Origin of the sequence: Rhodococcus sp. IEGM 1330, from assembly GCF_033142445.1 — a bacterium.
GTDB lineage: Bacteria > Actinomycetota > Actinomycetes > Mycobacteriales > Mycobacteriaceae > Rhodococcoides.
In genome coordinates this window covers 1-55,925 of the sequence record NZ_JAWLSB010000017.1, presented here as the reverse complement: position 1 = coordinate 55,925, position 55,925 = coordinate 1, and the positions used below count along the sequence as shown (strand labels likewise).

Annotated in this window: 58 protein-coding genes; 21 read left to right on the top strand and 37 right to left on the bottom strand. The window is 63.7% G+C overall.

The window, feature by feature from the left end; genetic code table 11:
* Positions 1-20 precede the first annotated feature (20 nt).
* From R4P57_RS26395 to R4P57_RS26385, 3 genes are all read right to left on the bottom strand, one after another.
* Positions 21-515: a hypothetical protein gene (locus R4P57_RS26395; protein WP_317805842.1), complete on the bottom strand. Its 495-nt coding sequence runs from the start codon at positions 513-515 to the stop codon at positions 21-23.
* Positions 516-536: 21 nt separating this feature from the next.
* The gene (locus R4P57_RS26390) at positions 537-692 is read right to left on the bottom strand and encodes a hypothetical protein (RefSeq protein WP_317805841.1); all 156 of its coding nucleotides are present in this window, start codon (positions 690-692) and stop codon (positions 537-539) included.
* 61 nt (positions 693-753) lie between these two features.
* The gene (locus R4P57_RS26385; protein ID WP_317805840.1) at positions 754-1,116 is read right to left on the bottom strand and encodes a helix-turn-helix domain-containing protein; all 363 of its coding nucleotides are present in this window, start codon (positions 1,114-1,116) and stop codon (positions 754-756) included.
* A gap of 32 nt (positions 1,117-1,148) precedes the next feature.
* Between R4P57_RS26385 and R4P57_RS26380 the strand changes: the two genes are divergently transcribed.
* A complete protein-coding gene (locus tag R4P57_RS26380) occupies positions 1,149-2,132 on the top strand; it encodes an MFS transporter (protein WP_317805839.1) in 984 nt (327 codons plus the stop codon).
* A gap of 11 nt (positions 2,133-2,143) precedes the next feature.
* On the opposite strand, the gene R4P57_RS26375 is transcribed toward R4P57_RS26380, so the two are convergent.
* The 8 genes from R4P57_RS26375 to R4P57_RS26340 are packed head-to-tail and all read right to left on the bottom strand — an operon-like array spanning position 2,144 to position 9,148.
* The gene (locus tag R4P57_RS26375; protein ID WP_317805838.1) at positions 2,144-2,770 is read right to left on the bottom strand and encodes a TenA family protein; all 627 of its coding nucleotides are present in this window, start codon (positions 2,768-2,770) and stop codon (positions 2,144-2,146) included.
* Positions 2,767-3,519 carry a glutamine amidotransferase gene (locus R4P57_RS26370; protein WP_317805837.1) on the bottom strand — a complete coding sequence of 251 codons (753 nt, stop codon included), beginning with the start codon at positions 3,517-3,519 and terminating at the stop codon, positions 2,767-2,769. Before R4P57_RS26370 ends, R4P57_RS26375 begins: the two co-directional genes overlap by 4 nt.
* 9 nt (positions 3,520-3,528) lie before the next feature.
* Positions 3,529-4,542 carry a phosphotriesterase gene (locus R4P57_RS26365; protein ID WP_317805836.1) on the bottom strand — a complete coding sequence of 338 codons (1,014 nt, stop codon included), beginning with the start codon at positions 4,540-4,542 and terminating at the stop codon, positions 3,529-3,531.
* 11 nt (positions 4,543-4,553) lie between these two features.
* Positions 4,554-5,588: an ABC transporter permease gene (locus R4P57_RS26360; protein WP_317805835.1), complete on the bottom strand. Its 1,035-nt coding sequence runs from the start codon at positions 5,586-5,588 to the stop codon at positions 4,554-4,556.
* A complete protein-coding gene (locus R4P57_RS26355; protein ID WP_317805834.1) occupies positions 5,585-6,367 on the bottom strand; it encodes an ATP-binding cassette domain-containing protein in 783 nt (260 codons plus the stop codon). The genes R4P57_RS26360 and R4P57_RS26355 overlap by 4 nt, the downstream gene beginning before the upstream one ends.
* A gap of 4 nt (positions 6,368-6,371) precedes the next feature.
* Positions 6,372-7,385 carry a substrate-binding domain-containing protein gene (locus R4P57_RS26350; protein WP_317805832.1) on the bottom strand — a complete coding sequence of 338 codons (1,014 nt, stop codon included), beginning with the start codon at positions 7,383-7,385 and terminating at the stop codon, positions 6,372-6,374.
* Positions 7,382-8,278: a carbohydrate kinase family protein gene (locus R4P57_RS26345; protein WP_317805831.1), complete on the bottom strand. Its 897-nt coding sequence runs from the start codon at positions 8,276-8,278 to the stop codon at positions 7,382-7,384. Before R4P57_RS26345 ends, R4P57_RS26350 begins: the two co-directional genes overlap by 4 nt.
* Positions 8,279-8,281: 3 nt before the next feature.
* The gene (locus R4P57_RS26340; protein ID WP_317805830.1) at positions 8,282-9,148 is read right to left on the bottom strand and encodes a BtpA/SgcQ family protein; all 867 of its coding nucleotides are present in this window, start codon (positions 9,146-9,148) and stop codon (positions 8,282-8,284) included.
* 204 nt (positions 9,149-9,352) lie between these two features.
* Here R4P57_RS26340 and R4P57_RS26335 point away from each other — a divergent pair, with 204 nt between their 5' ends.
* Positions 9,353-10,378, top strand: a complete 1,026-nt coding sequence (locus tag R4P57_RS26335) for a LacI family DNA-binding transcriptional regulator (protein ID WP_317805829.1) — start codon at positions 9,353-9,355, stop codon at positions 10,376-10,378.
* Here R4P57_RS26335 and R4P57_RS26330 read toward each other — a convergent pair.
* The 3 genes from R4P57_RS26330 to R4P57_RS26320 are packed head-to-tail and all read right to left on the bottom strand — an operon-like array spanning position 10,339 to position 13,499.
* Positions 10,339-11,436: a M20 family metallopeptidase gene (locus tag R4P57_RS26330; RefSeq protein WP_317805828.1), complete on the bottom strand. Its 1,098-nt coding sequence runs from the start codon at positions 11,434-11,436 to the stop codon at positions 10,339-10,341. The two genes, R4P57_RS26335 and R4P57_RS26330, sit on opposite strands and share 40 nt — an antisense overlap.
* Positions 11,426-12,271, bottom strand: a complete 846-nt coding sequence (locus tag R4P57_RS26325; protein WP_317805827.1) for an alpha/beta fold hydrolase — start codon at positions 12,269-12,271, stop codon at positions 11,426-11,428. Before R4P57_RS26325 ends, R4P57_RS26330 begins: the two co-directional genes overlap by 11 nt.
* 19 nt (positions 12,272-12,290) lie before the next feature.
* The gene (locus R4P57_RS26320) at positions 12,291-13,499 is read right to left on the bottom strand and encodes an alpha/beta hydrolase (RefSeq protein WP_317805825.1); all 1,209 of its coding nucleotides are present in this window, start codon (positions 13,497-13,499) and stop codon (positions 12,291-12,293) included.
* A gap of 610 nt (positions 13,500-14,109) precedes the next feature.
* Here R4P57_RS26320 and R4P57_RS26315 point away from each other — a divergent pair.
* Positions 14,110-14,865 (top strand): tryptophan-rich sensory protein, encoded by a 756-nt coding sequence (locus R4P57_RS26315; protein ID WP_317805824.1) that lies wholly within the window; start codon positions 14,110-14,112, stop codon positions 14,863-14,865.
* A gap of 25 nt (positions 14,866-14,890) precedes the next feature.
* On the opposite strand, the gene R4P57_RS26310 is transcribed toward R4P57_RS26315, so the two are convergent.
* On the bottom strand, positions 14,891-17,239 hold the full coding sequence (locus R4P57_RS26310; protein WP_317805823.1) for a transketolase-like TK C-terminal-containing protein: 2,349 nt from the start codon (positions 17,237-17,239) through the stop codon (positions 14,891-14,893).
* Between the two features lie 268 nt (positions 17,240-17,507).
* Entirely contained in the window at positions 17,508-18,137 is a 630-nt protein-coding gene (locus R4P57_RS26305) for a TetR/AcrR family transcriptional regulator (RefSeq protein WP_317805822.1), read from the bottom strand.
* Positions 18,138-18,255: 118 nt separating this feature from the next.
* On the opposite strand from R4P57_RS26305, the gene R4P57_RS26300 reads away from it, so the two are divergent.
* From R4P57_RS26300 to R4P57_RS26290, 3 genes are read left to right on the top strand one after another with little or no spacing between them, the layout of a single operon-like run.
* Positions 18,256-18,891, top strand: coding sequence for a VOC family protein (locus tag R4P57_RS26300; protein ID WP_317805821.1), 636 nt, complete (start codon positions 18,256-18,258; stop codon positions 18,889-18,891).
* A gap of 41 nt (positions 18,892-18,932) precedes the next feature.
* A complete protein-coding gene (locus R4P57_RS26295) occupies positions 18,933-19,859 on the top strand; it encodes a fumarylacetoacetate hydrolase family protein (RefSeq protein ID WP_317805820.1) in 927 nt (308 codons plus the stop codon).
* The gene (locus tag R4P57_RS26290) at positions 19,856-21,646 is read left to right on the top strand and encodes an FAD-dependent oxidoreductase (protein WP_317805819.1); all 1,791 of its coding nucleotides are present in this window, start codon (positions 19,856-19,858) and stop codon (positions 21,644-21,646) included. The genes R4P57_RS26295 and R4P57_RS26290 overlap by 4 nt, the downstream gene beginning before the upstream one ends.
* A gap of 20 nt (positions 21,647-21,666) precedes the next feature.
* Here the strand turns inward: R4P57_RS26290 and R4P57_RS26285 are convergent, their stop codons facing one another.
* From R4P57_RS26285 to R4P57_RS26250, 8 genes are read right to left on the bottom strand one after another with little or no spacing between them, the layout of a single operon-like run.
* A complete protein-coding gene (locus R4P57_RS26285) occupies positions 21,667-22,338 on the bottom strand; it encodes a 4-carboxy-4-hydroxy-2-oxoadipate aldolase/oxaloacetate decarboxylase (RefSeq protein WP_317805818.1) in 672 nt (223 codons plus the stop codon).
* 8 nt (positions 22,339-22,346) lie between these two features.
* Positions 22,347-23,558, bottom strand: coding sequence for an aspartate transaminase (locus R4P57_RS26280; protein ID WP_317805816.1), 1,212 nt, complete (start codon positions 23,556-23,558; stop codon positions 22,347-22,349).
* A gap of 31 nt (positions 23,559-23,589) precedes the next feature.
* Positions 23,590-24,639, bottom strand: a complete 1,050-nt coding sequence (locus R4P57_RS26275) for an L-idonate 5-dehydrogenase (RefSeq protein ID WP_317805815.1) — start codon at positions 24,637-24,639, stop codon at positions 23,590-23,592.
* A complete protein-coding gene (locus R4P57_RS26270) occupies positions 24,632-25,387 on the bottom strand; it encodes an SDR family oxidoreductase (protein WP_317805814.1) in 756 nt (251 codons plus the stop codon). Before R4P57_RS26270 ends, R4P57_RS26275 begins: the two co-directional genes overlap by 8 nt.
* A 9-nt stretch (positions 25,388-25,396) precedes the next feature.
* The gene (locus tag R4P57_RS26265; protein WP_037173152.1) at positions 25,397-26,743 is read right to left on the bottom strand and encodes an MFS transporter; all 1,347 of its coding nucleotides are present in this window, start codon (positions 26,741-26,743) and stop codon (positions 25,397-25,399) included.
* Positions 26,740-27,798 (bottom strand): biotin-dependent carboxyltransferase family protein, encoded by a 1,059-nt coding sequence (locus R4P57_RS26260; RefSeq protein WP_317805812.1) that lies wholly within the window; start codon positions 27,796-27,798, stop codon positions 26,740-26,742. The genes R4P57_RS26265 and R4P57_RS26260 overlap by 4 nt, the downstream gene beginning before the upstream one ends.
* Positions 27,788-28,468, bottom strand: a complete 681-nt coding sequence (locus R4P57_RS26255; RefSeq protein WP_317805811.1) for a 5-oxoprolinase subunit B family protein — start codon at positions 28,466-28,468, stop codon at positions 27,788-27,790. The genes R4P57_RS26260 and R4P57_RS26255 overlap by 11 nt, the downstream gene beginning before the upstream one ends.
* A complete protein-coding gene (locus tag R4P57_RS26250) occupies positions 28,465-29,250 on the bottom strand; it encodes a 5-oxoprolinase subunit PxpA (protein WP_317805810.1) in 786 nt (261 codons plus the stop codon). Before R4P57_RS26250 ends, R4P57_RS26255 begins: the two co-directional genes overlap by 4 nt.
* 277 nt (positions 29,251-29,527) lie before the next feature.
* On the opposite strand from R4P57_RS26250, the gene nac reads away from it, so the two are divergent.
* Positions 29,528-30,451 carry a nitrogen assimilation transcriptional regulator NAC gene (gene nac / locus R4P57_RS26245; protein ID WP_317805809.1) on the top strand — a complete coding sequence of 308 codons (924 nt, stop codon included), beginning with the start codon at positions 29,528-29,530 and terminating at the stop codon, positions 30,449-30,451.
* Positions 30,452-30,454: 3 nt separating this feature from the next.
* Here the strand turns inward: nac and R4P57_RS26240 are convergent, their stop codons facing one another.
* The 3 genes from R4P57_RS26240 to R4P57_RS26230 are packed head-to-tail and all read right to left on the bottom strand — an operon-like array spanning position 30,455 to position 32,691.
* The gene (locus R4P57_RS26240) at positions 30,455-31,372 is read right to left on the bottom strand and encodes a D-isomer specific 2-hydroxyacid dehydrogenase family protein (protein ID WP_317805808.1); all 918 of its coding nucleotides are present in this window, start codon (positions 31,370-31,372) and stop codon (positions 30,455-30,457) included.
* Positions 31,373-31,390: 18 nt separating this feature from the next.
* Positions 31,391-32,164 (bottom strand): SDR family oxidoreductase, encoded by a 774-nt coding sequence (locus R4P57_RS26235; protein ID WP_317805807.1) that lies wholly within the window; start codon positions 32,162-32,164, stop codon positions 31,391-31,393.
* Entirely contained in the window at positions 32,161-32,691 is a 531-nt protein-coding gene (locus R4P57_RS26230; RefSeq protein WP_317805806.1) for a gluconokinase, read from the bottom strand. The genes R4P57_RS26235 and R4P57_RS26230 overlap by 4 nt, the downstream gene beginning before the upstream one ends.
* Positions 32,692-32,911: 220 nt before the next feature.
* Here R4P57_RS26230 and R4P57_RS26225 point away from each other — a divergent pair, with 220 nt between their 5' ends.
* Both R4P57_RS26225 and R4P57_RS26220 read left to right on the top strand, forming a co-directional pair.
* On the top strand, positions 32,912-33,226 hold the full coding sequence (locus R4P57_RS26225) for a hypothetical protein (protein WP_317805805.1): 315 nt from the start codon (positions 32,912-32,914) through the stop codon (positions 33,224-33,226).
* Positions 33,227-33,733: 507 nt separating this feature from the next.
* Positions 33,734-34,570 (top strand): GAF and ANTAR domain-containing protein, encoded by an 837-nt coding sequence (locus R4P57_RS26220; RefSeq protein WP_317805804.1) that lies wholly within the window; start codon positions 33,734-33,736, stop codon positions 34,568-34,570.
* Positions 34,571-34,868: 298 nt separating this feature from the next.
* On the opposite strand, the gene R4P57_RS26215 is transcribed toward R4P57_RS26220, so the two are convergent.
* Positions 34,869-35,537: a TetR/AcrR family transcriptional regulator gene (locus tag R4P57_RS26215; RefSeq protein ID WP_317805803.1), complete on the bottom strand. Its 669-nt coding sequence runs from the start codon at positions 35,535-35,537 to the stop codon at positions 34,869-34,871.
* Positions 35,538-35,673: 136 nt separating this feature from the next.
* Here R4P57_RS26215 and R4P57_RS26210 point away from each other — a divergent pair, with 136 nt between their 5' ends.
* The 5 genes from R4P57_RS26210 to R4P57_RS26190 all read left to right on the top strand — a co-directional run bounded on the left by R4P57_RS26210 (position 35,674) and on the right by R4P57_RS26190 (position 39,242).
* Positions 35,674-36,876, top strand: a complete 1,203-nt coding sequence (locus R4P57_RS26210; protein WP_317805801.1) for a cytochrome P450 — start codon at positions 35,674-35,676, stop codon at positions 36,874-36,876.
* The gene (locus tag R4P57_RS26205) at positions 36,873-37,070 is read left to right on the top strand and encodes a ferredoxin (protein ID WP_317805800.1); all 198 of its coding nucleotides are present in this window, start codon (positions 36,873-36,875) and stop codon (positions 37,068-37,070) included. The genes R4P57_RS26210 and R4P57_RS26205 overlap by 4 nt, the downstream gene beginning before the upstream one ends.
* Positions 37,067-38,206: an NAD(P)/FAD-dependent oxidoreductase gene (locus tag R4P57_RS26200; RefSeq protein WP_317805799.1), complete on the top strand. Its 1,140-nt coding sequence runs from the start codon at positions 37,067-37,069 to the stop codon at positions 38,204-38,206. Before R4P57_RS26205 ends, R4P57_RS26200 begins: the two co-directional genes overlap by 4 nt.
* 11 nt (positions 38,207-38,217) lie before the next feature.
* Positions 38,218-38,604 (top strand): hypothetical protein, encoded by a 387-nt coding sequence (locus R4P57_RS26195; protein WP_317805798.1) that lies wholly within the window; start codon positions 38,218-38,220, stop codon positions 38,602-38,604.
* Positions 38,605-38,684: 80 nt separating this feature from the next.
* Entirely contained in the window at positions 38,685-39,242 is a 558-nt protein-coding gene (locus R4P57_RS26190) for a hypothetical protein (RefSeq protein WP_317805797.1), read from the top strand.
* A 64-nt stretch (positions 39,243-39,306) separates the two neighbouring features.
* Here the strand turns inward: R4P57_RS26190 and R4P57_RS26185 are convergent, their stop codons facing one another.
* Positions 39,307-40,611, bottom strand: a complete 1,305-nt coding sequence (locus R4P57_RS26185) for a carboxylesterase family protein (RefSeq protein WP_317805796.1) — start codon at positions 40,609-40,611, stop codon at positions 39,307-39,309.
* Positions 40,612-40,687: 76 nt separating this feature from the next.
* Here R4P57_RS26185 and R4P57_RS26180 point away from each other — a divergent pair, with 76 nt between their 5' ends.
* From R4P57_RS26180 to R4P57_RS26160, 5 genes are all read left to right on the top strand, one after another.
* On the top strand, positions 40,688-41,239 hold the full coding sequence (locus R4P57_RS26180; RefSeq protein WP_317805795.1) for a TetR/AcrR family transcriptional regulator: 552 nt from the start codon (positions 40,688-40,690) through the stop codon (positions 41,237-41,239).
* Between the two features lie 102 nt (positions 41,240-41,341).
* Positions 41,342-42,931, top strand: a complete 1,590-nt coding sequence (locus tag R4P57_RS26175) for a GMC oxidoreductase (RefSeq protein WP_317805794.1) — start codon at positions 41,342-41,344, stop codon at positions 42,929-42,931.
* Positions 42,932-42,969: 38 nt separating this feature from the next.
* On the top strand, positions 42,970-44,247 hold the full coding sequence (locus tag R4P57_RS26170) for a lipase family protein (RefSeq protein ID WP_317805793.1): 1,278 nt from the start codon (positions 42,970-42,972) through the stop codon (positions 44,245-44,247).
* A gap of 213 nt (positions 44,248-44,460) precedes the next feature.
* Positions 44,461-45,270: an EAL domain-containing protein gene (locus tag R4P57_RS26165; RefSeq protein WP_317805792.1), complete on the top strand. Its 810-nt coding sequence runs from the start codon at positions 44,461-44,463 to the stop codon at positions 45,268-45,270.
* Between the two features lie 243 nt (positions 45,271-45,513).
* Complete coding sequence (locus tag R4P57_RS26160; protein ID WP_317805791.1) at positions 45,514-46,788, top strand: Fic family protein; 1,275 nt, start codon at positions 45,514-45,516, stop codon at positions 46,786-46,788.
* Between the two features lie 7 nt (positions 46,789-46,795).
* Here R4P57_RS26160 and R4P57_RS26155 read toward each other — a convergent pair whose 3' ends face one another.
* From R4P57_RS26155 to R4P57_RS26135, 5 genes are all read right to left on the bottom strand, one after another.
* Positions 46,796-47,215: a DUF4234 domain-containing protein gene (locus R4P57_RS26155; protein ID WP_317805790.1), complete on the bottom strand. Its 420-nt coding sequence runs from the start codon at positions 47,213-47,215 to the stop codon at positions 46,796-46,798.
* Between the two features lie 76 nt (positions 47,216-47,291).
* The gene (locus tag R4P57_RS26150) at positions 47,292-47,903 is read right to left on the bottom strand and encodes a methyltransferase (RefSeq protein ID WP_317805788.1); all 612 of its coding nucleotides are present in this window, start codon (positions 47,901-47,903) and stop codon (positions 47,292-47,294) included.
* A gap of 23 nt (positions 47,904-47,926) precedes the next feature.
* Complete coding sequence (locus R4P57_RS26145; protein ID WP_317805787.1) at positions 47,927-48,919, bottom strand: tripartite tricarboxylate transporter substrate binding protein; 993 nt, start codon at positions 48,917-48,919, stop codon at positions 47,927-47,929.
* Positions 48,916-50,439 carry a tripartite tricarboxylate transporter permease gene (locus tag R4P57_RS26140; RefSeq protein WP_317805785.1) on the bottom strand — a complete coding sequence of 508 codons (1,524 nt, stop codon included), beginning with the start codon at positions 50,437-50,439 and terminating at the stop codon, positions 48,916-48,918. Before R4P57_RS26140 ends, R4P57_RS26145 begins: the two co-directional genes overlap by 4 nt.
* Before the next feature lie 3 nt (positions 50,440-50,442).
* A complete protein-coding gene (locus R4P57_RS26135; RefSeq protein ID WP_317805783.1) occupies positions 50,443-51,018 on the bottom strand; it encodes a tripartite tricarboxylate transporter TctB family protein in 576 nt (191 codons plus the stop codon).
* Between the two features lie 142 nt (positions 51,019-51,160).
* On the opposite strand from R4P57_RS26135, the gene R4P57_RS26130 reads away from it, so the two are divergent.
* Both R4P57_RS26130 and R4P57_RS26125 read left to right on the top strand, forming a co-directional pair.
* Positions 51,161-52,000: a hypothetical protein gene (locus R4P57_RS26130; RefSeq protein WP_317805782.1), complete on the top strand. Its 840-nt coding sequence runs from the start codon at positions 51,161-51,163 to the stop codon at positions 51,998-52,000.
* Positions 52,000-53,169 (top strand): MFS transporter, encoded by a 1,170-nt coding sequence (locus tag R4P57_RS26125; RefSeq protein WP_317805781.1) that lies wholly within the window; start codon positions 52,000-52,002, stop codon positions 53,167-53,169. Before R4P57_RS26130 ends, R4P57_RS26125 begins: the two co-directional genes overlap by 1 nt.
* A gap of 1 nt (position 53,170) precedes the next feature.
* Here R4P57_RS26125 and R4P57_RS26120 read toward each other — a convergent pair whose 3' ends face one another.
* The 3 genes from R4P57_RS26120 to R4P57_RS26110 all read right to left on the bottom strand — a co-directional run bounded on the left by R4P57_RS26120 (position 53,171) and on the right by R4P57_RS26110 (position 55,783).
* A complete protein-coding gene (locus tag R4P57_RS26120; protein ID WP_317805780.1) occupies positions 53,171-53,605 on the bottom strand; it encodes a GNAT family N-acetyltransferase in 435 nt (144 codons plus the stop codon).
* Positions 53,606-53,701: 96 nt separating this feature from the next.
* Positions 53,702-54,754: a YihY/virulence factor BrkB family protein gene (locus tag R4P57_RS26115; protein WP_317805779.1), complete on the bottom strand. Its 1,053-nt coding sequence runs from the start codon at positions 54,752-54,754 to the stop codon at positions 53,702-53,704.
* A gap of 168 nt (positions 54,755-54,922) precedes the next feature.
* Complete coding sequence (locus R4P57_RS26110) at positions 54,923-55,783, bottom strand: hypothetical protein (protein WP_317805778.1); 861 nt, start codon at positions 55,781-55,783, stop codon at positions 54,923-54,925.
* Positions 55,784-55,925: the final 142 nt, after the last annotated feature.

Here is a 55,925-nt window from a genome sequence, read left to right as displayed (position 1 = left end):
CGGGCAGGCCCTGAACTGCGTCAGCGTCGGTCGGCTACAAGTTGGATTCCGGCGAACACAGCACCTATCACGATCGACGCCGTCAGACATTCGGCCAAGAATATGAGACTCGACTCTCGGAACAGCGGCGACTCCGACATCCGCGCGGCCGTCGAGTCGGGGTGAACCAAGGCAATGCCGGAGACCGGCGGCGGACTGACGGTGGCGGCGGCCCACAAAGAACCTCCGAGAAACACCGACGTCGGCTGCGGACACCAGAACAACGACTGCCGAGATCCTCGAATCCATGCTGCCGCTGCAACCGCGCACAAGGTCAGTGCACTGATGACGAGCGAAGACGGAAACCACGGCGGACCCTGTTCGGTGAACAGTGCCGCATAGCCGAGGATTGATATGCTTCCGGACTCACCGGAGGTGACCGCCGGTTCGAAGGGCGCAAGGGGCGCGGCGAAGTGCCACAGAAGTGACAACGCTGCGGCTAGGGTCAGGCCGAAAACTATTGCGATCCAGCGCATCAGGATAGCTCTCTCAGTGGACTAACCCATGTTCGGATCGTACTTGGGCGGGCGGTCCCATAGCGACGCGTCCGACTCCAGCGCCTGGCCCTCCCGGATTGGTTCCACGCTGTCCGGTAGCTTCCGCCACTTGGCTCGCGGATCGGCCTCCGGTGCAGCACTCCGATCTTCGCCCATGAGCAGCAGGCTACGCGTCGTGCCCGCTGTGCGTGCGTTTCTCCGAATCGGATAGCGGTAGCTACGTGATGCGCACTCTCAGTTCGTTCATCTGCACTTCCGAACCGTTGTCATCGGTGATGCGGACGTGCACTTCCCTTCCCTGCGCATCAACGACATTCAACGGGCCGTCGTCGTCCTGCAGATATTCGTCGCCCCATTGCATCAATCCGAGTACGACGGGCAGCAGGTCTTCCCCCATTCTCGTCAGGATGTACTCGTACCGCGTTCGTCCTTTGTCGGGGCGGTAGGGCTGTTTGACGAGGATCCCCGCGTCGACGAGTTCTCTCAGACGGGCTGCGCTGCTGGCATCGGTGATGCCCACGCGTCTGCTGAAGTCGTCGAACCGCGTGGTGCCGTAGAACGCCTCGCGCAGGATGAGCATGGTCGATCGGGTGCCGACCACCGACAGCGCGCGTGCGATGGAGCAGCGGTCGCCGGCTTTCCAGTTGCCGAGATCGGACAGAAGACGATCGCGGCGGCGACAAGCGTCGAGGCCTCATCGCGTCGCTCGTCTCCCTGGGCACCAACTCCGGAACCCTTGCTGCGTCGGCTATCTGGGCCTTGCTGCTCGCTGTACTGTCCGAGGACCAGTTGCTCAGCTGGGGCTGGCGCATTCCGTTCCTCGCGAGCTTCTTCCTGATGATCTTCGCGGTGTGGCTGCGCTCGAACCTCAGGGAGAGCCCGGTCTTCGAGGAGCGCGCCGATGTGGTCGACGGTGTGGCTCTCTCGCGCGACGAGATCGAGAAGACCGACGAGGAATTGAAGGTCAGCGTTCTCGAGTCCGGCCTGAAGCAGAAGAAGGGGCGCGCGTTCTTCATCGCACTGGGTCTGCGGTTCGGTCAGGCCGGCAACTCCGGACTGATCCAGACATTCCTGGTGGGCTACATCGCGTCGACGCTGCTCATCGATCGTTCGATTGCCACCAGTGCGATCGTCTACGGTTCGCTGATCGGCTTCGCCACCATTCCGATCGTCGGTATCCTGGGCGACCGGTTCGGTCGTCGCCCGATCTACATGGTGCTCAGTGCGCTGACGATGATTCTGGCTTTCCCGCTGATGCTGATGGTCACCAGTGGCAACACCGTAGCCCTCGTCGTCGCGATGGTGCTGGCTCTCAACCTCGGTGTGCTCGGCCTCTTCTCTCTCGAGAGCGTGACGATGGCGGAGCTGTTCGGTGCGCGCACCCGTTTCACGCAACTCGCGCTTGCCAAGGAAATCGGCGGCATCCTCGCCACCGCGATCGGACCGCTCCTCGCGGCCAGCCTCACCGCATGGACCGGTAGCTGGTGGCCCATCGCGGCGATGCTCGTGATCTACTCCGCAATCACCCTGGTGTCGGCCTACCTGGCACCGGAAACCAAGGGCCGCGATCTCGTCAGGCTCAACGACGCAGCCTGAGTGCGCAGACGCTACCGCATCGCCGCGTTGTGGAAGTCCATCTCGGCGGCCAGCATGCCGACGAACCACTCGTCCAGTGTTGCGTCGTCCATATCGTCCATGGCGTCGACCTCTCGGGCCAAGGCGTCGACCTGTGCCACGAAGGCCGGTCGGGTGTGCATCTCGATCCAATCCTGCAGCGCCGGTTCGCGATCGACCGAAGTGTCCATCGCGGCGCGGCACCAGGACAGGTACAGGGTCTCGGCCGCGAACATCGCTACCAGAGCCGCAGCCCGGCCGTCCCGCCGAGCAAGTCCCAGTGCGTAGTTCGACAGGACGGACGAGCTCTCGATCAACTCGTGCACGTCGCCGTCGTACGGGAACTGCTCTCGCAGACCGGCGAAGTACTCCCGCTGTTCCCCGACGAGGTTCGACAGCGACACCACGTGGTCGGTTGCATCGTCCAAGGACTCGGACTCTGCGACGACGAGCCCCAGGATGCGCACCGCGGTGAGCACGAACTCTTCTTCGATCACCAGGTAGCGCCGAAAGTCGTCGTCCCGCAGCGAGCCGTCGATCGAGTCGGTGATGAATCGGACTCGCTGCGCGGCAACGAGATTGCGATGTTGCCGCGCAGTCAGTTCGGCGGATCGACTCATTCTTGGGACAACCAGGTGATCAGGCCGTCGAACAGGTCGGTGTACCCGAGCCACTGCTCGCAGAATTCCGGCGGTGCCCAGTGGGGCGAGCAGTCCGAGGTGAAGACCGCCGAGCGGCCCTTGCCGTAGTCGCCGGCCGCGACGAGTGGATCACCGTTGATGGTGGCGGGTACGGCAACGCCGTCCTTTGCGATCACTCGGTTGTAGCCGAGGAGGGCCGGCCACTCGCTTCCGCTGGCCCCCACGGCGGGGTGCGTGCTGTCGACGACGACGGGAATCATTCCGCCGGGCGTCTCCACCCGATCGTCCTCCGGGAGCATCGTCACCGGGAGGGCGTCGGCGAGCGCAGTTTGTCGAAACGCGGCCCGGGCCTGGAATCCGGAGAACGAGAGGTACCCACCGATCATCAACAGTGCACCGCCGTCGTGCACCCAGTCACGGAGCTCGACCAAGCGATCCTCACCGGCCTGGAAGCGGTCGAAGACGCTGGGCGCGAGCTGGATCGAGTTGGCACCGATGTCCGAGAGCACGATGACGTCGTATGCGGAGAGGGCCTCGGCGCTCCCCGGAAACTGGGTCGGCACCAGGTGCGCCGGCATGTGCACCACGTCGTGTCCGCGGGAGGTCAGGGCGTCCCTGAGAGGTCCGACGCCTTCGACGTAGGAGTGGACGGTGAATTCGTCGACGCCTTTGACGTGGGTGGATGTGGTCATCCAGCTTTCGCCTGCGATCAGAACTTTCTTACCCATGGTGGTTCTCTATCCTTTTCCGGCGCTCTCGAAGAGTGTCCTGGGGTTGTCTCGCATGAGTGAGGACACGTGCTGTGGATCTATTCCGCTGCGCACCAGTCGCGCTGCGAAAGAGACCGGTACGTAGGCCAATCCGTTGCCGCCGAATGCGCGCAGCATCGATTTCAGGAACAGATCATGACTGAGAAGTAGCTGGTGTCGGTAGCCTCCACCGACCAGTCCAGCGATAGCGAATGCGGTCTCGGCAGGCGACGGTGACTGTCCCTCGCCCGGGAATTCGAAGGGCATGCCGATCATGTCGAATTCCAGATACACCCCGCGATCACCCAGGGCGCATTGGTATTCGGGATCGTCGCCCGACGGGTCCATGTGGCAGAGCACTACAGCTGCCGGGTCGACACCCATCTCTTCGATGACGATATCGAGGACGTCGTGTCCGAGCCGCTGCCACCCCGGAAGGTGGATGAACAGAGGTACATCGACTTCCCGTTGGGCAACACATGCGGCGCGCAGCGCCTTGGCCTCGGCGGCGGTGAACGACGGCGAGACCCCGATCTCTCCGATCACCCCGGGCCGCGGCCCGTCGTTGGAGGTGAACTCGGCGATGAGTCCCGACGCCAGTTGGTCGACGCCGAGTGAGGCGACCTCGCCGGGGTGCGTGGATTCGAGGTACCAGCCCGAGCCCATGACGACCCGGACACCCGATTCGCGGGAGTACCGTTCCAAGATCTCGGGTCGACGCCCGATTCCCGGTGGTGTCAGATCGACGACGGTCGTCCCACCGTGGTCGGCGAACGTTGCCAGGTCCGCCAGCACGGCCACCGCATCGTCCACTCGGCAATTGTCTGCGCTGTGATACGGATTGTCGTGCAGCAGCCAGGCGTCCCGAGCCGAGATCGGACCGGAGAGCAGCCGTGCCACAGTGGGATCGGGCGATTCGGAGTATGCCACCGAGGCGTCGTTGTGCAGGTGCTCGTGTGGCAGCACCAGCCCCAGTTCGCTGGAGTCGACCGGCCCCGTCACCGTCTGGACGATCATTGCTTGCCCGGGGCGCTCTGCAGGTGCTTGAACAGCGAGGCCAGTGAGTGCCCGCGCATGTTGATCCAGATGGCAACCAGCAGAACGATACCGGTGATGATCGGTGTGAGGAACGGGCTGACGCCCAGTAGCGTCAGGCCGTTGGCGATGATGCCGGTCAGCACAGCGCCGATGACGGTACCGATGACAGTGCCTCGTCCGCCGAACAGGTTGGTACCACCGAGCACCACTGCCGTGATGACGGTGAGCTCGAAACCGTTGGCGGAGTTGGCCGAGCCCGAGCCGAGCCGTGCGGCGATGAGCAGCCCGGCGATACCGGCGGCCAGGCCCGTGAAGACCAGCGTCATCATCAGCACGCGGCGAGTGTTGACGCCGGAGCGTCGAACGGACTCCACGTTGGAGCCGATCCCGGTGACGTAACGGCCGAAGCGAGTGCGGTTGAGGGCAATCGCGCCGACGATCACCACGGCCAACGCGATCCAGGCACTTGCCGAGAATCCCAGCCAGGACGCAGTGCCGAGCTTCGCGAACGCGGTGCCCGGGGTGATGGGGACCGAGAAGCCTTCGGTGCGGTACAGCGCAATTCCGCGGATGATGGACAGCGTGGCGAGGGTGACGATGAACGGCGGAATACCCTGGTAGGCAGCGAGCCAGCCGTTGACCAGGCCCCATGCCGCTCCCATCAGAGGGGCCGCGATGAACACCACCGAGGAGTCGACGCCGGCCTGGATGAGCTCTGCACTCATCGCTGCGACGAAGGCGACGGTCGCTCCCACCGAGAGGTCGATCTGGCCGGTGGTGATCACGAATGTCATGGCGACGGCGATGATCAGGACCGGTGCGATCTGCGTTGCGAGGTTGGAGATGTTGGTGAACGTCAGGAAGGAGGACGTGGTGACCGAGAAGACGAAGGCCACCGCGACGGTGACCGCCAGCATGGCCAGTGTCGGCTTGTTGGTCTGCTGCCACAGTGATGGGCGCGCAGCGAGTGTGGCGACGCTGGGCTGCGCGTTCTTGTCGAGTGTGATCATGATCGGCCTTCCGGCGAGGACGGTGAACGCTGGGGAACCGGAGTGCGCGTGATCAGTCCGACGAGCGATTCGATGTTCAGGTCGCCGATCGGTACGTCGTCCACGCTCTGCCCCTCGTAGATGACGGTGATGCGGTCGCACACCCGGAACAGATCCTGCAGGCGGTGCGTCACCAGGATGACTCCGACGCCCTGTGCCGCAACATCGGTGATGAGCTTCAATACCGATTCCACCTCGGCGACGGCCAGTGCTGCCGTTGGCTCGTCGAGGATCAACACGTCGGGACGGAACGATACGGCGCGGGCAATGGCGACGGTCTGCCGCTGCCCGCCCGAGAGTTGCCCGATCTCCTGGTACGTCGACTTCACCTTCACGTGCAGGTCAGCGAGGATTCCCGCGGCGCGCTCGTGCATGCCGTGGCGGTCCAGAAACGGCCCCTTGCGGGGTTCGCGTCCGAGGAAGAGGTTGCTCGCGACGTCGAGGGTGTCGCACAGCGCCAGGTCCTGGTAGACGATGCCGATCTTCTGCTGTTGTGCATCCAGTGGCGTCGAGAAGCGAACCGGTTCTCCGTTGACTCGCATCTCACCACCGTCGTGTTGAACGGCACCGGCAAGGATTTTCATGAGCGTCGACTTGCCGGCGCCGTTGTCTCCGACGACTCCGAGTACCTCGCCGCGCGCGAGCCGAAGATCGACTCCGCGCAGCGATTTCACCGGGCCGTACGATTTGGTGATTCCTGACAGTTCGATCAGCGGTACTGTCGGATCTTGTTGTGCCATGGGCCTACTTCTCCAGGTAGTACATGTAGTCGCCCACGTTGGCCGGGGTGACGATCTGCGTCTGGACGGGGATGTCCGCGGGTGCGGTGCGTCCGCAGCCGAGATCGATGGCGGCATTCATTGCTTCGTAACCGAACTCGAAGGTGTTTTGCTGTACGACGCCCTCGAGCCAACCTGCCTGCAGAGCCGAGACTGCTTGATCCGACAGGTCCCAGCCGACGGCCTTGATTCGGTCCTGTGCGCTCTGGCTGTTCACTGCGGCGACCAGGCCGATGAGCGCGGGTTCGCCGGTGGCGTAGACGTATTCCATGTCCGGGTTGCCGGTGAGCAGGTTCTCCGCTGCGGTCTGCGCGTTCTCCTGGATGTTGCGGCCGTCGACGACCGTTCCGACTGTCATACCTGCGGCGGAGACGGTGTCGGTGAATCCCTTCTGACGCTCGAGCTGGATCGTGCTGTTGAGCGCACCGACGATGCCGACGGTTCCGGTGTTGTTCGCGAGCTCGGTCAGCGTGTCGCCGATCTGAACGCCACCCTCGGCGTTCGCGGTGCCCACCTGGGTCGAGACGCCCGGGTCGTCGACGGTGGCGTCGACGGCTACCACCGGGATACCTGCCGCGGCGGCCTTGGCGACGGAGGGCTTGATGCCGTCGGTGTCGATGGCGTCGACGATGATGGCGTCGACGCCGGAGGCGATGAGGTTGTCGAACGCGTTGGCCTGAGTGACGGAATCATCGTTGCCGCTGATGATCTGGAGATCGACACCGGCTTCGTCGGCTACCTTCTGCGCGGCGTTGTTGATCTGGTTGAAGAACAGTGCCTGCAGGTTGATCGTCACCAGACCGATCTTGAGGGTGCCGTTCTTGCCCTCGCAGGTGTCGGCGACGCGGGACGGATCCGGAATGGACGACGCGGCCGCGTCGGTCCCGCCTGCGGTGTCGCTGGTCGAGGCGGAGTCACAGGATGCGAGGGTGAGGGCAAGTGCCACACCGAGAACGAGGGGGAGTGCGCGTTTGATCATCGGATCTCCTGAAGATCGACAGTGGCGAGGGTGGCGGTGAAGTCGGTGAGTTCGGTGATGCTGGGGCATCCCCGTGGCCCGGCCGTCGCGCAGGCGAGAGCCGCCGATGCGCCGGCGAGTCGGGCCGCGTGAGCCGGAGCTCTGCCTGCGTCGACGAAGGCAATGTAGGTGCCGCAGAAGCAGTCTCCAGCTCCGACGGCGTCGACGACGTCGACCGGTACTGCGGGTTCGGTGATCGTTTGACCCGAGGGTGTGACCAGGGTCCACCCGTGTTCGCCGTCGGTGACGACGAGGTGGGTGTCGTGCTCGGCGGTCAGCGTCGACCACCTGTCGGCTTCGATGCCGAAGTTGTGCTGCCACAGGCTGCGTCCGACGATGACGTGATCGGCGAGAGCGAAGGCGTGCAGTGCGGCACCGAGATCGTCGCAGCCGTCGAGGTCGATGGCCAGGCTGACGTTGTCGGGCAATTCGGGTGGGAGTATCGCTGCTCGGTAGCCGTCGACGAACAGGCGTCCGCCGTCGACGGAGAGGGTGTTCAGGACGGACGCCAGTCGGTCGGCGTCGTTGGCGTCGTCCTGGCTGATGATCGAGCGGTCTCCGCCGTCGGCGATGAGAACGACTGCGGTGGAGAGGAATGCGTCGCGAGGCGACCAACTGGTGTCGACTCCGTCCCGCTCGAGTCCGGCGAGAAATTCACTGGACCTGGTATCGGGGCCCACTGCGCCGGCGAAGGCGACGCAGGCACCCATGCGGGCTGCGGAGACTGCGGCGTTGGCGGTCATGCCGCCGTCGATCGAGTCGATCGCCGTTGCCTGCACCCTCTCTCCCAGTACCGGGACGTGCGGAACATGAACCGTCACATCGTTGTTGGCGTAGCCGAAGAAGACGATCATCCGCTACTTCCCTGCCGCGCGGGCCACGGCGCGGACCTTCTCGCCTGCGACGCGTCCCCACCAGCGGGCGTTCTCCTTCACAGAGGAGGCGATGATGGCACCGTCGCATTCCTTCATCAGGTCGCCCACGTTGGCGGCGGTGATACCGGATCCGATGATGACGGGAAGCATCGTGTTGTTCTTGATCACCGAGACCTCGTCCACCGAGGCGGCGTCGCCGGTGCGTGAACCGGTGGCGATGAGGACGTCGGCGTCGAAGAACTCGGCGTCCTCGGTCTGTTCGGCGATGGTGCGGTCCGCGACGATGGCGTGCGCACCGTGTTTGACGTGCACGTCCGCGAAGATCTTGACCGGGTCGGCCCCGATGCGGTGGCGGAAGCGGGTGGTTTTGGCGGCCTGGCCTTCGATGAATCCCTCGTTGGCGATATAAGCGTTGGCCCACTGGTTGACGCGTACGAAGCTTGCGCCTGCCGCCCACGCTGCGGCCACGCCGCATTCGCCTGCATTGGACAGGATGCTGACGCCGACGCGGTTGCCGAATTCGCCGACGACGGTGGCGGTCACTACCCCCATGCTGGCCGCGGTCTCGTAACCGTGCTCGCCTGGCTTGAGAAAGGGTATGTCCCAATGGTTCTCGACGATGACGCCGTCGAACCCGTTGTCGATGTACGCGTGCGCCTCGGCCAGGGCGAACTCGGAGATCTCCGAGACGGGCTGACCCTTGTACTGGGGGCTACCGGGGAGAGCGGGCAGATGGATGGCGCCGATCAGTGCCGGTGCCGAGGTGAATATCTCGGCCAGTGCCGACGGCTTGGTCGGAAAGACTCCCAGCGATGCAGCGGGGTTCTGGTCCGACGGTGACGTACTCACGTAGGGGACTCCTCGGGTGTGGTCGTCGGCGAGAGTGGATGTAATCGATTGCCTTGTATGTATGCACCGTAAGGGATCGACACCCATGCGTGTCAAGGAATTCTCGAGTCGTTTATGTAAACGATTACCTCTACTGTGTAAACAGCGCCGCAAGCGACCGCACGGTTCGATAGCCTCAGGTTCACACGCGAGAGTAGGAGTTGGATGCGTAAAGCAACCATTCGCGACGTTGCGGATCGCGCAGGCGTCTCGACGGCCACGGTGTCTCGGGCGCTGTCGGGCTCACGTCCGGTCTCCGAAGACGTGGCTGCCACCATCCGGCGGGCAGCCGAGGATCTGGGGTATTCGGGCAACATCATCGCCAGTTCGCTGCGGCGCAACAGAACGGACACCGTCGGGATGGTGGTGCCGAGCATTGCCAATCCCTTCTTCACCTCGCTCGTGGTCAATGTCGAGCACGTACTGTCACAGCGCGGATTGCAATTGTTTCTGTGCGATTCCCGTTCCGATCCGGACCTCGAAGCGCAGAGGCTGCGCAGCCTGGTGTCGCGTCAGGTCGACGGCATCATCATCAGTCCGTGCCACGGCGAGCGGTCCGCCGAGGCCGTGCGCACCTCCGCTCGCGCCATTCCCGTCGTGCAGCTCGACCGTTTCGCGCTCGACACCCATACGGACTGGGTCGGCGTCGACGACGACGCTGCGCAGGCGTTGGTGATGGATCATCTTGCTGCGCTTGGTGTTCGGAGTGCGGCCTTCATCAGTTCCGAGCTGACCAATTCATCGACCGAGCTACGTCGGGCCGGGTTCTTCCGCCACGCGAAACGAGTGGGTATCGAGACGCGAGAGGAGTGGACGCTGTTGGGCGACTACTCGATCGACTGGGGACGCGTGTCTTCTCGGTCGATGCTCGGGGCATCCGTGCGTCCCGACGCGGTGGTGTGTGCCGACGATCTGATCGCGCTCGGTGTGTTGCAGAGCTGCCAGGCCCTGGGACTGTCGGTTCCGACCGATGTCATGGTGACTGGGTTCGACGACATTCCGTTCTCGGCGTTGAGCAATCCGCCGCTGACGACCATCCGGCAACCCCAGGAGCGCATCGCGGCCGAGGCCACTCGGTTGCTGGACCAAGCGATGAACAGCACCGAAACCGGCACCGCCCACATTGCTCTGCAACCGGAGTTGGTGATCCGTCAGTCGACGGTCGGCCAGGCCCGCGTCACCGCGGTGTAGGCGGCGATCGCTGCGTCGAGCTCGTCGAGCGCGACGGCCTCGTCGGCAGCATGCATCAGGGCCGGCGTCCCAGGTCCCCAGACGACGATCGGCGCTCCGGGAGCCGCCGCAGCGATGATGGACGCATCGGTGAAATACGTGACCGGTTCTGTCGCAACGGAATGTGGCAGCTCGTCGATCCAGCTGTTGCCACCGGCCGTCCTCACTCCGGGTAGGTCGATTCGCGCGTCGACGTGGTCGACCTCGGGTTGGTCGCGCCACCACGACAGCAGCATCGTGCCGTCGCCCACGGTTCGATGATCGACAACGACGTGTGCGGTATCCGGGACGACGTTGGGGGCCGACCCGCCGTCGATCATTCCGACGTTGAACGTCTCGGCACCGAGGAACGCATCTGTGGACAAGGGGAGTTCGTCACGTGCTCGTGCCAGTACGTCGACGAGCTTCATGATGGCGCTCTCGCCTCGTTGCGGTGTACTGCCATGTGCAGCAATGCCTTTGGTCGTGACATCGACCCACAATGCACCCCGGTGCCCCAGATGCACTCGGTTCCCCGTTGCCTCGGGCACCACCACGGCACCCACCGAGCATTCGGCGACGGCGTGACGGGCCGCGAGCGCACCGAGCGAGCCGATCTCTTCGTCGCTCGTCAGCAACAGTGCTGCGGGAACACCGTTCTCGAAGGCGTCGAGCACAGCGGCTGTGGCGGCCACGAGTCCTGCTTTCATGTCCGACGTACCTCGGCCACGCAACACGCCGTCCTCGACATCGGCGGCGAACGGATCGAACTGCCAGTTCGAAAGATCGCCAGCCGGAACGGTATCGACGTGGCAGGCGAACATCAGCCGCGTCGCCGTCGGCGGGGCGTCGTTGGTGATCAGTAGCCATGGGTGCGGGCCACCTCGATCTCCCTCTACCGCAATGCCGTTCGCGTGCGCTCTCAAAACGGATACGACAGCCTCCATAGAGGAACGCTGGGGCACCGGGTCGCCGGATACGGTGCGTGCAGTGACCAGCTCGGTGAGCATGCCTACGGCGATGGTGCGGTCAATTGCCATGAGGAGCACTCAACCGCATCACCGCGGCGGCAGCCGCATCGGGTGCTTGGGTCGGAATCCAGTGCGATACGCCGGGGAGCACAGTCAGTGTGTAGGCCGCGTCGACGTACCGTTGCGCGCCGTCGACGGCAGAACGTCCGATGAACGTGTCACCGTCACTCCACACCATCGAGGTCGGCACGGTGATGCGGAGACGTCCGACGCCGGGGCTCGAGAGCGGGATGCCGCGATACCAGGCGACCGCGAAGGGCAGCGCGCCGTAGTCGACGATGTCCGTCTTGGTACGTTCGAGGTCCGCTGCGGTCATTCCGCTTTTCTCGTACCATCTTTCGGCTCTCTGCCCGGGTCGCGTCATCCACTTCTCGGGCAGTATCGGCAGTTGGAAGAACGCGAAGTACCACGAGTGCAGTATCTGCTTCGAGCTGAGCATCGCCGTCATGAATGCGCCGGGGTGGGGAACCGAGAAGGCCGTCAGTGACGACACCAGATCTGGCCGCCGTCCCGCGGTGACCCAGGCAACCATCGCTCCCCAGTCGTGCCCCACCAGGTGGACCGGGCTGCCTATGGCGTCTATCAAGGCGACGACATCGCCGACCAATGCCTCGACGCGATAGTCGCGACGCCGCCTCGGCCGAGCTCCCGGCGAGTAGCCGCGCTGATCCGGTGCGATGGTCCTCATCCCGGCATCGTTGAGGTTTGCCATCACCGCCGACCACGATGACGCCCGCTCGGGAAAACCGTGCAGCAGCAACACGACCGGGCCGTACAGCGGGCCCTGATCGAGCACGTCGAACCCAAGACCGTCGTGTGTGTACGTCGTGATTCGTTCGGTCACAGAACCGTTCCTTCGCTCGTCAGCAGGTACTGGTCACCGGTTGGCCGGCGAAGCGGTCGACGACGAATTGTATGGCCGCCTCGTCGCTGACGTCGTGTCCGGCTTCGGGTTGTTCCTGCGCGACGACGTAATCGCCGAGAGCGCAGGCCTTACGGATTCCGTCGGCGGTCCACTGTGGGAGGACGACGTCGTCCTTTCCGCCGTAGGCGACGAACATCGGGACTGCGGTCTGTACCTGTGGAAGCGTGTAGCGAGCCACTACGTCGATTAGCTTCTGTTCGGATTCGGCCGTGGTAGCGGCGAATTCGTTCGGAGCCATCGCGTCGACGGCTCGATCCTTGCTTGCGGTGTCTCCACCCTGGCAGGTGAGGAGAAGTTCGCTGTCGGCCTGAGCGACGCTGCCGCTGTAGTTCTTCGGGTCGATCGTGGGGTCGACCTGCTGTGCGCCGTACAGAAGGTACGGCAACAGTTGCTTCTGTGGCCTGGTCAGCGTGCCGGCAGCGCTGGCCTCGACCAACGGCGTCAGGCCCGTGGGCGGCGACAGCGACACCGACCCGACCAAGTCCAATCCCTGGCCGTAGGACGCCGCGAGTTCGTTTGCTGCCCAGGCGGCTTGGCCGCCCTGGGAGAGGCCGACGGCCGCCCACTTCGAGGATGTGTCGGGCAGTGCGCTGTGGGCCGCCCGCGCCGCGTCGATCATGTTGTTGCCCGAGGTGCGCGGTTCCAGGTACGGGTGCGTGCCGCCGCCGGTGCCCAGACCTTGGTAATCGGGAAGCACGGTCACGTATCCCAGCTCGGTGAAGTCCTTCACCGCGAATTGGTAGCCGAGAAGGTCGTTGTACAGGGTTATGCCGCAGTCTGCCTGCACGCCGGTGGTGCCGTGTCCGTAGACCACGATCGGCCACCCTCCGGCCGGCGGCGTGCCGGGCGGTACTGCAGCCACACCGGAGACCGCCGTCGGCGTACCGTCCACTCCCGACGTCGACTCGTAGACGAAGCGGTAGAGCGTCGCACCGGTGGCCGCGAGTTCGGTGGATCGATCTCCGAAGTCCGCGGACTCGAGCACGGTGCCCGGCACCCCCGTCAGGTCGTACTTCGGAGCCGGGGTGGTGGTCGAGGCCGTGGTGGACGGGGCGACGGGTTGCGAGGGCGAGGAACTACATCCCGCAGCCACGGCCACAGCAAAGCAGCAGATGGCAGCGGACATCGAACGGGTGTAGGAAAGCACAACGCGTGTCTACCAGAACATGGCCACAAGCGGTCGACGCCTACGGTTGCGCCTCACGGCTCCTACCGCAATTCAGCCAGGATTTCTTCCGAGGCCTGGAGTGGGGCATGACCGTCGGGAATGATGCGGCGACACCCGTCCAGCTCGATAGTGACCGTTTGGTCGGTGAACTCGGCATCGGAGTACCGCGCTGTGGCGACGGTGGTCGCGACCGAATCGCAGGGCGGTGCCAGCGGCAGTGTGTCCAGGGATAGCAATGTAGCTATCGGCTTCGCGCCCGTGAATAGCTGTGAGTCGACACGACAGAACCAGCTGCCGATGCTGACGGTGTGGTCGGTTGCGTCGACCCGATCTGCGGTGGTGTGTAAGTGGGCGAGCAGCCGAAGAAGGCTCTGATCTGATCGTCGGACAGTAGGGTTCGGTGTTCGATCCGGTCTACCTCGGGGAGCTCGGTAATGGCAAACAGCCCGCAAGGTCTCGCGAGTCCACAGGAGCTTATGGGAAAGCCAGGTCGGACAGCTCGACCTTGATCGTCAGGCGGACACCGTAGTCGTCGCAGGCACGCCGGCGTCGTGTTTGCAGTGGACCCGCTGCGGAGATTCTCGCTGCTATGAAGATCGGCGTCGTCGTCAGTGCGGTCGTGGCCGTTGTGGTGTCGTTCCTCGGGTCCGGTGCATGGATCGGGACGCCTGTTGCCGAGGCGGCGGGCGGGGCACTGAGTGCGACCTCGACGTTGGTGGCACCGGCGGGCCCGGCGTTCTCCATCTGGTCGGTGATCTACACCGGGCTCATCGTGTACGCGGTATGGCAGTTCCTGCCCGGCCGGACCGCACGCCACGACGCGGTGCGCGCACCGATCGTCGCGTCGATGTTGCTCAATCCAACCTGGATTCTCGCGATTCAGATCGGGCAGGTGTGGCTGAGCGTGATCATCATCGTCGCGTTGCTGGCGGTGCTCGTGCGCGTGTTCGTGCTGATGCAGAAGCATCGACCGGAGGGTATCGCCGACGCGGTGATCACCGACGGCACGATGGGTATCTACCTCGGGTGGGTGTGTGTGGCGACGATCGCGAACATCTCCGCGTGGCTGGTGAGTCTCGGATTCACCGGTGGCGCAACGGTATGGGCGGTCATCGTACTCGTGGTAGCAGCCGGTGTCGGGCTGTTTCTGGCACAGTACTCGAGTGGTGCGGTCGCACCGATGCTGGCGATCGTCTGGGGACTGGGATGGTTGTCGCAGGGCCGCTTCACCGGTGAGGTGATCGATACGACCGTCGGCTGGACAGCCGTTCTCACTGCGGTTGTGGTCGCAATTGCCACGGTAGCCATCAGGTTTCGCACCCGTGAGGCAGTGTCAGCGGGGTAACTCCTCGACGTTCGGTTCGGCCCCGTCAGTGATCGGTGACATCGAGTGCGGCACCGACAATGGAGTCGGTATCGATCTCGTGGTGCTTGTACACCTCGTCGAGTGATCCGACCTGCCCGAAGTTGCTCACTCCCAACGACGTCGAGGCCACTCGGTTGACGGTCGCGAGGAACGCGAGGGTGTGCGGGTGGCCGTCGAGCACAGTCACCATCGGTGTCGCCCGATCGGCGGGGAGCAGCTGATCGAGAATCCACGACTCACCGACCCCGCGTCCCTGTCTTGCTTGCAGGGCTCGGTAGAGCTCGCCCGGGCTGGTGATGCACAGAACGTCTGCGATCACACCGACCTTGCTCAATCGCTCGGCAGCCTCAAGTGCTTCGGTCATCACGGCCCCCATTGCCGCGATGGTCACCGTCGCACCGTCACGACGCACCAGGGGATATCCGCCGGCGACCACCTGGCGGCGTCGACGTTCCCGGGCCGCCGGGTCGGTGGGAACGTCGGCCTTCGACTGGTCGACGGGTCGCGTCGACAACCGGAGGTATGCCGAGGTTCCGTCGGGCCGGCCGAGGCGCCCGATGCTGGCGAGCAGGGTCCATTCGACGTCGATGGCGAATGCGGGTTCGTAGCTGACGCAGCCGGGCTGTTCGAGACCGATCGACGGCGTCTTGATCGATTGGTGCGCACCACCTTCCGCGGCCAGCGTGACGCCGGACGGCGTGCCCACGAGGATCGATTGGCCGCCGGCGTAGATGCCGTACGACCACGGCTCGAGGGCGCGTTCGACGAACGGGTCGTACATGACGCCGATCGGGAACAGTGGCTGTCCCCACCGGCTCCACGTGGCACCGAGTTCGCCCATCAGCCCCACGAGGTTGGTCTCGGCGATGCCGAGTTCCATGTGCTGACCGCTCGGTCCCTCGCGCCAGTGCATGATCGTTTCGGCGTCGTCACCGAACCAGTCGTGCCGATCGGATGAGGACCAGACGCCGACCTTGTTGACCCAGCCACCGAGGTTGGTGGTGGAGCTGACGTCGGGGCTCACTGTGACAACCCTTTTCGCTGCTTCCGGGGCCTCACGGGTGAGGTCTATCAGCGTGCGGCCCAGAGCGGCCTGAGTGGTGGCGGTGCCCTTGGGAGTTCGGCCGATGTCGGTGGGAACGGCAGGGGGAGTCGACGCCGGAACCGGTTCGCGGCGTAGCCGTTCCGCGGTGGCGGCGCACAGTCGTCCCGGTGCGCTGTCGTTTTCGAAGCGGATCCAGGGTGCACCGGGATCCAGGTCGAGGCTGCGTGCCAGCTCGGCGTACTCGTCGACGGTCAGCAGCGAGGAGTGATTCTGCGGATGTCCCTGAGTGGGCAGTCCGAATCCCTTGACCGTGTACGCGACGATCACGGTCGGTCGGGTGTCGTCGATGCGAGAGTAGGCCTCGCGCAACGCATCCAGGTCGTGTCCGCCCAGGTTGCGAATCGACTCGGTCAACACGGTGTCGTCGAGGTCGGCGATCAGGTCCGCGATCGTCGTAGCATCCGGTCCCGATCCGGGGAGTCTGGTGCGCACTTCGTCGGCCGTGCAGCGGAGCAGACGTTGGTACTCGGGGTTCGCCATGTCCAGGATTCGGGTGCGGAGAGCGTCACCGCCCGGCTTGGCAAAGAGGTCTTCGAGCAGTCGGCCGAATTTGACGGTGATGACCTGCCACCCGGCTGCGTCGAACATCTTCTCGAGACGGCGGGCGGCGATGTTGGGCACGACGCGATCGAGGGATTGGCGGTTGAGGTCGACGATCCATACGATCTCGCCGAGTTCTGCGATACCCGGGTCGATGATCGCTTCCCATACGGCACCTTCGTCGAGCTCGGCGTCACCGACCAGTGAGTACTGGCGTCCGCTGAATCCGGTTCGTGCGGAGTCGTCGGGGCCGAACCGGTCCTCGACGAAGCGTCGCGACATCGCACCCCAGATCGGTGCGGTGGCACCGATTCCCACCGAGCCGGTCGAGTAGTCGACAGTGTCGGGGTCTTTCGAGCGCGACGGGTAGGACTGCAGGCCGCCGTAGGCACGGAGCGTCGTCAGATACTTCTCGTCCAGTTCGCCGAGGAGGTAGTTGATCGCGTGCAGCACCGGGGAGGCGTGGGGTTTGACCGACACGCGGTCGCCGGGCTGCAGCTGCTCGAACCACAGCGACGTCATGATCGAGACCATCGACGCGCAGGATGCTTGGTGTCCGCCGACCTTCAGGCCGGTCGAGTTGGGCCGAATTCGGTTGGCGTGGTGGATCATCGACGTCGACAGCCACAGCACGCGCTCGGCGATGTCGTGCAGGTCTTCTCCGTCACCGACCGGCGATCGACGGCCGGCGGGGCTGATGCTGGTCATGACAGATGGCTCCTGAGTCGACGATGAAGAACGTCCTGATGCCGGCCGAGGCCGAAGGGCACGTGAGAAGAACGGACGACGCGGGACCGAGTGCGGTCCTGTGGTCCGGGCGGGCGTTCGGGTTGCGAATCGCCGGAAAGGTGCAACTGAGCTGCGATGGGGGACAGTGGACCAGCCGCTTCCCTTGTTGCGCAAGTGATGCGGCAGAAATGGTGCAGATTGCATGGTTCAGGGGTGCATGCTGATACGAAACTTGGTCGTCCTGACCTCAATCGTCCCTGTCCGGACGGGAGTGCGTTGCTGCCACGACCGCCTCGAAAGTGTCGACGACCAATTCGACCACCGCATCGAGTTCGAGATCGGGGGTGTCGAAGTACGCATCGGCAGTCCGGTCGAGAAAGCCGGTCCATCCGGAGATGGCGGCACTCTGCAATGGAGACAGGGGTTCCGCGAGTTCGGCGAGGGCCGCCACCTGTCGAGCGCCCTCTGTGCGGGCTTCTCGGACGGCGTCTTCGACGACGGAATCGCCCAGTTCTCCCTCGCGGATCACCCGGACGTAGAGGGCGCGGTGACGTTCTAGGAACTCGATGTGGCGTCGGACGAAGCCTTCCACGCGAGCCCGCACGGATTGCTCACCGGCCTCGGGTTCTTGGAATTCGGCCAGCTTCGCCAGGACGTCTGCCAACGCTGCAGCAACGAGACCCTGTTTGTCGGTGAAGTAGTAGAACAGCAGCCCGTGGGCCACCCCTGCACGACGCGATATTGCCGCTGCGCTGATATCGGCACTGTTGCCCTCGGCCAGTAGTTCGATGGCGGCGTCGATCAGGGCCTGGCGACGGTCCATCCGGGGACGGGCGCGGCGGGACCGCTCGGTACCGGGGGACGCGTTGGTCGACACCGATCCGACATTAGTGCACGAACGGTCTGCCGGTTTGACCAATGATCAATATATTGACTGATAGTCAAACCCGCCCTAGCGTAGGTCACATCAGCGTTGCCGAGGAGAGGCGAGTTCGATGAGTTCGACGCAGGAAGAGCAGGGCCGGACGCCGACGCGGGTCGGACCCGACTACATCGCCCACTGGGTGGTGAAGTCCGCCCGTACCGAGGAGATGGTGCGGTGGTACGGCACCGTGTTCGGTGCCGAGATTGCCTACCAGGACGAGCAGATCACGTTCTTGACCTGGGACGACGAGTCACACCGCCTGGCGATCGTCGCGGTGCCCAAGCCGGTACGGTTCCTCTTCCCGCTCGCCAAGCTTCGGCGCAAGGCCTACGGAATCGACCACATCGCGTTGACCTTCGTCTCGCTCGAACGGCTGCTCGAGAACTACGTCCGGCTCAAGCGTCTGGGCATTCTCCCGGTGTGGTCCATCAACCACGGGCCCACGATCTCGCTCTACTACGAGGATCCCGACGGCATTCGCCTCGAGTTCCAGGTCGAGAACTTCGACCCTGACAACACTGCGGCGTTCTTCTTCACCGAGGAGTTCGCCAAGAACCCCATCGGCGTCAACATCGACCCCGATTACCTGCTCAGTCAGCTACGCAACGGCGTGCCCCACGAGGAACTTCGTCGGCGGAAAGCCGGAACTAGACCCGGGCACCCGGTGATAGCCAACAAGAAGACCATCACGCCGAAAACTCTGTGACCGAATCAGCTGCTGATCCAACAAGGGGGAGAAAGAATCACATGTCTGTCAACGTAGTTCGAACAGCCGACGGTTGGTGGCGTCTCGATGGCGACCGCGCTGTCGAGATCGACACGATGGCCGAGACCACCCGCGAACTTCTCGCCGACCGCGGTGTCATCACCGGCGCGTCGGGCGCGGGTACGAGTGTCGGCGAGCTCGAGCTCGTCTCTCCGATCACCACACCGTGCCGGGTGGTGGCGCAGCTGCTCAACTATCGATCCCACGCGATCGATGCCGGCTCCGACCCGAGCACGTTGCAGCCGACGTTCTTTCGTAAGTCCTCGGCGTCGGTCAGCGGTCCGTTCGATCCCATTCGTCAGCCGCCCGAGGTAGCACTGCTGGATTACGAGATCGAACTCGGAATCGTCATCGGTGCCGAGATCCCGATCGGTACGACGGTAACCGACGACAATCTCTCGGACTACGTTGCCGGTGTGGTCGTGGCCAACGATGTATCCGCTCGTGAGATCCAGTTGACGAAAGTCCAGGTCTACGAAAGCAAGTCGTACCCCACGTTCACCCCACTCGGCCCGCGATTGGTGCTCCTCGACAACGACGAGCTTCGCCGTATCCCCGAGTTGCACATGACGCTGGCCGTCAACGGCGAGACCCGCCAGGACCTGACCATCGGCAACGACCTCATTACTCCGCCGGCCGAGGCGCTCACGAGGTTGGCCCGCTTTCAGAACATGACTGCCGGTGATGTGCTGCTGACCGGAACTCCCATCGGCACAGCTATTTCCGCTCCACCGAGGATTGTTCAGAAGATCGGTGAGCTGATTCCGCCGGCCCTGAAGTGGAAGTTCTTCTTCGCGCGCCAGGCGAAGAATCCGAAGTATCTCTCGGTGGACGACGTGATCACCGCCGGTATCAAGACCGCCGATGGGGGCATCGATCTGGGTACTCAAGAGACGGTGGTCCGATGACTGTCCCGATCGTCGTGGTCGGAGCCGGTCCGGCTGGTTGTACCGCCGCTTTGTTGTTTGCGCGCCGAGGAATTCGCAGCGTTGTTCTCGAGCGACGGGACGCACCGCTGTTCCATCCCGCCGCGCACGTGATCAACGCCCGCACTCTCGAGATCTGGAACGAATACAGCCCCGAGCTGGCGCGCTCGATCGCTGCGATGTCGCCGCCGCACGAGACTGTCAACCTCATCAGCTGGTTCGGCGATCTCGCGGACGAGGCCATCGGTTCGATCGACCTGCTCTCGGACCCCGAGCGCAAGGCAATCGTCGAGAGTCAGAGCCGGTTCCTGGTCTCGCACATCGGTCAGCATCTGCTGATGCCGGCACTGTGGGATGCGCTCGACGCCGAACCGCTGATCGAGTTTCGACGCGGATGCGCCGTCGAGTCGATCGATCCCGACTCGTCCGGTGCTCGTGTTCGTGGGCGCTGCGCCAACAGCGTCGCCGAGATCGAGGCCCAATACGTGCTCGCGTGCGATGGTGCCAACAGCGCGACCCGAGACGGTACCGGGGTGGGTCTGACCGGACCCGTTCTGGCGAATATGGGAAGCGCGTTCTTCACCTCGAAGACGCTCTTTCCCGACCATGCTCGTCCGCTGCTGAGTTGGATCTACACGCCTGAGCTGTGTGGCGTGATGATCGCGCACGCCGACCATCGATACATCGTGATGACCGCCTACCTGCACCCGGAGCAGGAGATCGCCAAGGACAGTCGCGCTTTCTGGTCGCGCACACTGCCGAAGGTGTTGGGCGATCACGAGTTCGATCTGGAATCGACCGGAACGTGGGTGATGACCTCTCAGACCGCCGATGCGTTCCGTCGTGATCGCCTGCTCTTTCTCGGCGATGCCGCGCATCGGTTTCCGCACACCGGTGGTTTCGGCCTCAACTCGGGTGTTCAGGACGCCCACAATCTGGCGTGGAAGCTCGATGCAGTGCTGTCGGGAGCCGCGGCGGACTCGTTGCTGGACACCTACGACACCGAACGTCGACCGGTGGTGGAGAAGTTCGCGAAACAGAGCGTGGACAACCACTTTCGGATGGACGCCATCGGGAAGAAGGTAGGCATCACCAACGTCATGTTGGCCAAGGCAACCACTGCGATGGGCCGTGCGCCGCTGAACAAGATCCCCGGTCGATTCATGGCCCCGCTCGCTGCCACGGCAACGCGGAAGCAGATGAGCCGATCACGCAGGGTGAACCCACAGGTCGCCGGATCGGCTCGACTCCGCCAGCAGATCGCCGACGCCATTCCGCTCCAAGTGGAGCACTTCGTGTCGACCGGCCTGCAGTTCGGCTACCTCTACGCCGGTCCGCTGATCGCGCAGGACTCGTCGAGCACGCCGGCCGAGGACGTGGTCGACTACGTGCCCACCACCTATCCGGGTGCCCGCCTTCCGCATGCGGTGCTGTCGGTGGACGGCACGCTCGTGGACGCACACGACACTCTGGATCCGAACAGGTTGACGCTGTTCACGTTTGCCGGTGACGACTGGGCTCCGGTTGTCTCGACGCTCGCAGCATGGGGGCCCGGGGTGGTCATGGTTGCGGCCGACGCGCCGGCGGGTACCGAGCGCCGACAACTGATCGACCTGTACGAGGTCGGCACTACCGGGGCGGTACTCGTGCGACCCGACGGACATGTCGCCTGGCGCACAGCAGGTTCGGCGTCCGCTGACGGTTCGGAACTCGAACGATTTCTGACCACGCAGTGGGGACGCTACTTCACTGCCGTCACCGGCCACTGACCCTCGGGCCGCTCGCGCACCTAGACGTCGACGGTCAGCCCCTTGTTTTCGAGAACGGCACCGAGGTTGCTGACCTGAATCGGCGTCTCGCCGCGCTTGTAGCGCTCGATGTACTCGGCTTCGGCGGCGTCGCGTGCGCGGCACGCGTCGATGGCCGAGCGAACCTCGTCGCGGCGCGTGAGTACCACCCCGTCGCAGTCACCCTTGATGACATCGCCGGGGTTGATCAACTGACCACCGAAAACCAACGGCTGATTGATCGGGCCGAGAGACTCCTTGACCGTGCCCTGGATGCACAGGTACTTGCTGAAGACGGGAAATCCGAGTTCACGGATCTCGCGCGAATCGCGAACGCCGCCATCGGTGACCAGTGCGGTGATTCCCCGGGCTACACAGGCATTGGCGAGCACGTCGCCGAACTGTCCGGCGGGCTGATCACCGGAAGAGACGATGAGGACGTCTCCGGGCTGAGCGTAGCTGATCGCCACTTGAAGCATGATGTTGTCGCGTGGATGGCAGACCACGGTGAAGGCGGAGCCGCAGAACGACATGTCCCGATCGAGTGGCTTGATCGCGTCGTCGAGCGCACCGGAGCGACCCTGTGCCTCGTGGATGGTGGCTGCCGAGAACGTGCCGAGCTCGTCGATGAGCTGCCGGTCGGCGCGATCGATCTTGGTGGTGACGTGAACCATGAGACTTCCTATCGAGTGAGGGCGGAGACCGCGGTGGAGATGGCCGCGGCAGCGGCACGAAGAGTGTCCTCGGACGTGGCGAACGAGACGCGGAAGTAGCCGTCCGCGCCGTAGGCCGAGCCCTGGATGGTGGCCACGGACGCGTGGTCGAGCAGGTACAGCACGACGTCCTGATCGCTGCTCAGAACCGTGCCGTCCGGGGTGCGAGCACCGATCAGGTCTGCGCAACCCACGAACAAGTAGAACGCGCCCTGCGGGAGAACGGGTTTCAGGCCTTCGATCTCGTCGAGCAGCTCGAAGGTGACGTCGCGGCGACGACGGTAGCTGGCAACGGATTCGGTGACGAAACTCTGATCGCCGGACAGTGCTTCGGCCGCTGCCGCCTGGCTGATCGAGGAGGGGCAGGACGAGGACTGTGACTGCAATTTGTTGATGGCACCGACCAACTCGGGATTCCCGACGCCGTAGCCCAGACGCCATCCGGTCATCGCGTAGGACTTCGAGACACCGTTGGTGAGAAACACTCGATCGCGAAGATGTGGGGCGACGGCCGTCAAATTCGGGACGGGCGCATCGAAATACGTTATCTCGTCGTAGATTTCGTCGGACAAGACATGGACCTGCGGATGCCGGTCGAGCACCTCCGCCAGTCGAGCGAGCTGATGAGCGGTGTAGATCGCTCCGGTCGGATTGGACGGGGTGTTCAGTATCACCCAGCGCGTGGCCGGGGTGATGGCGGCTTCCAGACGTTCCGGGGTGAGCAGGAACTGTTCGGACTCGGGGCAATCCACGACGACGGGTGTGCCGTCGTGAGCGGCGACCATGTCCGGATAGGAGACCCAATACGGGGACGGCACGATGACCTCGACCCCGGCCTCGACGGTTGCCATGAGCGCCAGGAAGATCACCTGCTTGGCACCACCGCCGATCGTGATGCGGCTCGAGTCGTAGTCCAATCCCGTCTTGAGGTGCAGTCGCTTCGAGATCGCTTCCCGGAGGGCGGGGATTCCGTTGACGGGGGTGTACTTGGTCAAGCCGTCGTTCATGGCCGCTACCGCTGCACGTTTGATGTGCTCGGGTGTGTCGAAGTCCGGTTCGCCCACAGTCAGGTCGAGGATGGCGCGGCCCTGTGCCTTGAGCTCTCGGACACGTTGGGCAGCAGCAACACTGGGTGACTCGCGCATGCGGGTGACGCGGGAGGCGAGGGTTTGGGAGGGCATGGAGATCTCCTGTGAAAGAGGTGAGGTCGAGTCAGAATTCGAGAAGTACTTTGCCTGATGCAGCCGAATCTTTGGCAACAGCAAAAGCTTTCAGTGCATCGCCAGCGGGATAGACGTGGGTGACGACGGCTCCCACATCGAGCGAGCCGTCGGCCAATGCGTCGAGCACCTCGTCGATCTCACTGTTGAATCGGAAGGATCCGACCAACTCGAGTTCACGGGTGATCACCAGTGACAGGGGAGCCGGTTGCATCCCGGTGGGAAGCAGGCCGAGCATCACTATCCGGCCACCGCGAGTTGCGCCGCGGATGGCGGACTCCAGCCCGAATCGGTTGCCGGAGCACTCGATCACCACATCCGCGTCGACTGCGGCAATGGCGTCGGAGTCGGCCGCATCCAGGGTTTCGGTCGCGCCGAGCTCGGCGGCGATCCTGCGAGGAAACTCGTGTACGTCGACTGCGGTGATCGACGACGCCCCCGCTCGCTTCAGCACCGCTACCACCAGTGCGCCGATCGGTCCGCAGCCGATGACCAGTGCGCTCCTGCCTGCTACCTCGCCGGCCCTGTCGACGGCATGCCAGGCCACCGCGGCCGGCTCCGACACCGCGGCGGTGCGGAAGTCGAGGCTGACCGGGAGCGGTCGGAGCATGCGGGATGGAAGTACCGAGTACTTCGCGAACGCTCCCTCGGTGTGCGGGAAGTGCGCGGCGCTGCCCAGGTAGGTGCATCCGGGCGACAGATTGGGGCGATCTTTCGGATAGCGGGATGCGCCCGGTGCCGGAGTGGCCGGGTGTACGGCGACGCGCGTACCCGAGCTCGGTCCCGAGCCGTCTGCGGCTACGCTGACCACGGTGCCGACGACCTCGTGCCCGAGCAGCATCGGGGCCCGCAGAATCGACTCCCCGGCCGCGCCGTGGGTCCAATAGTGCAGATCGGAACCGCACACGCCACCGAACGCCACCTGGACGACGGCCTCGTCAAGTTGTGGTGCGCGTATCGAAATCTGTTCGACGCGTAAGTCGTTCGCGGCGTGTGCCACCACGCCCAGGGTCGTGATCGGGACGGTGGTCGAGTCAGTCATTGCGTCGGATGAAGTCGAGACCGCCGGGCACCTGGAATGTCGGCATTATTTCCATCAGGCCCATGTTGACGTGGCGGGGTGCGTCGATTGCGAACTCGATGGCGTCGGCGATGTCCTTGGTGGTGATGGACTCGAATCCCTCGTAGAAGGTGTCCCAGGCTTGTTGCATCGCCTCGGGTGTTCCGCCGAGGTTACGTCCGAAGATCTCGGTCTCGACGCGTCCGGGGCAGATCTCCGTCACCCGAATCCTTTTGCCTTTGGTGTCGTTTCGTAGCTGTCGAGAGATTTGATGCACCGCTGCTTTGGTGGCGTGATAGGCGGTGTGACCGTAGAAGTTGTACAGGCCTGCGATCGAGCTGATGTTGACGACGTGGCCCAGATCGCGCTCGACCATGCCGGGTAGGAGCAACCGGCACAGGTGCAACACCGCGCGCAGGTTCACGTCGACCATTGCGTCGATCGACTCTTCGGACGCGTCGAGAATGTTGCCGGTTGCCGAGACGCCCGCGTTGTTGATCAGGATGTCGATCTCGAGGCCTGCGACGGCCTCGGCGAGGGCGGCAGTATCACTAATGTCGACGGCAAGGGGGATCATTCCGGTGCGGTCGGCGATGTCGTCGAGCTTTTCCTTGTTTCGAGCTACGCCGTAGACGGTCAGGCCGCGCTTGGTGAGCAGTTCGGTTGTGGCAGCGCCCATTCCGGTGTTGGCTCCGGTGACGAGTGCGGTGTGGTAGTCGTTGAAAGTCATGCTGTTTCCTCAGAGAGTGTCGCGCAGTGGCTGGTGGGCGCGGTCGGTGATGGTGCTGACGGCGATGAGGGTGCCGAGGGCGGTGATCACCGCGTAGAACGCAGGGACGTAGATCCCGAAGTGCGGAATCAGCCAGGTCATCAGCAGCGGAGCAGTGCCGCCGAAGAGCGCCGACGAGATGTTGTAGCCGAGGCCGTATGCGGAGTAGCGAACTCGAGTGGGGAAGAGTTCGACGATCAGGATGTGGATGACGGCCGTGTGGCCGGCGAAGATGACCGCCATGATGCAGGCTCCGAGGATGGCCAGCGGCAGGCTTCCTGTTGCGATCAAGGCGTAGCACGGGATGCCCGCTACTGCCATGGCCGCGGCGGCACCGGCGATGACCTTCTTCCTGCCGATTCGGTCGGACAGTGCTCCCATGAAGGGAATCGCGATGCAGATCGCGACCAGTGACACTGCGGTCACCAAAAGGGCAGTACTGGTGGGGAATCCGATCTTGTCGCCCTTGAGGAAGGTCGGCATGTACGAGAACAGAACATAGTAGCCCGAACCGTTCATCAAAGGAATGAACAGAGCGAGGATCATGGCGCGGCGGTGTTCGGGTGACGAGAACGCTTCCTTGAGCGGGTTCCGTGACAGTCCGCCTTCGGCCTTGAGCTTCTCGAAGTTCGGTGTGTCGCTGATCGCCTTGCGGATGTACCAACCGATGACACCCATCGGGATTGCGACGAGGAACGGAACACGCCACGCCCAGCTTGCGATCCCACCGCCGTTGATTGCCGCTTCGTTGAGCCACGGCGACATCGCGAAGGCGACCATGGTGCCGGTGAGAAGTGCCAGGAACGACGCGATCTGGGCATAGCTGGTGATCTGGCCGCGTTTGTTCGCCGGGGCATGCTCGGCCAGGAATGTCATCGCACCCGCGGCCTCTCCACCGACCGAAAAGCCTTGCAGGATGCGCAGGAAGATCAGCAGTGCCGGGGCTGCGATGCCGATGGCCTCGTAGGTGGGGAGCAGACCGATGCCCGCGGTGGCGACCGAGATGAGCAGGATGACGAACACCAGCATCTTCTGCCTGCCGATGCGGTCTCCCAGGATGCCGCAGACGACGGCACCGAGGGGGCGAACGAAGAACGAGATCGCGTAGCCGGCAAAGACCAGCATGAGTGCGTCGGAGGATTTGGATACGTCGAAGAAGACGATTGCGAGCGCAGTCGCCATGAAGGCGAAGATGCCGTTGTCGTAGAGCTCGACGAAGATGCCGACGCAACCGGCGGCAACGACCTTGCGGATCTTCTGGGGGTCCGGAGGTGCGGGTGCGGTGTCGGTGTTGTCCGGGACTACTGAGTTGGTCATGCTGACTCCAGTGTGAGGGCAGTGCACGGGTCTTGGGAATGGCTGATGTGATTCGGGATCGACAGAGCTTCGAACACAGTGCGAACTCGGCAGCGGAGTTGATCGAGACTGCGCTGCTGGGCTCGGTGGGCTTCGACTGCACCGGCGATGCCCACCCGGGTGAAGATGACCTTGTTGCCAGGGCGAGCCTGGCCGAGCCGGTCGAGGCCGATCGTGGTGACGACGGCGAGGACCGGGTATCCGGCGGTCACTCCGCGCCCCCGGTGGAGGACGAGGAGCTCGTTGCCCGCAGGTACTTCGACGGCCCCGACGGGTACGCCGCGAGAGAGCATTTCCGCCGTCGTAATACGTTGCGGTAGAGGATGATCGATGGAGGGTGCAAGACGAAGGCCGATGTGATTGCTGGCGTTGCCGATCGTGAACTCGGTGGTGAACAATCGGTCGGCGGTGTCGCCGAAGTCCTCGATGTCGGGGCCGTCGGTGACCGGGACAGTCCAGGTGTCACCGAATTCTGGTTGCGTCGCACCCAGGCGGAACAGCGGAATGTCGTAGTGCGGGTGACGGATCGGCGCGCCGTCGACGTCGACCCCGATGCGGTCGCCACCGGAGAAGGGACGTCCGAATCCGAGAACGGTATCGGGAGCGCAGCTGTTCTGTAGTCGGTCGGCGTGAACCGAGCCGTGCACCGCGATGTAGCTGTGGAGCCCACGGTGAATGTTCGTCACAGTGAGTGTGCTGCCTGCGGGCAACACCAGAGGTTCCCACTGCGGTACTGCCACACCGTCGACGCGGATATCTGCCGGTGCACCGGTGACGGCGACGAGCATGTGGGTATCGGTGGCGGCCGCGAAGTCGAGTGCAGTCAGTTCGATCAGCGGTGCGTCGGGATCGCTTGCGACGAGGGTGTTGGCGGCTCGCGCGCTGTATTGATCGAGTGCGCCGCCGGTCATCTGTCCGATACGGCTGCCACCGTGGCGACCCAGATCTTGAAGGACCGACAGGCCCGGTGTGAGGACGGTGATCGTCCCATATCGGGAGAGGCGTTCACAGTTCATGGTGATCGCCCCACTCGGCGGCGGAGATCGGAACGAACTGGAATGTGTCGCCGGGTGCGTACGCAGAAATCGGGTCGGAAGCGATGTCCACCAACGTCACCGGAGTCCTGCCGAGGACCTGCCATCCGCCCGGTGCCGGTCGCGCGGAGACCACGGCCTGGTGCCCGGCTACGGCGACGGCTCCTGCCGGGACGCTGGCGCGCGGGCTGGCTCGACGCGGAATGGGCAGTCCGAAGTCGGGCCCGTCGAGCATCGGTGCCCCGCCCGGGGACCCGTAGCAGCGCATGGTGAGTGGGCGGGCGCAATGACGTGCGATCACGTCGGCTTCGCTCACGTCGAGCAGCGTTGCCACGACGGCCAGATCGGGTCCGTGTTCCCCGCCGTACACGACGGGAACCTCGAAATTGCGCGGCAGCCGAGCGGCACCGAACGGCGTGGAGTCGAGCTCGGATACGGCTGCACGAATATCGTGGTGAGACACTGTTGCGCAATCGAATTCGATGAGCACTGCGTCGTAGGTGGCGATGGTGCCCAGAACTCCTGCGATACCTGCGGCATCCACCGCGGCAGCGATGCGATGAACCTCGCGCCACCGCTCGTCCGGTGTGGCGGCAGCAGAGGTGATGCGCACAGCTGAGTCGCCGCAGTCGGCGATAGCTGGGGCGGTCACGCCGTCCGCCTCGCTTCGAGTACCCGGCTCAGCGGCTCGATCTCGACACCCGCCGCGAGAAGACCGGCACGAATCGCCAGTGCAGCATCCACTGCGCTCGGGCTGTCACCGTGCAACAACACAGTGTCTGCCGAGATGGGAATCGGGGTGCCGTCGACCGCGTCGATGATGCCGGCGGTCACCATTCCGACCGTCCGCCGGACGAGTTCGTCGAGATCGTCGATGACTGCGCCGGTCTCGCTGCGAGGTACGAGTGTGCCGTCGGGCCGATAGGCTCGATCGGCTATACCGACGATGCCCACCGCGATCCCTCTCGCTTTGGCCTCGTCGGCGAGGTGACCGTCCTGGGCCAGCACGACCAACGTGGGATCGAGCGAGGCCACGGCGTCGACGACCGCGGTCGCGTAGTCGCGGCGAGTAGCGACCAGATTGCCGAGTCGTCCATGAGGAGCGACGTGCGCGACGGTGGTTCCGTGTGCCGAGGCGAAGGCTTGCAGAGCGCCGATCTGGTACAGCATGTCGGTGCGAACTTCGTCTGGCGTGAGGTCCATTGCTCTACGGCCGAACCCGGCGAGATCGGGGAAGCTGGGGTGGGCACCGATTCCGATGCCGCGCTCGACACAGCGACGGACAGTGGTGTCCATCGTGCGGGGATCGCCTGCGTGGAATCCGCACGCGATATTGGCAGAGGTGAGCACATCGAGAAGCGCCTCGTCGTCACCCATTGTCCACGCGCCGAAGCTTTCGCCCAGATCTGCGACGAGATCGATACTGATGGCCATTTCTGCGGTGCCTTTCGGAAGGTGAACCGGAAGCGTCGGAAGGTCGAACGCTCACTGTCGTGTTCGTGTTGTGGACGCTACGCAGGAACGACGATTCCGCGTTAATACCCGTTCGCAGTGATGTAATAGGAAAGGCATATGCTCCTTGACGTGGGGTTTCGTGTCCCGCGCCGGCCGCTGTGCCGCAAATCGGTACATCGCTGTCGTTCGTCTGAAACGGTGAGGAAACATGTTCGTGAATGCCGATGATCGAGACCGACGGGAGGCCCTGTAGCTCATGGATACCCGACGTCTGTTCTCGTTCATTCGAATCGTCGACGCCGGCAGCATCACCCGCGCGGCCGACCTTCTGCATATTGCGCAACCGGCATTGAGTCAGCAGATGACGGCGCTCGAATCGCATTTCGGGCAGCAGCTTCTGATCCGAAGCAAGCAGGGTGTCGAGCCGACCGATGCCGGTCGCGCGCTGTACCGCCACGCGCAGGTAATTCTGCGTCAGGTCGAGAGCGCTCAAGCCGAAGTCAGCGTCGTGGGAAGGGAATTGGCAGGCGGGGTGTCCGTGGGGCTCGCGCCGTACAGTACGGTCACGGCCATTGCGCTGCCACTGTTGACTGCTGTGCGGGCTCGTTATCCGAGCATTTTGTTGCATATCAACGAGAACTTCGGTGGTGTGCTCAGCGAGGCGATGATGACCGGACGGATGGACATGGCGTTGCTCTACGACGCTGGTCCGATCAAAGGAGTCACGTTCGAACGGTTGCTCACCGAAGAGCTGATGGTCGTGGCACCGTCGGGCACGGGTTTGCCCGGGGAGACAGGAAGTGCCGTTTCTCTGTTCGAGCTTGCCGACGTGCCACTTCTGCTTCCCGGACGGATGCATACCATCCGCAAGATGGTCGAGTTGGCGTTCGAGACCACGCTGACGCAGCCGAAGATCGTCGGCGAAGTCGAATCGGTGACCCTGATGGCGCAGGCGGTCCGAAGCGGTTTGGGCGCAACGATTCTGCCGTTGTCGGTCGCCCGCCGAATGATGAATGTGCAAGGCCTGGAGCTTCGTCGTATCGAACCGTCCATCCAGGTTCAGGTATCGCTCGGCACACCGGCGAACCAACCACTGTCGAAACCGGCAGAGGCTGTCCGTGAAGTACTACGAACAGTCCTCGCCGATTACGTCACTGTGCACTCCAAACCTGCAGAATGATTGTCAGTAGCCGCGAGAGAGATCGATCCGGGCATCCAATTCGTCACCGGCTGTGAACTTCTCGACGTTCCGGCCGATGTGCTTCGCCAGCGCCGACGACAGTCCCGACGCGGGGTTGGCGATATGCGGGGTGATGATGGCGTTCGGCAGGGACCACAGCGGGTGTCCGTCGGGGAGTGGTTCAGGATCGGTGACGTCCAGCGCGAGGCCACCTATCCTGTTGTCCTGTAGTGCTTTTGTCGCTGCTTCGGTGTCTATCAGTGATCCGCGGGCGACGTTGACGACCCATGACCTCGGTCCGAGCTTGTCGAGCGCGGCAGCATCGACGAGGTGGGCAGTGGCACTGGTGGCCGGAGCCGCGATGACGACATGGTCTGCGCGAGTCCACGCCTCACCGGTTCGATCGGCCGGTAGCGTGTCGACCGCACCGGCCACAGGAACTCCGGATCGTGTCACCGCAAGAACATCCGCGCCTGCCGCATGCAGGAACGGGATGAGGGCGCGGCCGATTCCGCCGCAGCCGACGATCGCGACTGTTGCGCCGTCCAGAGTGCCGACGAGCGGGTCGAATTCATCCTTGCGCCAGGAGGTTGCAGCGAGCTGCGCAGGCAGGCCTCGAACTCCGGCCAACAGCAGCATGATCGTGTGCGAGGCCACCGTACGCGCGTAGGCACCCGCGGCCGAGGTCCATACCCGACGGTCGTCCACGATTCCGGCGTCGATCCAGGCCTCGACCCCGGCCGACGAGAGTTGCACCCAGCGAACCGAATCGGGAAGGTTCGACGGGAAGTTGTCGGGTCCGGCCGTCCAGACCACGGCGTCGGCGGTCTCGATCGGACCGAGGATGCCGCCCGAGGAGGTAACCGCCTCAGCCACAGCAGCACTGTCCTGTGGCCCGAGATATATGCGGGGAGCTGTCATCGATCTCTCGTTTCTCTTTCAGACGACGGCGGTCATGCCGCCGTCGACGTACAGAATCTGTCCGTTGACGAAATCGGAGGCGCTGGAGGCAAGGAACAGTAACGAGCCCACCAGTTCTTCGGTACGACCCCACCGCCCTGCGGGCGTCCGTTTGGCCAGCCATGCAGTGAACTCGGTGTCGTCGACGAGAGCCTTGGTGAGTTCGGTGTCGAAGTAACCGGGTGCGAGCGCGTTGACCTGAAGACCGTAGGGCGCGAGATCGGCACACATGCCGCGGGTCAGCATTTTCAAGCCGCCCTTGCTCGCTGCGTACGGTGTGATTCCGGGGCGACCCAGCTCGCTCTGGACCGAGCAGATATTGACGATCTTGCCGTGCCCGCGAGCAACCATCGCTCGCGCGAACTCGCGCCCGACATAGAAGGCGCTGCTGAGGTTGGTCTCGAGGACTCGCCGGAAGTCGTCGTCGGCGAACTCGAGCAACGGCGCACGATGTTGCACCCCGGTGTTGTTGACGACGATCTCGACCGGCCCCACCTCGTTCTCGATGGTCCGGGCAGCGCGTGCGACTGCAGCCGAGTCGGTGACGTCGAATGCGTGCGCGTGCACTGCTGCACCGGTGTGGTCCGCGAGTCGGGCGCGGGTGACCTCCAGCGCTTCGGCATCTCGTCCGTTGAGCACGACCACCGCGCCTGCCTCAACAAGCCCGGTGGACAGTGCGAGACCGATCCCGCGGCTCGAGCCCGTGACGAGTGCGACCTTGCCGTCGACGTCGAATATGTGGTGGCCGGTCACGTGGAGACCTTTCGTGGGAGTGAGAGTGCGTCGACGATTCGGCGAACGAGCTCGGTGGGAGGGTGATCGAGATCTATCGTCACGCCGGCTTCGTCGGCACCGAGTGGTTCCAGGCTCGACAGCTGAGAATCGAGAAGTCGGGACGGCATGAAGTGACCGGCGCGGCCCGCAAGCCTGGCCGAAATCGTCTCGCGGGATCCGCAGAGATGAACGAACACCAGTGTGGGGACCGCGGACCGAAGCTGATCGCGGTAACTATGTCTGAGGGCCGAACAGGCCAGCACCGTGCAACTTCCGAGCCGATCGTGGTCCGCGACCCACTCGCCGAGGGTGTGGAGCCAGGGCACCCGATCGGCATCGTCGAGTGCCATCCCACGTGTCATCTTGTCGATGTTGGCCGCGGGGTGATGATCGTCGGCGTCGGAGAATGCGGCCCCGACTTCTATCGAAAGTAGTTGTGAGACAGTTGATTTACCGCATCCCGATACGCCCATCACCGCGATGTGACGAACTGGATGGGCTGGCATCGACGACCTTTCCGCTCACTCGCTCGGACGAGCGGCAGCACTGACGAATCTTCACCACCGCACCCCGATACACAACGGCTTGCGCTATACCGGTTTGGTGTGACGTCATACATCCAGGGACTGGTTGGGTCGAAGGCAACAGGCTCGGTCCGAACGTCTTCGCCGGGCGCAGCGGCTACGCCCGTCTGGCAATGAAGGCCGGGGTGCCGATAGTGCAGTGGTGACCGCAGGAGCGGGTGAGTCTCTCCTCGTCGTCAGTAGCGGACAGCGCATCGCCAAAGCGCTTCGGCTGCACAAGTCGGCGCTTGGGGTCAAGACGGTGCCGCTGTCGATATCCATTCCCTGGGGCGTCAATGTCGGGGTGGTCGGGTTGCTTCCGTATCTCCCCCTTCCGACGAAGCTTCAGACGTCGGTCCTCGCGCCGATGCGTCCCGAGCCAGACGAGTCCGCGGAGGATTTCGCGCACCGCGTTCACTCTGCGATGCAGGCAGAACTCGACGAATTGACGAAGGACCGCCTGCCGGTGATCGGCTGAGCTGTCAGCCCGGTCCTTCCCATCCGCACGCTTCACAGGAGGCATAGATCCGGCTGTTTCTCGGTCCAACGGCCGGCGAATCGATGACGTTCTCTCCCAACGTGATGTGTTCACAGATGGGGCATATGCCTCGGTAATCGAGGTTGAAGCTGTAGGTGAGCACTCGGACTCGATCCTGTACGTCGAATGCCGCTGCCGTGCGTGCCACGGTCGAGCAGCATGTGTCCTCGGCAGGAAGGTTTGCCGAGGTTCGAGTCGCCGTTACCCCGCGCTGGGTGAAGGGGGCCGGCCATGGACTGCCGCTTCTTCGCGATCGAACTTGTCGACGTGAGCGACAGTAGACCCCGAGCCCCTTGCTCGTCGAGAGCCGATTTTGTGACGATCCGGACCGTTCCTGTTGGTTTGACATCGGGCGTACGGTGGGGGAATCCGGTGAAGGTCATCACCGTCGACAGGCCTCGCGCACGTCAACAGGTGTAATGACTGCACCATCTGGGACTCGATCCAATGACCGACCGACCATCCGAAGATTCGACGCCGAACGGAACCTCGGCGGCATCTGATTTCGACGAAGAGATACTTGCGGCTCTCTCGGCACCGACGCGCCCTCCTTCTGAGGAAAGCTATTTCGCCGAGGACACGTTCGAGGCACTAGACATCTTCCGTGGAATTCTGCTCGAGCACAGTCGATTCGAGACGCTCCTCCAGGGGCTCTGCGAGCAGGCGGTCGCTGCAGTTCCAGGAGCTGATATGGCAGGAGTTACTCTGCTGCATCATGATTCGGAGAATCCTGCAACCGCAGCGTGTTCGCACGCGCGTGTCATGGATGTCGATACCGACCAATACAACGCCGACGAAGGCCCTTGTCTCGAAGCCGCTCGAACCAACCGCATCGTCTGTGTCCGAGTCGACGAGGCCGCGGCCCGCTGGCCGACGTTCGCATCCGCTGCCGAAGGGATCGGAGTCAAGAGCTATCTGTCCGCACCGCTTGCGGTCGACTCCGAACACGCCGGATCACTGAACATCTACAGCTTCGACGGTGATGGCTTCAGAGACGTCGACGAAGTTCTGGTCAAGATGTTCGTCACAGCGGTGGAGGCCGCGGTGTGGAATTCACGACATACGGAAGAAGCGAAGCAGGAGTCTGCCGGTCTGCGCGAGGCCATGAGAACGCGCGCCACCATCGAGCAGGCGAAGGGCATCTTGATCGCTGTGCGAGGCATCTCCCCCGATGCAGCGTTCGCCGCTCTGGCGGAGCAGTCCCAACGTGAGAACACCCGGTTGGCGGTCGTGGCGGCGCGGGTCGTGAACTCGGCTGTCGAGGGCACACGCGAGCATCGTTGATTCGATCGGTGCGGACCACGGGCCGTAGGGTCGGGGTCACGCCGTCGTTCAGACCACCCGAATGCTTCAGCACAATCGAGCCGACCTGCAGCATCGAAGGTCGAGAAGGTCGAGTCTCATGACCGACACACCTATCCACGACGAATTGCAGAACTTCATGAAGATGAGCGCACGCGGGAGTGATCGGAAGGTCGAACCCGTAGATGCATCGCTGCCCGTCGAAGTGCCTGTGCACGCCCCCGCGAGACACCACAGGGCCTGACGGCGCCCGACACCGGGGAAGACTGACTCTGGTCGGCTAAGAGAACGGCTGGGCAGTGGGGTCGATCGCTGCGTGAACTCCGCCGCTGTAGGACGTCGGAAGTTCGCGGCCGCACAGAGTTTCGGCCTCGTCAGCGGAGATCCCGAGCGCTCGCAGCACGCGCTGCGTCGTGCCGTCCACTGTCGCTGCTTCGTCGCGCTCGGGTTGGGCGAGCAGCAGTCGCCCCATGGACAGCAGTGAACCGGCCACGATCGCGAGTGCGACATCTGCGTCGTCCACATCGAATCGCCCTTGGGCGGCAGCTGATTCGATATCGCGGCGTGAACGCGGTGCCAGGCCGCCGGCCGCGGCGAATGCGGCGGCCTCGGAATTGAGCAGGACGAGACTCAGTTGCGGCTCGAGGCGGAACAGTCGTCCGGACAACCGGAAGGACTGGGTGAATTTCTCGACCGGGTCGGCCAATCCCACGGTGAGTGAGTCGAGGTAGTCGCCTGCGGATTCGAGGGCCGCGTCGATGGCTGCCTGCCACAGCTCTTCTTTGGTCTCGAAGTAGTTGTAGAACGATCCGTTGCTGACATCGGCGGCCTGGGTGATTTCCAGAACGGGTGCGTTGGTGTTGCCGCTCGCCAGGAATCCTTGCGCGGCCCGAACGAGGGCGGCTCTGGTGCGAGCCTTTCGGCGCGCGACACGGTTGCCTTCGACCACGGGCTGCTCCTACTCGACAAGTTGTGAGGCCAGCCTATCTCCTGTCAAATATGACGAATTCGTCAAAAACCTTGACTGGCGATGGTCTCATGGGTGACGATATCGTCATTAACTGCTCTGCATCGAGGACGTGCACATGACCCATGTTGATTCGATTCCCCAGTACCGAACGAACATCTACTCCACCGACGCCATTCTCGATCCGTACCCGCACTATGCGAGGTTGCGGGAACTGGGCCCGGTGGTGTGGCTTCCAGGTCAGCAGGTGTTCGCGATCCCGCGGTATGCCGAGTGCAAGACAGTGCTGCTCGACGACGAGACCTTCGTCTCCGGGGACGGCGTCGCGCTCAATCCCATTGCCAACCGGCTCGGCCGGGGTACGACCCTCAACAGCGATGGCGACGAGCACACATCGAAGCGCGCGGTTCTGGCTCACCGTCTGACTCCGAGGGCTGTCCGGAAGATGACAACGGCGATCTCGGAGAAGGCGGAGAGCATTGTCGATGCCGCGTTGAGCAAGCAGTTCGTCGACGGCGTCGACGACCTCGCAACGGCCCTGCCCATGTCGATCGTCCCCGACCTCGTCGGCTGGCCGCAGGACGGCCGCGAAGACCTCCTCCGTTGGGCCGGTGCAACGTTCGATTCCCTGGGCCCCGTCAATCGACATTCGGCGACCGCGGTGAAGGCTGCCACCGAGATGCTGAGCTTCTCGAAGCGGGTGGTGCGCGAGCGGTCGGTCTTGCCCGGAAGTATGGGCGAGGACGTGCTGATCGCCGCCGACGAGAATCGACTCGAGAAGTCGGCGTGCCCGGCACTGATGATCGACTACCTCGGCCCATCACTCGACACCACCATCGGAGCGATCTCCGGCGCACTGGACCTGTTCGCTCGACATCCCGAGCAATGGCAGGCGATACGGCAGAACCCGGACCTGATTCCCAACGCTGTCAACGAGGTCGTCCGGTACGAGTCACCCATCCGAGCGTTTTCTCGACGGGCAGTGCGCGACGCCGATATCGGCGGATCGAGAATTCCCGCTGGGGCCCGCGTGCTGGTGATCTACGCGTCGGCGAACCGCGACGAGCGGGAATGGGACAACCCCGACGCGTTCGACATCACCCGCGATGCGGCCCGCCAACTCGGCTTCGGTTCGGGTACGCACGGCTGCGCCGGTCAAGGATTGGCGCGTCTCGAAGCGCAGACCATGCTGCGGGTGCTGGCGCGCCGAGTCGAACGATTCGTCCCCTCGGGAACACCGAAAAGGGTCGTCAACAACGTCATTCACCGATACGAACGTCTGCCGCTGAAATTGGTGGCAGCAGAAGGGACACCGCAATGAGAATCGACGTCGACTGGGAACGGTGCGAAGGGCATGGAATCTGTGCCGATCAAGCTCCGAAGGTCTTCAGCCTGGACGACGAGGGCGAGCTTCACTACGCCTTCGACGGCAGCGACATACCCGAGGACCTTGCCTCCGCGGCACGTTCGGCGATCGGCGCATGTCCGGTAGCGGCTCTCCGAGAGAGCAAGTGAGCGCCACCGACCGCATTGTCGTCGTCGGAGACTCCATCGCCGGGTGCACCGCCGTCCGCGAGCTCCGCGCCCGTGGGCACCAGGGTCCGATCACCATGATCGGTGCCGACGACGACGGCTGCTACGCGAGACCGCCGCTGTCGAAGCATGTGCTCAAAGGTGAAGCAGCCAAGGCCGAAACGTGGGACCTGTCGGATCTCGACATCACGGCGATCGTCGATCCCGCGGTGTCGTTGGATACCGAGACTCGGACCGTGACCACGGCCGATGGCACCGACGTGCCGTACGACGCCTTGATCGTGGCCACCGGTGCGGCCGCGCGCCGGATAGCCGCCCCCGGCCAGGCCGGCGAGATCGTGTTGCGGACCTTCGCGGACGTCCGCGCCCTGCGTCCGGCACTGGACGAGGCTTCGACCGCAGTCGTGGTGGGTGCAGGGTTCCTCGGCATGGAGGTCGCCAGTGCCTGCGCTGCACGCGGGATCGCGGTGACCGTCGTCGATGTGGATCCACCGTTGCAGCGGCTCCTGGGTTCCTTCCTGTCCGACGCGATAGTCGCGCGAGCCGAGGCAGCCTCGGTCGAGTTCGTTCGGGCGGACGCCCCCGTCGCGTTGGTGGGTGATCCCGTCACGGGTATCGAGTTCGCAGATCGAACGCTGACCGCCGACCTCGTTGTCACCTGCGCCGGTGATGAGCCGCAGACGGGTTGGCTGGACGGTACCGGGATCGCGGACCGGATCGGGGTCGGGATCGACTACCACTGCGCTACAACCGTTCCCGGAATCTTTGCTGCCGGAGATGTCGCCTACTCGCGCACGGCGTCCCGTCGAGCACCGTTCTGGTCGAATGCAGTCGCGCAGGGCAAAGTTGCTGCGGCCTCCGCTCTCGGCGTCGAACCGACCTGCGCACCCACCGACGATTATTTCTGGACCGAGATCCTTGGGTTGTCCATCAAAGTCGTCGGTCCTCTTCCCCTGCAGGGGGATCCGACCGTTCTGGAAGGATCCGTCGAGGACGGGTCTGCCCTTCTGCGGTGGACTCACGAGGACGGCCGCACCACCATCGTCGCATTCGGCATCAAGAAGCCCGTCGGTCTGCTCCGGCGTTTGGCTCGCGAGAACACTGTCTCCACTACCTGAGGAAAGTAATCATGGCTATCGGCTCCACACTTGTACGACGCCTTCCCGAAATCGTCGGGTTGGGACGTGCGGCAATCGGAATCGCCCATATGGTCGCGCCCACTCGCGCCAACGAACTCCTGGCCGGACCCGACGCCGCCGTGGCGACCACGCGTGCTGCCGCCCGCACCTTCGGAATCCGAGAAATCTACATCGGTGGCGGGCTGTATGCTGCCACCAGGTATGCACCGAAGTTGTTGCGCCCCTTGCTGCGTGCGGGGGTGGCAGTCGATGTCTGGGATACCGGTGCCTTCGCTCTGACCACATATCTGCCGCAGCGGACGCGCGTGGCGGGCTGCGCCATCGCCGGTGGCTTCGTTGTTGCCGGTGTGCTTGCCGACGTGCAATTGGGTAGTTAAAGCACTGTCGGCCCGGATGCCCTCGTAACCGGACCGATCGATCGTCCGGCCATGCGGCAACTGTGTGCAACAGTTGCCGCATGGCCGACAGAAGACACCCCGCGCAGTGGTGGATCTGGTTGACAGCACCTACGGCCGTGTTCGTTTTTTTCGTGTGTGGGGTCGTCCTGTGGGCGTTCCTGCCGCCCGTTGTGTTCTTCCCCTTCCTTGCCCTCGCAGCCTGGGCGCTCCTCGTCCTGGGGGCGGTGTGGCTGATCCTCGCGCTGGTCGGCTGGTTCAGATACCGAGCCCTGCGGTGGAGTGTCGTGGCACCCGTCCTCGTTGTGCTGACTGTCGGACTCGTTCTGCTGTCGGTACCACCGAAATTTGCCTTTGCAGTGTCGGAAGATGCACTCACCGACGTCGCTGTCGATTGTCCGAAAACATGGGAAGACAAACGAATCGGGCTGTACAGCGTGCAGTATGTTCGACCCGTCGACAACGGTTGCTTGTTCTTCATCGAGGGTGGCTTGATCGACTCGATCGGTCTCGGCTACTTCCCGGACGTCGCCCCTCCCCTCGGCGAACCCGAACATGACCGCGACATCGGCTATCAGGAGTTCGACGGTGATTGGTATCTGTTCGTGCAGCGTTTCTGACTCATTAGGTGCCAGGCCGACGCCGCGATGAGAGGTAGCCAGATAGAGCTGAAGTAGGTGTCTGTCAGAACACCAGCGAGCGGGCAGGCAGCCCGGCCACTCCTTCTCTGGCGAATGCTGCCCAAGTTCGACGGACCCTGGCGGCCAACGCCGTCGGCGGTGTGTAGCCGGCCAACATGGGCGCGTCCGACCACGCGTCACCGAACAGCAAAGGCAACTCGATGCAGTGACACGCCCCCAACGGTGCACCCTTCGGTGCCCAGTCGACTCGGTACGACGCGACCTGACCACCCGCGCGGTGCCACATCTTCACCATCGAATCCACGCCGAACAGCATGTTGGTGACGAGACGGACGACCGGTGCGGTGAGCACCGAACTGACAACGCCGAACCTGTTCAGCCACAGCATGTTCGACACGATGTCGACAAAGGGTGCAGCATCGTCCCTGGTGTGACCGATCAGCAGTTCGACGCGAGTGGCGGTCTCGAGTAGGGCGGCGTCGGGGTCACCGGACAGTGGCTCGAGGTGAGCAACCGGCCCGAACGGCATTCCGCCTGCGGCACCGAACCTGCGCACGGCCTGAGTCACGGCACGCTCTGCATCGAGCACCTCCGACGCAGGTGCGGTGGCCGGGTCCGCGGAGAACCGATCGGCGAAAGCCTTTCGTGCTGTGTCGTACAGAGCCGAACGGCCCGATCGCAATCCGAGCGGCGCGCTCTGCACGATTGCTCTCGTGAACAGCCCTGCGGCCGCCTCGCACGCCATCAGGGAGAGGATGGCATCGCCGCCCGCGGATTGACCGAACAGGGTCACAGTGGTCGGGTCACCGCCGAATCGAGCGATGTTGGTCGACACCCATCGCAGTGCTGCGATCTGATCCTGAACGCCGATGTTGCTGTCCCCCGTGTCTTTCGGGGTCAGGTAGCCGAACCCGCCGAGCCGGAAAGTGACGCTGACGACCACGACGCCCTCCCGCACGAGGTGATCTGCGTCGTACTTCTCGGCCTCTCCGCCGCCGGAGACGTAGCCGCCGCCGTGCAGCCACACCATGACCGGAAGTCCCTCGGCCGCAGAGGGAGCGGTCACCGACAGCACGAGACAGTCCTCGCTCTGTTCGAGCCGGTCGATCATCGGACCGGTGACGTTGTCGAGCCGAGAGGGCAATTGAACGCAGGCCGGACCGCGGCGGGTGGCGTCGCGCGTCGTACCCGGGGTGTCGACCGGTTCTGGCCTGCGAAAGCGCGTGGCGGTGGCATAGGGGATTCCCCGTGCGTGGATCAGCCCGTCGGATTCGACGGCTTCGAGATTCCCGCTGGTGGTGCCGGTGATCGTTCGCCGCGTCGACCCGGCCGTCATCTCGTCGTTCAAGTGAAGAACCCCCTGTGTCGAACAGCGCGAGCATACCGTCCGACCGCCACGACAGACGTGGCGTCATAATCGGACCATGCGGTCCAAGCAGAAGATTCTCGATGCCACACTCGGGCTGATCGCCGAGTCCGGCTTCGAGGGTGTCACGATCGCGGCCGTGGCTCGCGCTGCTGGTGTCACGCGTCAGACTGTGTACTCGATCTTCACCACCCGCGAGGACATGATCTCCGAGGCAATGATCGGACTCGTCGTCGATGTCATGGGTGGGATACGGGAAAAGGCCGATCAGGCCGAGACTCCGACGCAGTTCATCGTCGAGACGATCGTCGCCGCACGCCATCTCATTCGGCGGGAACCTGTTCTGAATTCGTTGCTGCGCTCGGGCAACGCGAACCCGCTGTTCGACGCGGACATGATGGATCGTGCGATACCGGTGGTACGTCAGTTCCTCGACGGATACGTCGCGAGAAATCCTGGCTTCGATTCCGCGCAGTTTCGCGGCATCGATGCCGTCCTTGTGCGGGTGGGGCTGTCGGTCATCCTCTTCGACGACCCCTCCATTCACGAGGACGACGGTTTGCGTCACTACCTCGAGCGGTGGTTGATTCCCGTTCTGCCTTTTGCTTAGTCAAGAAAACTTGACACCTATGGTCGCTTCTGTCTAGTTTTGCACGGCGCGTACATGTGACCCGAGTCTCGGTGCGTGCACATCCGCGAATCTGGGGGGAACGTGTCGAATCTGAACCGTCGGTCATTTCTGGGCGCTACTGCGGTTGCAGGCCTGGCCGCAGTGGCGGGTGCCGGCGTGGCCCGTGCAGCCACCGGCACCAGAACTCAGATTCCGCTCACCCGCGAGGACCATCGCGTGGTCGTGATCGGATCGGGGTTCGGCGGTGGCGTCGCAGCATTGCGCCTGGCCGAGGCCGGCATTCCCGTTCTGGTCCTCGAGCGCGGAAGGCGTTGGCCCACAGGGCCGAATGCCGATACTTTCCCCAACGCGACCGCGCCGGACAAGCGGATGCTGTGGTACGGGTCGAGCCCCAATCTTTTCGGTAGGCCGGTTCCGTTCGATCCGTATGTCGGCCTGCTCGAGGCTGTCCCCGGCGACAACATGACCGCGTTGTGCGCCGCGGGTGTGGGCGGCGGATCCCTTGTCTACCAGGGAATGACGCTGCAGCCGTCGCAGGCCGTGTTCGAGACACATTTTCCGGTCGAGCTCGACTGGACGAGATTGAATGCAGTCCACTACCCCCGGGTCGCGCAGATGCTGCAGCTCGCGCAGGCCCCCGACGAGTTGATCGACACTCCCAATTATCGAGCGGCGCGAGTGTTCGCAGACAATGCGCGGCGCGCGGGACTGCCGGTGTCGAAGATTCCGATGCCGATCGACTGGAATTACGCGCTCGACGAGACGCGCGGGGTGATGAAACCGTCGTACACCAACGGTGCCGGAGCCTTCGGAGTGAACAACGGCGGCAAGCATTCTGTCGATGTCACCTATATCGCGGCCGCCGAGGCGACCGGTCTGGCCACCGTGGCGACGCAGCACAACGTCACGCATGTCGAGCGCGCTGCCGACGGCCGCTGGATCGTCCACGTGGACCGAATCGATTCCGACGGAACGGTGTTGGAGAACAAGATCTTCACCACCGGTGCACTGATCATGGCGGCGGGAAGCCTGAACACCACCAAGATGCTCGTCCGCGCGAGGGCCACCGGAGCCATTCCCGACCTGCCGGACGAGCTCGGGCAGGGCTGGGGCACCAACGCCGACCGCATCTACGTGTGGTCCAGCATCGAGCAGCAATTCGGTGCGGCACAGGGCGGTCCGGTGGTGTTCGGCAGCTTGAACTGGGACGACCCACGCACCGCGCATACCGTCATTCAGGCATCCATTCCGCCGTTGGGCGTCGACGCGCTGAGCACCATGCTCGTCGGGTACGGAGTCAGTGACGGCCGCGGGCACTTCGAGTACGACTCGACGCGCGATCAGGCCCAACTGCACTGGCCGGTCAACGGAGACTCCGTCATTCAGGACGGCTCCATCGATCCGACGGTTCGTCGCATCGCCGGCTCGGGCAGCATCCTCACCGACACCAATGCACTGTTCCCGTCGACCTGGCATCCGTTGGGCGGGGCCAACATGGGCCCGGTGTGCGACCTCGACGGTCGCGTGCACGGCCAACCCGGACTGTACGTTCTCGACGGTGCGCTGATGCCCGGCAACACCGCGGCCTGCAACCCGTCCATGACCATCGCTGCGCTCGCCGAACGAGCACTGGACAACATCGTCTCCCGCGACCTCGGCACCGTCATCTGACACTCGGAAGAAAGATACCGATGCACCCGTATCGCTCCATGATTCGTGTTCTCGTGGGCACCGCACTGCTGGCATCCTCGGTGACCGCGCTGGGTACCTCGACGGCACACGCCGATCCCGTCGACGACTTCTATGTGCCACCTGCGCAACTCGACGACAATCCGGGATCCGTCGTTCGGACCCAACCGATGTCGTTGTTCGCCGCTCTGCCCGGTGCAGACGGTGTGTATCCGGCGCAGGCGCAGCGCGTCATGTACACCTCCCGCACGCAGGACGGCGCGCCCGTCGGGGTGACAGGTACGTTCATCGACACCGACGTGCCGTGGCGGGGTGCAGGCCCGCGTCCGACGATCGTCGTGGCACCGGGCACGGTGGGACAAGGCGATCAGTGCGCACCGTCGCGGGCCTTCCCGACCTCGATCAACGCTGTGACACAACCATTGTCGATCTCGTTCAACCAGGAACTGTTGTCCTCGGCGCTGTGGGGGTCGATGGGCGCGAACGTGTTCGTCACCGACTACATCGGATTGGGCACACCCGGTCTTCACACCTATGTCAACAGGCCGGAGCAGGCCCATGCGGTTCTCGACGGTGCCCGCGCCGCACTCGAACTTTCGGGTGATGCGGACGCGCCCATCGGGATCTGGGGTTACTCGCAGGGCGGTGGTGCCGCAGCGGCTGCCGCCGAGCTGGCGTCGGAGTACGCGCCGGAACTCGATGTGAAGGGAACGTGGGCCGGCGCACCGACCGCCGACCTTCTGGATGTGTTGGGGACGGTCGACGGGACGCTCATCGGAGGCGTGATCGGTTATGCCCTCAATGGATTCATCGAGCGAGACCCCAGTTTGCTGGCTCTCGTGGACGACAGGCTGACCGATCAGGGCCAGGCGGTTCTGAACGAATTGTCGACCGAATGCATCGGCGACACCATTCTCGAGCATCCGTTCCTGCGCACGGAGTCGTTGACCAAGGACGGCAAGTCGATGCTCGAGAACCTTCGCACCATTCCCCAGGCCGGTGAGATCTTCGACGAGCAACGCATCGGTCGGCGCACACCCAACGCACCGGTGCTGATCACCAGCGGAATCAACGACGACACAGTGCCGTACGTGCAGGCCCGGCAGTTGGCGGAGGACTGGTGCGGCAGTGGTGCATCGGTCGAATTCCACAGCAACCCACTGCCGCCGATTCTGCAGGGTGCGGTGTTACCGAACCACTTCGGGCCACAGCTGATCGACGGCTACGGCGGAGAAGCTGCCCAGTTCTTGATGGACCGATTCGCCGATCTTCCTCTTGCGGCATGCAGCTTCGACTGATCATCGACCGCTGGCGTTGGCGAAAAATGCGAGAGTTTATGCGCCGCAACCGTACTCACGGTTCTCCGAGCGTCGAGCAGCGGGCGAAAGACTATGCCGCCGTTGCCGATGCGTTCGGCCTCGCCTGGCCGCGTGACGAGAGGCGTGTGCACGCACTCCTTCGCGGTTTCGGAGAGTCCGATCCCTCGGCGGTGAGCAGGTCGATCAGAGGGAATGCGATGTCGGCGACACTCTGTCCGGTCATTGCGTTGCGGGCCCGTGCTACCGATTAGGGACGCCGCGAACAGACGTCACGCATCGCGTCGGATCCGGGCTGTCATCGACGCGGGTGGTCCGACCATTGTGTTCCAGCCGATCGTTCGAGCCGTCGACGGCTCGAACGAGGGATACGAGGCTCTCTCACGTTTTCCGGAAGGCGGAGGCACCACCGAGAGGTGGTTTGCCGAAGCCGCGCACTGTGGACTCGGGGCAGCCCTCGACACGTCGGCTGTCATGAATGCCCTGAAGGAGTCCGCTCAGCTCCCGTGCGGATCGTTCCTCGCCGTGAATCTCTGTGCTGCAACACTACTGGCCGACTTCTCGTTGGTGGGACACCTCGTCGAATTCAGGCAACGACGGCAGCTGATCGTGGAGATCACCGAGCATGCCACCATCGACGACGAGGTCGGGGTGCTGGCGGTTCTGGCCGAACTCAGACGCGGCGGCGTCGACATCGCCGTCGACGATGTGGGCTCGGGCTACGCGGGTCTGCGCCACCTGGTGCTGCTCGAACCCGATGTCATCAAGCTCGACGCGTTCGTTGTGCACGGCATGAGGGAGAACCGGACCAAAATGGTGGTGGCCGAACTCATCCTGGAATTCGCGCGAAAGACCCAGGCGCGCTCCGTGTTCGAGGGTATCGAGACCGACGACGATCTCGAGGCCGCCACGTCGATCGGGGCCGACTTGCTGCAGGGCTATCGACTGGGTCGCCCTGCCGCGGTGCAACGGTTCGCGCAAGTCCCGTTGACCGACAGTCCGTGACAAGTGGTTTCATCGGCTGCGTTCCAGGGCTGGGCCCCGCGCCGACCCTTCTTCCGCCTAATTTAGGCGATGTTAGGCGTAAGCTAGGCGTTGACTGGGACGTCCGATCGAGTTACACGGCCTAAATTCACCGATGCTAGTTGCAAATTAGTCGAACGAGGAGTCACCATCGAGACACCCGCGCCGCCGCCATCCTTCGAAGCGATCGCGCGAAAAATTCAACTGTCGGACGACTCTGCGCGCATGTTCGAGATCATGCAGCTGACCAGCGATGTAGCCACCGGTGAGTACATGGCCTGGGACAGGTTGCGGTACAAGACGCCCCCTGCAGGCCTGACCCATGAGGAGTGGTGGTTCGGCGTGAAGGTGGCGCGATCGAGCTTGCTACGACCGCTCCCACTCCAGAGCGTCGACGGTGCTTTCTTCTCCTATGCCCTGCCGGATCAGGTGCTCAGGCTGCTCGACGATGTGACCAAACGAGCCAGTGGTCAGATTGCTGCGCCCGAAGAGATCACCAACTCGGCGACAAAGAACAAGTACGTCGTCAGTTCGCTCATCGAGGAAGCGATCACATCGAGTCAGCTCGAAGGCGCAGTTACCAGTCGCCGCGATGCCAAGAAGATGATCAAGAACAACTCCCGGCCGCGTAATCGCAGCGAGCAGATGATTCTGAACAACTTTCATGCGATGCAGCACATTTCCGAAAATCAGCGTGCGGAGTTCACGCCAGAAGCGATATGTGAACTTCATCGGATCGTGACGGACGGGACGCTGGACAATCCGGAAGCAGCCGGGGCGATTCAAAGCGATCCCGATCCAGCCGATCGGGTGAGGGTCTACGGCGAGCAGGATCAAGTCCTCCATGCGCCGCCTCCGGTGGACGAATTGCCGGTCCGGTTGCAGACGCTGTGTGACTTTGCCAACGCCGGTCCTGAATCGGATCCTTACGTTCCGCCGGTAGTTCGGGCACTCGCAGTACACTTCATGGCCGGATATGACCACTATTTCGAGGATGGAAATGGACGGACAGCACGTGCGCTCTTCTACTGGAGCATGCTCAAACAGGGCTACTGGCTGACTGAATATCTGACGATATCGCGCATATTGAATACGGCGCACTCGCAATATGCTCGGTCATTCTTGTTGTCCGAAGATGACGGTGGCGATTTGACGCACTTCATCATCTATCACCTGGGAATCATTCAACGTGCTTTGAACGACCTGAACGAACATTTGGAGCGTAAGGCATCGGAACTGGCAACAGCGAGGGATTGGCTCTCGGGAGCACACGGCGAACTGAATCACCGGCAGATAAATCTGCTGGAAGGTGCGGTAAAGAACGCGGCGAACGACTACACGGTGAACAGTCATCAGCGAACGCACGGCGTTGCCATGCAAACTGCACGTAGCGATCTCTACGACCTCGAGCGTCGCGGGTTCTTGATCAAGGCCAAGCGGGGGAAGGCTTTCGTATTCTTACCGGCCCCGGACCTGCATGAGCGTTTGACCGGAGCATGAAACAAGGTCAGGCCGCGAGCGGGAACACCGTTCCCGACTCGACGTCGTTGTATCGCGCCGTGATCTTGTTCAGCTCCATTCGGTAGTACAAACTCTGCAGTCCGAAGACGAAGGTGAGCAGAAGCCCGACGACCGAGCTGCAGGTCGGCTGGAGCCCGGCCGCGCGTTGGGCGTCGGCGATGCGGTTTCCGGTGTTGTAGTAGCTGATCAGCGGCGCGATGATCGTCCAGCCGAGGAGGAGCAGGACCAGCAGCGGATCGGCGACGGGTGCGTTCACCTTCCGGCGATCGAAATCCGCCATCTCACGATGAATGAGGTAGTACCAGACGAAGTGGTAGATGCCCAAGGTGATGAGCGGCAACAGGATCCAGACGACAACGGGATTGCGCCGCTTCATCGCGCTTCCCTGGGCGACGGGGCTGCTCATGGTGCTCCCAACACTCGTCGAGCGCGACCGGCGCTCCGGAGTGGAGCAAATGTCGCTCACCCCGGAGCCGACCCGACTAGCGCATGCCGGACGAGAAGCTCTCCCGCTTCGAGGCCTCGCGTGCCACCACGTCCTCGGCCGCGACGATCACGTCGTCCACATCGGAGCTCTTGACGACGACCACCCCATCCGCGTCGGCAACGATGACGTCGCCGGGGCAGACGACTACACCTCCCAGTGCGACAGGCTCGTTCAGGCGACCCGGTCCGTTCTTGTAGGGCCCGGCCGGTGTGACGCTTCGGGCGAAGACGGGTAATCCCAGTTCGGCCAACGCATCGGCGTCGCGTACGGCACCGTCGATGACGAAGCCCGCGATACCCAGTGATTTCGCACGGATACCGATCAGATCTCCGATGAGGGCGCGGGTGTCGTCGCCCGAGCCGTTGACGACGATGACGTCGCCGGGGCGGGCGTCGTCGAGAGCCTTGTGGATGTAGAGGTTGTCGCCCGATCGGGTCCACACGGTGTAGGCGCGGCCGGTGACCGCTGCGCCTGCCCAGATGGGTCGGAGCCCGGCGATGATGCCGAAGCGTTCCTGGGCGTCGCCGACGTTGGCGGCGGGCACCCGGGAGAAGCGTTCGATCATGTCGTCGGATACGGCAGTGGTGGAATAGGTTTCGGTACTCATGAGATCAATGCCTTTCGGGTGACTTATTGCTGGTCGGCGAGCAGTTCGGCGATGATCGGCTCGATCTCGGTTTCACGCTGTTCCCACAGGGTCGCGACGTCGGCCCCGGAGACCCAATCCGGTTGTGTCGCTGCACCGGTGAGCTTCTCGGCTACGGCCGGGTCGGCCAACGCGGTCTCGAGCGCATTCTGCAGTGTCGTCATCGTCGCGTCCGGGGTTCCGGCCGGTGCGGAGATGGCGAAATTGTTGGTCATGAACGGGGCGTCGTATCCCTCGCTCGCCAGCGTCGGGACGTCGGGGATGAGCTTGTTGCGCTCCTCGGTGAGTACCGAGAGGATGTTCACCTCACCCGATGCGAACTGGCCGTAGAAGCTCGAGACGCCGCCGAGGGCGAAGTCGGTTTCGCCCGAGACCAGTGCCGAGATCTTGTCGGCACCGCTGTTGTAGTGAACGATGTTGAAGTCCAGGCCCAGAGTGTCTTCGAGGGTGCGCAGGTTGACGTGGTCATCGCCGGCCCTGGAATCGGTGCCCACCGAGATGGTGCCCGGGTTCGCCTTCACCGCGTCGAACAGTTCGCCGATGTTCGCGTAGGGGCTGGACTTGTTGACCCCGATCACGATGTCGTTGGACGCGAACGAGCCGATGGGCGAGAAGCTGTCGCGATCGAAGCCGGCCTTTTTGCTCGGGTCGAGGTAGCGACCCAGTATCGACGGGATGTTGGTGAACCCGATTGTCTCGCCGTCCGGTTTCGCGTTGGCCAAGTAGTTCAGTCCGACGACCTGGCTGCCGCCCTCCTTGTTGACGACCTTGACCGGGACGCCCAGTTCGGCTTCCATGGCCGGGGCCATGATGCGGGCGAGGATGTCGTTGCCTGCGCCTGCGGCGGACGGGACGACCCATTCGACAGTGGCCCCGTCACGCGGGAAGGGTGCACCGGAATCGGTTGCAGCTGAGCTGCATCCGGCAATCAATGCAGCGGCGGAGATGGCCGCGACCAGGGTGGGCAGTGTTCTCATGAGACGGGCTCCTTGATGGGCTGGGTTCGGGTGGCGCGGCGGGAGAGGATGCGAGCCAGAACGGGGCGCAGCATTCCGAACAGAACGGCTGCGATGAAGACGAGCAGAAGAACTTTGTTGATAGGGCCTTCGACGAAAACGCCGTAGTCACCGCGAGACAGCGACAACGAACGTTGGAAGTTCTCTTCCAGCAGTGGTCCGAGGATCAACGCGAGGACGAGAGGAGTGAGCGGAATTTTGGTGAGGTGGAACAGGTATCCGATGACGCCTGCGCCGAGCATGATGAAGATGTCGAAGACGCTGCCGTTGATGCTGTAGACGCCCAGGAACATGAAGGCCAGGATCATCGCCATCAGGTAGTGGAACGGGATCTTCAGTACTGCGATCCACAGGCGCACCAGTGGCACGTTGAGGATCAGCAGAATGATGTTGCCGACGAGGAAGCTCGCGATGATGGTCCATGCGACCTCGGGGTTGTCGCGGAACAACAGTGGGCCGGGTATCAGACCGTTGATGGTGAAGGCGCTGGCCATGATGGCGACCGTCGCCGACGTGGGGATGCCGAGCGTGAACAGTGGAATCATCGACGACAGTGCGAGTGCGTTGTTGGCCGATTCCGGTCCGGCCACTCCCTCCACGGCGCCCTTACCGAATTGCCCCGGCCGCTTGGTGAGCTTCTTCTCCATCGCGTAGGACGCGAGTGAGGTTGCAGCACCAGGGGATCCGGGCAGCAGGCCCATGAAGAAGCCGATGACCGATCCGCGCATCGTGGGGCCGGCCGACCTGGTGATGTCCGCCTTGGTGGGCAGCAGCTTGCCGACGGCGAGTGGTCGTCGGCCGGCACCGCCGGCCGAGCGGGCCTGGATGAGGATTTCGGTGAGGCCGAAGCAGCCCATCACGACGGCGACGAGCGCGACGCCGTCGAACAGTTCCGGCATACCGAACGTGAATCGCTGAATGCCTTGGCCGGAGTCGATGCCCACCGACGCGATCGCCAGGCCGAGCCCCACGCTGATCAGTGCTTTCGCGGGGTTGTTGCCCGAGAAGCTGGTGATCAGTGCCATGCCGAGGAGTGCGACGAGAAACAGTTCCGGAGCACCGAATTCGAGTGCGAAGCGGCTGAACGGTGCGACGACGACGAACCCGACGACGCCGACGAGTCCGCCGACGAACGACGCGAGGGCGGCGACGACGAGTGCAGGCCCACCGCGTCCGCTTTTGGCCATCTCGTAGCCGTCGAGGGTGGTCGCGATGGACGAAGCCTCACCGGGAATGCGAAGCAGCACAGCGGTGACGGTGCCGCCGAACGCTGCGCCGTACAGGATCGCGGCGAGCATGATCAGAGCTGTGGTGGCGTCGAGCCCGAAGGTGATCGGGATCAGCAGTGACACCGCAGCGGCTGGCCCGAAGCCGGGCAACACACCGACGAGCATGCCCAGGACGCAGCCGAGAAGTGCGAACAGCAGATGCGTCGGAGTGAGGACGTTGATGAAACCTGCCATCAGATCGGGAAACCCCATGGCTCACAACCCCCAATCGGCCAGGAACGAAATGGATGACGCAGGCAGGGCCGTACCGAGCCAGACGTCGAACACCAGTCGGGTGGCCAACGTGGTGGCCACTGCGACACCGATGGCGACCAGTGGGGTGCGCTTGCCCACGAACGTCAGCACGACGGCGAGCATCAGCGCCATGGACAGGGTGTAACCGAGGGTGGGTAGGACCAGCGCCGCTCCGGCGATCGCTGCGACGACGACTCCGATTCTGATCCAGCCCGCGCGGTCGGGAAGCTCGGTCTCGTCGGCGTCCTCTTCGTTGTCGCTGGAGAGGAAGGCGACGGCTGCTGAGGTAGCGGGTTCGAGCTGCAGTTCCGGTTCGATGGCCGTCGTCCGCGGTGCTCGGACGAGCTGTATCGCCCACATCGCGCCGCCGAGGATCATGCCGAGTCCGCCGACCAGGGGCAGGAACCCTGCGCCGACGCCGGGGTCGGCAGCGATGCCGTAGCCGGTTGCCATGGTGACCGTCGCCAAGCCGACGACCAGTGTCGCGCCGAGCACGATCCATTCGATCGTGTGTTGTGTGCCGAGCAGTGTCTTCACGGCCGGCCGCCTTTCTGACGATAAGTTCGGATGTGGCCTGGAGGGTCGGCCGGATTGCTGTGCTGTGGATCACTTGCAATCTTGCACAGGTTTACAGGATTGTGGTTGAGTGTGTCAACAGACACAGTGGAAAGTGGAGGGTATGAGCTTCCGAACAGTGGTTGCCAGCAGCGGAAAGTCGCTCAGTGCGTCCGAAAAGCGCGTCGTCGCGGTGCTTCTCGGCGAGCCCGATCCGTCGAGTCTGCGTGCGGCTCCGGTCGCGGCCCGCGCGCAGACGCATGAGTCGACCGTCGTGCGGTTGGCGCAGAAACTCGGCTACAGCGGATTTCCGGACCTGCGCGCCGATCTCGAACGCGACAACCCCGAACCCGTGGCCTCGTCTGCTCTGATGCGCAGCGATACCGGTCACGAGCTGGCCGTCTTCGCCCGTGACGAGGCGCGTGCACTGGAGCGATTGTCGAGCTTCATCCCCCAGGAGCAGCTGGTGGACGTGGCGACCGCCGTTCATCGGTCGCGCGTGGTGTACCTGTTCTCCAAGGCCGACGAGCGTCCCGCAATGGACATGCTTGCACGCCGTCTCCGCAGGCTCGGCCTGGTCGTCGTCGAGCTCGGGCTGGGGGGAAAGGACCTCGCCGAGCGATTCGTCAGCTTCACCGAGGACTCCATCCTGATCGCATTTGCACTGCGCGAGGCACCGTCTCAGCTGCCTGCGTTGGTTCGGGAGGCGGAACGACGGGGCGGTACGTCGATCCTCATCAGCGATGCGCCGGGATATCACTTCAGGCCCGCGCCGACGCATCTCCTCGTCGCGCAACGAGGCGACGATTCCGAATACAACACCCTCATCATTCCCATCGCCATTGCGTATGCCTTGCAGCTGGCGATCTTCCACCTCGATCCCGATCGGTACGGGGCGGTGCGCGACGACATCAACGACGTGTCGAGGTTGGTCGGGGGAACCGACGAAATTCCCTTGCGCTGATGGCCTCTCGCGACTCGATTGCTCTGACCGTACAGGCGACGACGGCTCAGGCCGGATGGGTCGGGGTCCGGTTGATGATCGGATACCGAGCGATCGCCGAGGGCGCCGACACTCGAACGCTGGCGGTGATCGCGGCACTGTTCGCTGCGCCCGCGGTATTGGCAGCCCTGCCGATCGGACGCATCGCCGACCGTTTCGGTGGTCCGGTGGTGATCGTATCGGGAATCGTTCTGTGCTCGTTCGCAACCGGTGTACTCGTTGCGTTTTCGGCAATGTGGGCGCTGCTGGTGTGCACGGCGGCGTTCGGTCTGGGGAATCTGCTCATCATGGTCGGACAGCAGGCGTTCGTCGCGCACGTCCACGCCGACGGCAAGAACGAAAGTGCCTTCGGTGCACTGACTGCCGCAGCGTCGATGGGCCAGTTGGTCGGGCCGCTCGCCGTGACGGCCATTGCGTCGAGATTCGGCGGAGCGAGCGTCGAGAGCCCCAACACGACGGCAGGCATTCTCACTGCCGGTGCCTTCACCGTGGTAGCTCTTCCGACCGCATTGTTCTTGATGCTCGGCCGCACACACATTCGTGCGCAGAAGCCCGCGGAGGGCGAAGCGTCGGGATTGAAACTGCTGAAGCTGCCGGGCATGTGGCAGTCGTTGACGGTCAGCGGCGCGGTGCTGGTGACGGTCGATCTGCTGTACGCCTTCGTGCCTGCGTGGGCCGTCGAACGTGGAGTATCGGTGACGACGGTGGGGTGGTTGCTGGCACTGAGAGCGGGGGTATCGGTGGTGAGCCGTGTCGGCCTGGGACGGCTCGATGCGAGGTTCGGTCGCACTGTGCTGCTCAATGTTTCGCTCGCGGCCGGCGCTCTGGCGCTCGCGGTACTGCCCTTCGTGCAGGCCGTGGGCGCAATAGGCGTCATGATCGCATTGGGAATCGCGCTCGGTATTCCTCAGCCACTGACGATGTCGTGGGTGGTGTCGATCGTTCCGAAATCCACGCAGGGGGAGGCGTTGGGATTGCGGATGTCGGCCAACAGATCTGCGCAGATTCTCATCCCGCTGACGGTCGGTGCAATCGCTGGGCCCTTCGGGGTGACGGGCATTCTGCTCGGAAATGCACTGGTGCTCGGAGGATCGATCGTCGCGGCCTCCCACCCGCGGAGTCGAGGCTGACTCAACCGGCCTGAGTCAGCATCTTCACGTGCGGGATTCCCGCTTCCAGGTACTGCTCTCCCACTCGAACAAATCCGAAGCGCTCGTACCAGTTTTCGAGGTGCGCCTGCGCGGAGATCTCGACCACCCCGGGGTATGCCGCCAGCGCTGCCTCGACAAGTTCGCCTGCGTAGCCGCGTCCACGACCCGCAGCCGCGGTCGCGACGCGTCCTATGTGGACCGTGTCGTCGACGAGAACGCGGAGGGTGGCCAACACCTCACCGTTCTCGTCCTGGATCCAGAACAACTCCGTCGTCGGAAGTAGGTCCACGCCATCGAGTTCCGCCTCGTCGACGATCTTCTGTTCGTGTACGAATACTTCGACCCGAAGCGCCATGATGCGGTACAGAGTGCTCGGGTCCACGCCTGCAAGCGGCGCATGGTGAAGATTCGACACGGGGGTCCATTCTTGGAGGGGTCATCGCCGAGCTCGCGCGCTCAGGGACGGCACAATCCTCGCATGTAAGAGTGTGAATGCACGGATTCGAATCACTCAGTGTTGCGGGTTGTGTTCCTCTCGCAATATGCGTCCCTGCTCGACGGCCTGCGCATCTTTCTCGTCGTTCTTGTCCGAGACGCGGGTGTCGCGCGGCGGTAGTTGCAGTCGCTTCTCGGCGACGATTCCGGCTTGGAGTTGACGGCCACGTTCGAGTTCGGAATCCAGTTCGGCTCCGAACAGCAAGGCCAAGTTGGTGATCCAGAGCCAGAGCAGGAAGACGATGGCTCCGGCGAGTGAGCCGTAGGTCTTGTTGTAGCTGGAGAAGTTCGCGACGTAGAAGCCGAACGCGATGGTGGCCAGAATCCACACGATGATGCCCACCGCTGCGCCGGAACTGATCCATTTGAACTTGGGCTGCTGCACATTCGGCGTCGCGTAGTACAGAATCGCCACGGCGAGCACCACCACGATCAGGACCAACGGCCAGCGAGCTATGTTCCAGATCGTCAGTGCAGTATCGCCGAGTCCGACGGCGTCGCCCACAGCTTTGGCCACGGGGCCGCTGATCGCGAGCATCACGGCGGCCAGAGCGATGAGGGTGAGAGCGATAAGCGTGACCAGGAGCATCACGGGACGCAGCTTCCAGATGGGCCTGCCCTCGTCCACCTCGTACATGCGATTCATCGCGCGGCCGAAAGCGCCGACGTAGCCGGACGCAGACCACAGCGCACCTGCGATACCGATGACCAACGCAAAGCCCGCGGTGGGTGCCTGCACGAGTTGTTCGATCGGTTCGCGCAGGGTGTCGACCGCCGATTGGGGTCCGAGATCGCCGACGATCTGCAGTACGCCGTCGACTGTCGCCTGTCCCTGCCCGAACACACCCAACAACGAGACGATGGCCAGAATCGCCGGGAACAACGACAGCACGGCGTAGTAGGTCAGCGCGGCCGCGAGATCGGTGCATTGATCGCGGGAGAACTCTCGGGCCGTTTTCTTCAACACGTAGATCAACGACGGCTTGGTCAGATCCGTGGGAGAGTCCGCTTTGCGCGGATCGTCGGGATCGGCTTCGGTGGGTGCGGGATCGGTTGCTTGGTCGGCCATTGTGAGCGCATACCCGGGGTAGTGCGGTGGAAACCGGCATATGCGGCTGCCGACGTGCTGGATCTGGATTCGTCTACGCACGATCGGCGGGAATTCCGCCGATCGAGCCGGGGAGTGGAGACGAAGTTGCAGAATCTCTCTCGAGCCGTCCGCCGTGCCGGGGTTGTTCTACGCGAACGACGCCAGCAGGGCAGCCGAAGCCTGAAGCGGCGCATAGCCGTCCGGAATGACACGGCGGCATCCGTCGAGTTCTATGGTCAGTTGTCGCCGCGAGTTCGTGTCATCGAAGAACAGGGCTGTCACCACTGTGGACGCGGATGACGGACAGTCGGGTGCGAGTGGCAACGAATCGAATTGGACCGGCAGGTCGCTCCAGGTGGTGCCGTCGAATATCGTCGTGTCGAATCGACAGAACGTGCTTCCCGTCGACAGCCCGGTCGGCCTACCGATCCCAGCAGTCGGCGGCCGGTACACCGCTGAGCATGAGTACATGACTTCGATCTGTTCGTCCGGCAACATGATTCGATGGTCGGTCGTGGAGGTCTGGGTCAGCGTCATGATTTCGGCCAGGCCACCTGGCTTCGGCAGTCCACAGGAGTCCACGGGAAAGCCGGCGCGAACCGCGCGGCCGTGATCGTCGAGCAGCCAGAACTTTTCCAGATCTGCAAGGAGATACGCGTCCCGGTCGCAACTGCTCTCGAACCAGGCTGGATGCTCCGACTCTCGATCGAGTAATTCGATGGCTCTGGCGAAGTCGCCTTCCCAGCGGCGTTCGATGTACCCAACGGATCGGTCGGCAGCTACCGTCTCGCTCAGAAACGGGCTGCAGGTGATCGCAGCGGTCGGAACGAAGTCGTCCGGAATCGTGGCGAGCGGGTCGGCAGATCTCTGTCCGATCGGGTAGGGAACAGGGCACTTCAGTGAGTCGGCCGCGACGATGGCGGCGACCGGCCGATCGGGGGTGGTGATGTTCCACAGTGCAGCGCCGAGGATCACGACAACGATCAGCGCGAGCCACTTGCGGAGCATTCGCCCACGGTAGTCGCTCGGGTATCGCAGCAGAACGTCTGAATCGGGTGCAGCTGACCGCGGTGACGCTCGATGTCAAGCTGTCTGGAGTCGGTTGTCGTTGATTCCCACGCTCGATGCGGGCCGGGGTGTGTGTGGACGA

Bases quoted from the DNA above. Each gene is read 5' to 3' on its own strand.
- R4P57_RS26395 (WP_317805842.1), bottom strand. From the start codon at position 515: ATGCGCTGGATCGCAATAGTTTTCGGCCTGACCCTAGCCGCAGCGTTG.
- R4P57_RS26390 (WP_317805841.1), bottom strand. From the start codon at position 692: ATGGGCGAAGATCGGAGTGCTGCACCGGAGGCCGATCCGCGAGCCAAG.
- R4P57_RS26385 (WP_317805840.1), bottom strand. From the start codon at position 1,116: ATGCTCATCCTGCGCGAGGCGTTCTACGGCACCACGCGGTTCGACGAC.
- R4P57_RS26375 (WP_317805838.1), bottom strand. From the start codon at position 2,770: ATGAGTCGATCCGCCGAACTGACTGCGCGGCAACATCGCAATCTCGTT.
- R4P57_RS26370 (WP_317805837.1), bottom strand. From the start codon at position 3,519: ATGGGTAAGAAAGTTCTGATCGCAGGCGAAAGCTGGATGACCACATCC.
- R4P57_RS26360 (WP_317805835.1), bottom strand. From the start codon at position 5,588: ATGATCACACTCGACAAGAACGCGCAGCCCAGCGTCGCCACACTCGCT.
- R4P57_RS26355 (WP_317805834.1), bottom strand. From the start codon at position 6,367: ATGGCACAACAAGATCCGACAGTACCGCTGATCGAACTGTCAGGAATC.
- R4P57_RS26350 (WP_317805832.1), bottom strand. From the start codon at position 7,385: ATGATCAAACGCGCACTCCCCCTCGTTCTCGGTGTGGCACTTGCCCTC.
- R4P57_RS26345 (WP_317805831.1), bottom strand. From the start codon at position 8,278: ATGATCGTCTTCTTCGGCTACGCCAACAACGATGTGACGGTTCATGTT.
- R4P57_RS26335 (WP_317805829.1), top strand. From the start codon at position 9,353: ATGCGTAAAGCAACCATTCGCGACGTTGCGGATCGCGCAGGCGTCTCG.
- R4P57_RS26330 (WP_317805828.1), bottom strand. From the start codon at position 11,436: ATGGCAATTGACCGCACCATCGCCGTAGGCATGCTCACCGAGCTGGTC.
- R4P57_RS26315 (WP_317805824.1), top strand. From the start codon at position 14,110: ATGAAGATCGGCGTCGTCGTCAGTGCGGTCGTGGCCGTTGTGGTGTCG.
- R4P57_RS26310 (WP_317805823.1), bottom strand. From the start codon at position 17,239: ATGACCAGCATCAGCCCCGCCGGCCGTCGATCGCCGGTCGGTGACGGA.
- R4P57_RS26300 (WP_317805821.1), top strand. From the start codon at position 18,256: ATGAGTTCGACGCAGGAAGAGCAGGGCCGGACGCCGACGCGGGTCGGA.
- R4P57_RS26295 (WP_317805820.1), top strand. From the start codon at position 18,933: ATGTCTGTCAACGTAGTTCGAACAGCCGACGGTTGGTGGCGTCTCGAT.
- R4P57_RS26290 (WP_317805819.1), top strand. From the start codon at position 19,856: ATGACTGTCCCGATCGTCGTGGTCGGAGCCGGTCCGGCTGGTTGTACC.
- R4P57_RS26285 (WP_317805818.1), bottom strand. From the start codon at position 22,338: ATGGTTCACGTCACCACCAAGATCGATCGCGCCGACCGGCAGCTCATC.
- R4P57_RS26280 (WP_317805816.1), bottom strand. From the start codon at position 23,558: ATGCCCTCCCAAACCCTCGCCTCCCGCGTCACCCGCATGCGCGAGTCA.
- R4P57_RS26275 (WP_317805815.1), bottom strand. From the start codon at position 24,639: ATGACTGACTCGACCACCGTCCCGATCACGACCCTGGGCGTGGTGGCA.
- R4P57_RS26270 (WP_317805814.1), bottom strand. From the start codon at position 25,387: ATGACTTTCAACGACTACCACACCGCACTCGTCACCGGAGCCAACACC.
- R4P57_RS26265 (WP_037173152.1), bottom strand. From the start codon at position 26,743: ATGACCAACTCAGTAGTCCCGGACAACACCGACACCGCACCCGCACCT.
- R4P57_RS26260 (WP_317805812.1), bottom strand. From the start codon at position 27,798: ATGAACTGTGAACGCCTCTCCCGATATGGGACGATCACCGTCCTCACA.
- R4P57_RS26250 (WP_317805810.1), bottom strand. From the start codon at position 29,250: ATGGCCATCAGTATCGATCTCGTCGCAGATCTGGGCGAAAGCTTCGGC.
- nac (WP_317805809.1), top strand. From the start codon at position 29,528: ATGGATACCCGACGTCTGTTCTCGTTCATTCGAATCGTCGACGCCGGC.
- R4P57_RS26240 (WP_317805808.1), bottom strand. From the start codon at position 31,372: ATGACAGCTCCCCGCATATATCTCGGGCCACAGGACAGTGCTGCTGTG.
- R4P57_RS26230 (WP_317805806.1), bottom strand. From the start codon at position 32,691: ATGCCAGCCCATCCAGTTCGTCACATCGCGGTGATGGGCGTATCGGGA.
- R4P57_RS26220 (WP_317805804.1), top strand. From the start codon at position 33,734: ATGACCGACCGACCATCCGAAGATTCGACGCCGAACGGAACCTCGGCG.
- R4P57_RS26210 (WP_317805801.1), top strand. From the start codon at position 35,674: ATGACCCATGTTGATTCGATTCCCCAGTACCGAACGAACATCTACTCC.
- R4P57_RS26205 (WP_317805800.1), top strand. From the start codon at position 36,873: ATGAGAATCGACGTCGACTGGGAACGGTGCGAAGGGCATGGAATCTGT.
- R4P57_RS26195 (WP_317805798.1), top strand. From the start codon at position 38,218: ATGGCTATCGGCTCCACACTTGTACGACGCCTTCCCGAAATCGTCGGG.
- R4P57_RS26190 (WP_317805797.1), top strand. From the start codon at position 38,685: ATGGCCGACAGAAGACACCCCGCGCAGTGGTGGATCTGGTTGACAGCA.
- R4P57_RS26180 (WP_317805795.1), top strand. From the start codon at position 40,688: ATGCGGTCCAAGCAGAAGATTCTCGATGCCACACTCGGGCTGATCGCC.
- R4P57_RS26170 (WP_317805793.1), top strand. From the start codon at position 42,970: ATGATTCGTGTTCTCGTGGGCACCGCACTGCTGGCATCCTCGGTGACC.
- R4P57_RS26165 (WP_317805792.1), top strand. From the start codon at position 44,461: ATGCGATGTCGGCGACACTCTGTCCGGTCATTGCGTTGCGGGCCCGTG.
- R4P57_RS26160 (WP_317805791.1), top strand. From the start codon at position 45,514: ATGTTCGAGATCATGCAGCTGACCAGCGATGTAGCCACCGGTGAGTAC.
- R4P57_RS26155 (WP_317805790.1), bottom strand. From the start codon at position 47,215: ATGAGCAGCCCCGTCGCCCAGGGAAGCGCGATGAAGCGGCGCAATCCC.
- R4P57_RS26150 (WP_317805788.1), bottom strand. From the start codon at position 47,903: ATGAGTACCGAAACCTATTCCACCACTGCCGTATCCGACGACATGATC.
- R4P57_RS26145 (WP_317805787.1), bottom strand. From the start codon at position 48,919: ATGAGAACACTGCCCACCCTGGTCGCGGCCATCTCCGCCGCTGCATTG.
- R4P57_RS26140 (WP_317805785.1), bottom strand. From the start codon at position 50,439: ATGGGGTTTCCCGATCTGATGGCAGGTTTCATCAACGTCCTCACTCCG.
- R4P57_RS26130 (WP_317805782.1), top strand. From the start codon at position 51,161: ATGAGCTTCCGAACAGTGGTTGCCAGCAGCGGAAAGTCGCTCAGTGCG.
- R4P57_RS26125 (WP_317805781.1), top strand. From the start codon at position 52,000: ATGGCCTCTCGCGACTCGATTGCTCTGACCGTACAGGCGACGACGGCT.
- R4P57_RS26115 (WP_317805779.1), bottom strand. From the start codon at position 54,754: ATGGCCGACCAAGCAACCGATCCCGCACCCACCGAAGCCGATCCCGAC.
- R4P57_RS26110 (WP_317805778.1), bottom strand. From the start codon at position 55,783: ATGCTCCGCAAGTGGCTCGCGCTGATCGTTGTCGTGATCCTCGGCGCT.